This is a genomic window from Virgibacillus salarius (assembly GCF_039521925.1).
GTDB classification, from domain to species: Bacteria; Bacillota; Bacilli; order Bacillales; family Amphibacillaceae; genus Virgibacillus; species Virgibacillus salarius.
Genome location: NZ_BAAACY010000016.1, coordinates 1 through 57671, shown reverse-complemented (window position 1 = coordinate 57671; position 57671 = coordinate 1). Strand labels below are relative to the sequence as shown.

The following is a 57671-nucleotide window of genomic DNA, read 5'->3' as shown; positions in this document are numbered from 1 at the left end:
TGGTAACAACATTCCCGTCTTCCACACTATCTACTTTTTCAATAGCATTTAAGGAATAATGGTCAAGGAAATCTGGAGCTGGCTTAATAATTAGAATATAGTCCCCTGGTTCTGGCATCTTATTCTTATCAATCGTATACCTTTTCCCGTAAAAAATAAATGTATCATTATGTTGTGGTCTATAGAGTTCTATTTCGCTTGCTTTCGTTAGAATTTGCTGCATATCCTTTAGGCGATATAAATGAACCGATTTTTTAAACATCGGTTTTACCGAATATACTTTATGCAATTCATTCTTGTAAAAAACGAATTGGCCCTTCCTTACCTGAAAAAGCTTCATTAGATTACCTCCTACCTTCATATTCCATTTGAGTATAATATAACTGGAACTCATAAATAAAGTAAAACTTCATTCAAATAAATAAATCCTTTTATTCTGAATGATCATGCATGTAATCCATGTTTCTTGAGCTGTAATAAACTCCTATTCTGTTGAGCAAGTACTTGTACAGATAATGTCAGTCTAAATTTATTTTCCCTTAAACCTCAACACTTTAAACATTGAATTCCTAAATAATAGTATTTATCGAACATTTTCTTCCATATGAACAAATGGCAAGTCCGTATCAACCATTCCAATTACTCGTTTCATGGCTATATTCTCCCCTTTTAACCATCGTTTAAAGTCAAAGATTTCTGGCTTTCGATCTCCACCTAAAGCAAACCACACCTTTAATTCTTTAGGAAAATAACCAGAGGTATGAATGGTTCCCGACCAGTTTTTATATTTAGTAGAGAATACACCTCTTGTTGAATTATTCATCATTTCAAATGCTTGATAAGCATTATTTAATGACCCCTTTTGCTCATCTATTGCCCGCTTCCTTCGATAGGAATCATCCAAATGGTAACGGTTTTCAGCTGTTAATGTTTCAAAATGATTGGTACATACATGTGACTGACGTACCTTAACAGCTCGCGGTGATGCTTCTACTACAATAGAATCCCCGCTCCTATCTAACAATACATAACTAAATGAGTGCCGATGAGGAATATCTTTCAATAAATGTATTGCCTCTTCTGTATTTCTACAGCTTTCCAAAATTATTCTTCCGATCATATTACAAATAAAGCCATCACCCGGCTTTCGACGATGAATGAAATTATAGCCCAATGCAAGACCATGTTCGTTCATACCATCCATTCTGCCAGTAATGCGCTGTGACGGTCCAATGGTCGCGAAACCTTGATCATTTGGTTGAAAAATGGTATAGCGCCCTTCATAAGTTTTCGGATGATAGTCATAATTACGTATCATATAATTGGACCCTGTAAAAATAGAACAACCACTTTTGGTATACGCTAAACGATAGCCACCGAACTCTTGAAGTACATCATTGATATCCCACTTTAACGCATGCATGAGTCCTTGAAGTTCTTCCCATATTCCTGGAGCAAACGTCGTGATAGCCGCCTTTGCCTCACTTTCATTAATAGTGAAACGCGGTCTTCTAATTCCCCATTGCTTCTTTCTGTTTTCAAGAATAAATGAATTTCTTAACCATTCACCCTGCCTAATCCCATATTCATAATGACTACCACGAAATTGAATAACATCACTATAAATTTGTTTCATCCGCTCCCCCCTTTGCATTCGTATCCCCCTATTTTAATGAATTTATATTTATTTGAAAATAAATGTGCCTAAACTGAAACTTTTTATTCATTTTCAACGTATACATTCATAAAGGTAATAATCACATCATTACTTGTAGGGTTCACATATTGTTTTTGTGTATATAAAGCTACTATTTTTTCCGGACTCTCAAAGTTCCCTCTTGTAAAGAAGATAGGAGATGAAAGCATGACAGGAATATTAACAACAACGATTCTATCCTTTATCCTGTATTTTGTTATTGCTGGATATTTTGTACTTAAAAACAAGAAATATCGAGGAACAACTTTTAAGGCAGTTGCTATTATATTTGCGACTTTATTTATCATAGGGGCTATAATCGTCTATATTTTTATGCCACCTATTACGATTCCAAATATGACGATTGCCAATATCATCATTGGAGTAGCTGGTATGACTGGTTTGTATATGCTTACGTCAAGCCAGCCTTTTAGCAAATCAAGTCAACAGTTTGATGTGATCACAGGGGCCATCATTGTATTTACTGTTATAGCTATTCCTGGATTTTTTGTATTAGGAATATTCACCTTAGATGATACGTATGAATCCATTGCTAAAGAAGAAGTAGCTGAAGCCAAACCTTTAGATAAAGATGCTACACCAATTGTTGTTTCGCCTGAGTTTGCTCGAAATAAAGTACAGAAGGCGATGAGTGTAGTACCAAACACACAATATTATGACTTAGGTAAGTTGCAGGTGCAAAAAATTAAAGATGACATTGTGTTCGTTGCACCGGTAGAGTTCACTGATTTCTGGAGGTACTTTAGAGGCAAAGAGACAGAAGGTTATTTCACTATCTCTGCTACTGATGTTAATGCCCAGCCAAAATTTATTAAAAATAATATGAAGTATACAAATTCGAGCTACTTTCATCATAACATTGATCGTACCATTTATAATGCGCATCCAGATTATATTCGAAGTGGTGAGGCACAAATTGAAGTAGACGAAAATGGAAAGCCTTGGTATGTTCAAACGCTCTTTAAACCAATCGGACTAACGAACAAGCCAGATATGGAAAAATTACATGTTGCCGTAGTCGATCCTGTTACAGGTGATGTTAAACTATATCATGCTGCTGATGCACCTGAATTTATTGATGGATCCATTAGTTCAGAAATGGCCTCAAATGAGAATGAATATTTCGGGAAATATATTCATGGGTGGCTGAACTCCCTTTTTGGCAAAAAGGATGTAAAGATTCCGAATGAATCTGGTACGGAATCAAGCGTTACACCAATTTTTGATGAGAATGGAGAGATGCATTATTTTACTGATATGTCTTCCCCAAAAGAGAATATTGACTCCGCACTTGGTTACACCTTAATTAATGCAAGAACAGGTGAACTAACATATTATAACGGGGAAAAGAATAACGGCATAATGGATAGTAAGGGTGCAAAGGAAATTGTAAATAAAGAGTTCCCTGAAAAGAAATGGACTGGTTCCATGCCAATTCTTTACAACATTGATGGGAATCCAACATGGGTTGTAAATGTCCTTGATCCAAACGGATTATTTAAACATTATGCATATATTAAAGCGTCTGATTCCGATTTTGTTGTTTTTGGTGATACTGCCAGAAGTACACTTGAGGCTTATCGTTTAGCTTTGGCGCAAGATCCTAGTAATGTGGAATCAACTGGAGAAGCAGCATTAGAAAAGAGAAATGGTATTGTTGAACGGGTTGTTGTAACAACGCAAGATAAAAAACAAATTGTTCAATTCTTACTTAAAGATGATGCGACTATTTATACCGTAAATTCTGGAAAAGCACCAAGATCCATTTTCTTGCAAATAGGCGATAAAGTTCAATTAGAAGCAAATATGCGTGACAATCAAACCGGAATAGTAGAAACAATCTCCATTGAGGGACTAACAGAATAAAAGGAAAAACAGGCTAGGAGGATTTACTCCTTAGCCTGTTTTTTTAGGTCCATGATTTTTTAACCACCAGAACAATTTGGTTAGCCAAAAAGCAAGATACGAAATAGCAACATCCAATAAGAATATATAGGTTAACTTCATTCCTCCATGCAAAATTAACATATCCAAAGCAATAAAAATAGAGGCTAATCCATATCCAAATCCAGCAGAAAGCACGATAGCATATAAATAAAAATTTTTCCCTTTATTCGTACAATATTGGTAGAGCAACATAAATCCAATCGGCAGCACAACTGTTGTCACTGTAAGACTTGTTGGAAATAAGTAGGAAATACTATGTGGTGTAATAAGATAATTATACATCGATAATACATTATCAAGATTAGACCACATGACATGTATGGCAAAACCATAAAAACCGATTTCAAATACTCTCCCTCGATCCAAGAAAAAGTATAAAAGAACGAAAGGAATAATTACACTCACAATATTGAACCAAAAATACCATGTATCTGGACCAGAAGTTTGATGCCAATACTCTTCCTGTAGAATGCCAAGTCTTTCTTTTAATTCATAAATTTGATAATATAGTTCATCTACACTCATACGCTTTAACCACCTGAATAAACGATCGTTGAGGTTAGTTTAAGCTTATCTTCGTAATTCTATACAGATAAACAATTAAGCGCTTTTATCCAATACAAAACGCTGTTTTCATGTATGGATTTACAATAAAGAACAAGAGCGCAAGCGCCCGATTAGAAACGATGATTGGCGAGTCAACGGTGATAAAGGAATCACAGTGAGATTGCGAGCCGATGTTGACTTAGATTAGGGCGATTCGTGAAGTCGCATCGTTTCTGGGCGCTAGAGCTGGGCGCAGCTCAACACGCCCCTATTTATCCACATGGGCATATTTTATAATTTTCCTAGACAACAAAAAACACCCCTAGCAATTAGATATTTGGTCTAACTTTAGGGATGCACCTCATTGCAGGTAGGTTCTATTCACCAATTAATAATGATAACTCTTCCCAACGTTCCATCTTTGCCTCTAATTTGGCTTCTATCTCTTGCTGTTCGTTAAATAATACTTGGACTCTTTCTGAATCACTTCCAGCATTTACAATGTTATCCTGGATCTTTTCCAGTTCTTCTTCCAATGCTGTAATAACATCTTCAATTTCATTCCATTCTTTTTGCTCATTATAGGAAAGTTTTTTCCTCTGTTTCTTCGGCTTTACTTTTTCTGTTTTTTCAACAGGCTTTTGGGTCATCGGTATTTCCTTCTGTTTCTCTAGATAGTCCGTGTAGTTTCCATAGTAAGGTATTATACGATTATTTTCCGTAAAAACTAATAAACGGTCAATCACTCGATCTAAAAAGTATCGATCATGTGAAACTGTTATAACGACGCCAGGAAATTGATCGAGATACTCTTCTAATACACTTAATGTTTGCGTATCTAAATCATTGGTAGGCTCATCTAAAAATAAAACATTTGGTTCTTCCATTAATATTTTCAATAAATAGAGACGACGTTTTTCTCCACCTGATAGCTTCCGAATATACGTCCACTGTTGTGTTCGAGAAAATAAAAAATGTTCGAGCATTTGCTCAGCTGTAATAATCGCCCCGTCTTTTGTGTGGATAACTTCAGCTACTTCTTTTATATAATCAATGATTCTCATTTCACCGTTAAGCTCTTCATCACCCTGTGTATAATAGCCGATTTTCACTGTTTCACCAATAATAACTTCTCCATTATCTGGTGTAATACGCTGTGCCATTAAGTCGAGCAACGTCGTTTTCCCAGACCCATTTGGACCTACAATACCTAATCTGTCTCCAGGAACAATTAATTGATTCAATTTGGTTACGATTTGTTTATTGGCAAAGGACTTATCTACTTCCTTCAGCTCTATTACTTTTTTCCCTAATCGGACAGATCCTACGGGTACATCAATGGCTTGCTCATTCGTGTCAAATGTTTTTTCCTTCATCTCATGAACACGATCAATTCTTGCTTTTTGCTTTGTCGAACGAGCTTTAGCTCCACGCTTTAACCACGCTAACTCCCTGCGTAGCGTATTTTTATGCTTCATCTCATTACTTCTCTCCAGCGCTTCACGCTCTGCCTTTTTTTCTAAAAAAATCTCATAATTCCCTTCATACGAATAAAGCTTTCCTTTGTCTAATTCGAAAATTCGATTCGTCACACGATTTAAAAAGTATCGATCGTGTGTAACTACTAATAGGGAGCCACGATATGATTGTAAATACCTCTCAAGCCAATCAATCGTCTCATTATCCAAATGGTTCGTCGGCTCATCTAAAATGAGGAGATCAGCAGGCTGAATTAAGGCTTTGGCAATGGCCACTCGCTTTTTTTGTCCCCCAGATAACGCATTTATTTTTCTATTAAATTCTGTAATGCCTAGCTTCGTTAGGACCGTTTTGGCTGCTGTATTTGCTTCCCACGCATTTGCCTCATCCATCTTCTGCTGCATCACAAGCAAATTTGATTGCGCTTTTTCACTTGTTGGATCACGTTGTAAATCCAGCAATGCTCGCTCATAATCGCGCATCACACGCATAATTAACGAATTACCATAATAAATCTGCTCCATCACTGTCAAATCCCCATCTAAATCTGGATCTTGGGCTAAGTATTCAATTTGATAATCTTTTGCGTGCTGAATCGTACCCTGTTCTGGTGACTCAAGTTTTGCGATTGTTTTAAGGAATGTAGACTTCCCGGTACCATTTACTCCAATTAACCCTATTCGTTCATGCGCAGCAATGATACAGGAAACAGATTGAAATAATATTTTATCACCAAATGATTTCGTTATATTTTCAACGGTTAGCATTCTCGATCATCCTTCAACTCTTTCGATTCTTTAACCATGTTTTAATAATAATAGCAATTAACAATAGCATCCAAGAAGTTACAAGGTAGAAAATAACTTTACTTGGCTCAGCCATCTCTGAAAAGAAAAAAGCCATTCCCGTCCATACAACAGCAATGATAACTAATTGTCCTAATAATAGCTTAATAATAATCTCCCCCATATCTGTGAACACAAGATCTTTTATCATTCATATTTTTTATATATAAAGTGAAACTTCCATCCGTGGGGGGTTTTGTTTTTCCCCACGGATGGTTAGGTGAACCGATCGGACATTTACTGGCAGTTGTTCCACACTTACCCATATTGGTTCACTTTATTGCTTAAAGTGCGGATCTTACTGCCAGTTATATGCGGGATAAAGTGAAACTTCAATCCGTGGGGGGTTTTGTTTTTCCCCACGGATGGTTAGTACCACAAGGGTATGACCTAAAGGCCCTTAAACCGATCGGACATTTATTGAAAGTTGTTCCACACTTACCCATATTGGGTTCACTTCATTGCTTAAAGTGCGGATCTTACTGCCAGTTATATGCGGGATAAATTAAAAAAATCCTCTACGGACAAGTTTATCCTATCCCTATGGATTTTTCCAACGTTAGAAGGATATTATTTTAGATAAAGTGAAACTTCAATCAGTTGGTGGTTTTGTTTATCCACCACTGATTGTTAGGTGAACCAATCGGACATTTACTGGCAGTTGAACACCTTCTTATCCATATTGCTTTCACTTTATTCCTTGAGGTGGGGGGCTTACTGCCAGTTATGTGGAATAAAGTAAGAAAGAGAAATAGCAAAATAAGCAAAGCAACTCCTCTAACTATTTCTGAGAAGTTGCTTACTTGCTTTGATATATCGTTTTATAATGATCGAAGTAAATTTGCCATTTCTATAGCTGATAACGCTGCTTCCGCTCCTTTATTACCTGCTTTTGTACCAGCACGTTCAATTGCCTGCTCAATGGACTCCGTTGTTAAGACACCAAAAATAACTGGCTTCTCGGATTGTAAGGATGCTTGAGATATCCCCTTTGCTGCTTCATTACAAACATAATCAAAATGAGGTGTCGAGCCTCGAATAACTGTTCCTAAAGTAATAATGGCATCATAGTCTGCTTTCAGAGCCATTTTCTTAGCAATTAATGGAAGCTCGTATGCTCCAGGAACCCAAACAATCGTAATATTTTCCTTTGCTACACCATGTCTAATTAAGGCATCCTCAGCCCCCTCGAGAAGTTTACTAGTAATAAAGTCATTAAACCTACTTACAACAATACCGATTCTTAAATCGGTTCCTACAAGATTACCTTCCAATATATGTCCCATTTTGCTTACACTCCTCTTCTATCATTAATCGATAATTGATTAAATCTTCAATAGAAATCATACATAAGTTAAACTTGGCAGCCATTCTTTCTAAATCTGGCACTCTCGCCATCATGCCGTTTTCTTTAATTATTTCACAGATAACTCCTGATGGGGCTGCTCCACAAAGTTTTGCTAAATCCACGGAAGCTTCTGTATGTCCAGGACGTGTTAAAACACCTCCACCCTTAGCAATTAAAGGAAATACGTGACCTGGCTGTTTAAAATCCTCTTTCATTGCAAATTTATTAACTAAGGCACGAATTGTCGTTGAGCGTTCATGTGCGCTTATCCCAGTAGTTGTATCCTTATAATCTATACTGACTGTAAAGGCTGTTGATAGCGGATCGTTATTGTTTGATGTCATTAAAGAAAGTCCAACTCGCTCTGCTACTTCTGACTCAATCGATGTACAAACCAGGCCTTTACCGTGGGTGATCATAAAGTTTATCGTATCAGGAGTGATCAGTTCAGATAGTGCTACTAAATCTCCTTCATTTTCTCTCTGTTCATCATCCACAACGATGATAGGTCTCCCTGTCTTTAATTGATCGATAGCCTCTTCAATTGTGTTCATTTATGGCACCTCCTAGATAATACCTTTTTGTTTAAGAAAATTATGATCAAGCTCCCTTGAATCAGTAGAATGGGAAAGCAATTGCTCTACATGTTTCACGAGCATATCACACTCTATATTCACCAAGCTCCCCTTGCCTTTATCTCCTAAAATAGTCACGGAAGCTGTATGAGGAATTAATGATATCGTAAAGACATTCCCACGAACTTGAAATAGTGTTAAGCTTACACCATCGACTGCAATCGAACCCTTTTTTAGTAAATATCTTTCTAGTTCCTTATCCACTTCAATGTCATAATAAATGGCATTCTCCTTTTGATATTTCTGAATAATCGTTCCAGTACCGTCAACATGGCCAGAAACAAAATGTCCACCAAATCGACTGTTAACTCCCATCGCCCTCTCTAGGTTCACTTCAGACCCTTTCGTCAGTTCCTTTAGAGAGGTAGCTTTCATTGTCTCTGGCATCACCTCCGCAGAGAAGCCAATATCATCAAATGCAGCAACTGTTAGACAAGTCCCATTAACAGCAACACTATCACCAACGTGCATATCCATGATCACCTTTTTGGCAGTAATTGTTAAAAAGATTGCCTGTTTAGATGGTTGCTTTATGGAGCGAATGACACCTTTCTCTTCAATAATTCCAGTAAACATAAATTTCACTCCTTTTTCCTAAAATTGAAGCGTACTAGATCGAACTTATACTGGTTTTATCTTTCCAACCAGTAGAACAAAAGCGCAAGCGCACGATTAGAAACGTAGCGACTAGAGCCAGTCAACGGAGATAAAGGAATCACGTTGTGCTTGCGAACCGATGATGACTTATCGCAGGGCGATTCGTGAAGTCGCATCGTTTCTTGGCGCTGGAGCTGGACGCGGTTCAACACGCCCAAATTTATCCATATGGACAAATTTACTAGACTACGAAAAAAGCCTCTGAATTTCGCTTCAGAGGCTTTGAGGACAGAATTTCGTCACCACATGTATACGTAAATAAGCCATTGAAAATATGAATGGCAAAAAAACGTTGGCAAATAGCATACGTATCCTATTTGCTAACATGCTGCGTCAAAAATTCCTTCTCCCATCCAGACTTTAACTGTCGGCTCTGGAGTCACACCAGATCCACCGTTTGGCATTATGCCGCACGGGTCACGGACTAAGAAGTAAATAACTTCATCACCGCCGATTGGGAATTTCACCCGACCCCGAAGGAAATAACTACTATATTATATTTTCCTTATTACGGTAGTAACTTTTTATTATTATAGGGGCATTTATTGGTTCCTATAAACCACCGCCAAGTTCCTACCAAAATCCTTCCACTTTCCTTAAGGATTATTGCTTAAATATTATCAATACTTATATAAAAATGCAAGGAGATATTTTTCTCCCCCATCATCTTTATAGCTTCCTAAAGTTGTGTAAGCATTCATTTAACTATAGATATTCGTACTTCTGTAATCAAATCAAGTGAAGCTTCCATCTGTTTTTAAAACATATACGTACAAAGGCTTCATTCGCCACATCCTGTGGCAACGCCTTTGTGACCTACTTCCATTTAGGCCCGAACCAATCGGACATTTACTGGCAGTTGATCCACACTTATCCATATTGGTTTCACTTGATTGCTTGAAGTGGGGACTTACTGCCAGTTATATGCGGGATAAAAAATAAATATATGGTTATATAATAAATGGGTCACACCATAAAATAGTAATTATTACAGTACCTTCCTTGCTATTGCATTTCACTAGTAATCATCGTAAGATTATCTGCTGAAGAAGCCACTTCGTCCATTGCTTTACCTAATTCATCCAATACGTTCACAAATGAAATAAACTCTTTTTCAATCTTATTATTTTGAATCCTGGTTTTTTTCATCGTATTAACAATCTCTGCAAAATGCGTTTCCGATTCTTTAAACGTATCGTTTCCATTTTCGATTTCTTCGCTAATTTTATATAATGATCCAGTTAATTTTTCTACTTGTTGATCTGTATTCGAGATAAGGGTTGACACATTTGTGACTGATCTTTTTGTTTCATCTGCAAGTTTCCTAACTTCTTCTGCCACGACTGCAAATCCACGACCGTGCTCACCAGCTCGTGCAGCCTCAATTGAAGCATTAAGAGAAAGCAGGCTTGTTTGATCAGCGATCCCCGTTACAATATCAATAATTCCTTGCATTTTTTTTGATATATCTGCTAAAGCCTTCACCTCACTAGCAAGCTTATGTATAGAATAATGAATTGTCGACATGTTTTCCTTCTGTTCGTTTACTTGCTGCTTACCATTTGTCGCTCGCTTCTCTGCTAAATATGAAAGCTCTGACCCAGCATTCGCAATTAATACAATTTCATCTGATTGTGAACTCAGTTGTTGGAACGCAGCATTTGTTTCTTCCGATATGGCCGCAAGATTCTCCGATGCATGTGCTACATTTTCTCGTATTAATTGCTTTTGTTCCTCTGCTTGTTTTTTTATCCGCTCTGTTTCCGCATCATATGCTTCCAATACCAGCTGTTGCTCTAAATTTACTATTTTTGAAATGGATCGAATTGCTAGGAAACATTCGTCTTTTGAGTTAATGTTCTTCTCTATTATTGTCACCAATGACAAGAACAGGTCTTGAAAGGCACACATGTACCACTTTGTATCAAGTCCGATATGTACATGTATTAAAGCGATTCGTTGTCGTTTGGAGAAATATTCCTCATTGATTACCCCTGTAAACATTTCCGAGATATGTCTTTTTAAAGTTTGCTTTAGTTTTTCTATAGAACTATGTTGCTTAATAATTTGTAGTAAAGCAGGTTCATTTTCTAGATTTTGATAAAATCTATCAACCATAAAATCCAGATTTTCTACGACATATTCTTGCGTACAATGAATTATTCGTAAATCGGCCTCCGTAAGTCCAATCATCTGAAATTGTCTCTCTACTTCACTACCAGCTTCTATTTGAAGCTTGGCTTGTCCACCTTCTAATTGACGTGTGGTAGTTTTTTTGGTATTTCTTAACATCAATTGTTTCCCCCTATCTGTATAGGGTTAATATCGGCAAAATAGTTACTTATTTTCAGTCTAGTGAACGATCCCTTCGATCGACTTGTAGTTTTTATGGTTAATTCAGCCCTAATTTACTAGATAGTCTATTTTCACGTGAGTATAAATGTTTATAAAGTGAAAATTCAATGAGTTAGGGGTGTTGTTTTATCCTCCACCGAAAGTTAGTTCCAGAGCAAAAGCGAAAGCGCCTGATTAGAACCGTAGGGACTGGAGCGAGTCAACGGAGATAAAGAAATTACGATGAGCTTGCAAGCCGATGATGACTTAGATTAGGGAGATTCGTGAAGTCACCTCGTTTCTGGGTGCTGGAGCTGGATGTGGCTCAACACGCCCATATTTATCCACATGGGCAAATTTTATACTTCTTATCTTTCAAGGATATGACCTAAGGCCTTTGAACCAATCGGACATTGACTGGCAGTCCATCCCCTACTTAAACATATTGGTTTCCTTTATTGCTTGAATTTATATGCGGGATAAACGAAACACATATGATGCCCTATTTTCATTAATAAAGAAATAATTGCATGAAATCAAATTGCGAAACTAATACCAATGGTTTATTTATCAATAACCGTTTAAAAACCTGGTAAATGTTAGTGACCTAAGATTATTAATGTATTCACGTTTACACGCTGTTCACTACAATGAAGCAGGAGAAAAGAACTACGAAAAATTTTGGAAAAATAGCTACAAAACTATCATTTTTAAAATTAAGACAAATATTGACAAAGTTCTACACTACTCTCCATATATAGTTAGAGACAACTACCAATGGAACTAGGGGGAATTTATACCAAAAAAAGGAGGAGAAAAAATGCAGCAATTTCCCATGAGGAAATATATTGCCGTTCTGCTAACCTGTATCTTACTTATCACATTAGCTACGCCATATCTATCACATGTTTTTGCCCAACAAGATAAGCGCGAGTCTGCTAGTCAAGTAATACAAAGTAAGCTAGTAAAAACATTTGATAAAACTGATTATGTGCGTTATCTAGTTATTCTTAAGGATCAGGTCAATACTGTACAGCTAGCAGAAAGTGCAAAAAAAGAAGCAATACAAGCAAAACTTTCTACCGCTAAGGCAAAACAACTCAAACAAAGGACCGTTGTGTCTGCATTACAAGAAAATGCCGAAAAAACGCAACAGGATCTAAAGTCCTTACTAAAAAAACAAAAACAATCGGGGAACATCAAGCAATTTCACAGCTATTTCATTGTTAATGCCTTTTCTGTTACCGGAAATGAGAAATCAGTGGAAAGAATCGCTAAATCTAAGCAGGTAAAATCGATCATACTGGATGAACAACAGCAACTTCTTCCTATTGAAGAGGATAATACGTTCGCCGTAAAACAAACAGACAACCAGTCAGAGGATACCGAATGGAATATTGAGCGAATAGGAGCACCGGAAGTTTGGGAAAGAAATATAACTGGAGAGGGTGCCGTCGTTGCAAATATTGATAGTGGAGTAGAAGGTAATCATCCAGCTTTAACCAGACAATACAGAGGTTATCAAGAAGATGATCCTGATCAACCAGTTCATGAATTCAATTGGCATGACGCTGTTTTTGATCGCTCACGTCCAATGGATTCAGATGGCCACGGAACGCATACCATGGGCACGATGGTTGGTCAAGAGGAAGGTGGACAAAATAAAATCGGTGTCGCTCCAGGTGCAAAGTGGATTGCTACCAGAGCATTCTATCAAGGAACAGGCTATGACTCTTATATTTTGGAAGCCGCAGAATGGATACTAGCCCCAACAGATGCGAACGGTGAGCCTCATCCGGAAAAAGCTCCAGATGTGGTAAATAACTCTTGGGGTGGTAGCCCAATAAACAATGACTGGTTTCGACCAATGGTACAGGCATGGCGCAGTGCTGGAATCGTTCCTATATTCTCTGTAGGAAATGCAGGGTTCTTGAATCCATCAGAGCCTGGTACAGCTTCAGCACCAGCGAATTATCCAGAATCCATTGCTGTCGGTGCTACTGATGCAAATGATGATTTAGCATCGTTCTCTCTTCAAGGACCGTCAGAGAGAGGTGAAATAAAACCAGATATCTCTGCTCCCGGAGTTACCATTCGTTCTTCTCTACCTGGTGCATCATGGAATACATTTGACTATGGGGAGTCTAGCGGTACTTCTATGGCCGCCCCACATGTTGCAGCTGCAATATTATTAATGAAGCAAGTCGATGCTTCTTTAACCGTTGATGAGATAGAAAATATCTTAAAGCTAACTGCTACGGAAAAAACGAATGAGGAGTATACAAATGCCCCAAATAATGGTTATGGGTACGGTATTCTAAATGTAGACGATGCAGTAGAAGCTGTTGAACAAGGAATAGGCACAATTACAGGACAGGTTCAGACGTATGGACAAGATGATCAAGCTCCAACAGTAGAATCAGAACTCAGAGAAGCTGTGTTTTTAAATGAAAATGCTTCTTTTTCGGTACATGCGGAAGATAATACAAGTGTTAATGATGTTACACTACATGTACAGTATGACAATAATACAGAACGTAGCTATCCAGCTGCTATAATTGAAGGAAACCATCAAAGTGGTTCGTATACTTCTGTTGTGCCACTAGAAGATATTTCAGGTACGTCACTACATTATTGGTGGAGAGTCGAAGATTTCAGTGGAAATGTAACAGAAAGTGAACCTCAATTAGTTCGTATAGAGGAAGGTATAACGGATGGCTACTCAGAAGACTTTGAATCTTATCCAGACGGCTGGTATTCCTTTGGTACTAATAATTCCTGGGAATGGGGACTACCAAGCTACGGACCAGAAGAAGCGGCCTCTGGTAGAAAATTACTGGGCACAAATCTTCGTGGACAATATGAAATGCATTCAGATATGACGATGGTTATGCCACCAATTCTTCCAGAGAACGGAACACAACTGCGCTTTAAACAATGGTACGAGTTAAGCTATTTCGGCTGGGATACAGGAACAATATATGTTTCTACTGACAAGGAAAATTGGGAAGAATTGTATCATATTACAGAATCGAATGACAACTGGCACGAAACAGGAATTGATTTATCTGACTATGCAGGAGAAAAGATTTATATTGGGTTTAATTTAAAGTCACAGGATAATCAATTTGCTGGATGGTATCTTGACGATGTTCGTCTAACAAACGATCGTGCACAAAAAAACGAGAAGCAAAACATGAAAACACCTGGAACGATGAAAACGACTATGCAGGAACATTTATCCTATCCAATATCTACTTTACAAGCAACCAATGATTCAGATCTCTTACCCGTAGGTGAAGCTACCATTGGAGTAGAAGAAACTGGATGGGAAACAAAATCCAATCCTAAAAATGGAGAATTTATCATTCATCACCCACCCGGTGATTACACACTATCCGTTAATGCCTATGGATATAGCCCGGTAACAGAGACTGTGACGTTATCTGAGAATGGGGATATTTCTCCGACAATTTCCTTAGAGCCGCTACCTAAGCAGGAAATCTCGGGAACAATTACAGATAAAAACGGTAATAAAATTGAAAATGCAACCATTTTTCTATTGGAAGACGAGCATGCGGAACCTGTTAAATCTAGCGAAAATGGTACCTATACTTTGCAAGCCTATGAGGGTGCTTATACAGTAAAAGTATTTGCAGAAGGATATGATGGTGAAGCTAAGTCTGTACTGGTGAAGGAAAATGAGGCAAACCAGCTAGACTTTGAATTAACAACGTTCTCCAGCAATGAGACGTCAGAAATTTATTATGACAATGGAGAGTATGGTAAAAATCTAGCCATGCTCTTAGAAGGCAATGGCTTTGCTGTAAAAATGGCTTTAGATGAAGGAAAGGAATCCGCTATGCTAACAGGTGCAAAGCTCCAATTTTGGGCATCTCACGTCCCTGTACCTGGTGGAGATGATATTTTGATCGCAATTTATGATGCCACGGGTGAAAATGGAGCTCCTGGAAATCGATTAGCGGGACCAATTGAAGCAAAAGCAAAACGAGATTTAAATCAATGGACAGAAGTAGACCTTTCGCAACATGGCATTGTCGTTGAGGATGATTTCTATGTCGTTTACCTTCAAGCAAATGACTATCCGTTTATTCCTGGATTTGTTTCAGATGGTGACATTGAAAATGCTGCGGGAAAAAGCTGGGACTACATTGGCGGAAAATGGTTCAAAGCAAACGATAATATAGGTAACTATATGATACGTGCTGTGGTTGATTATGGAAAAGACACTCCTGATTTTGCAACACCTGTAATCACATCACCGGAAGCGGATTACGATACCAATGAGCAACAGCTCACAATCGAGGGTACCGCCTCTCCAGGAACCATTGCACAGCTTATGAATAACGATGAAGAACGTGAATCAGTGGAGGTTGCTGAAGACGGATCCTTTACAATAGATACAGTGCTTACGGAAGGAGAAAATGAGCTTACTATCGTCTCTTTATACAACGGTCAGCCCGTAGGTGAATCAGAATCGGTTACTGTTACGTTCAGCAAAGAACCTTCCCTAACAATTGATTCTCCTAAGGATGGAGAAAAAACAAATCGAGAAGTTATAACTGTTGAAGGTACAGTATCCGTTGGTAATCTTGATGTTGTCACAGTTAATGGACAACAAGCAACGGTTTCGGACGATGGTAATTACACAAAACGGGTTATGGTAAACAATGGTGAAAATCTAATCGAAGTCATTGCAAAAGATAGAAGCGGAAATCAGGTCAAGAAAACCATTACAGTTGACGTAAACCATACCATTCCATCTATTAATCACCTTAATCCGGAGGATGACGTATTTCTTGAAACAGGAGAATCCGTTCATATCGAGTTTGATAGTGTTCCAGGTCTTAAAGCTTCTTTTCTTATTCATATGCCACTGGTTAATGAACCCTTAGGACTTGCAAATGTAACCGAATTGCCCATGATAGAAACATCAGATGGCCATTATCAAGGCTTTTGGACAGCAATCAATAACCTACGTGCACAAGGAGCTGTTATTGAAGTTAAGGTTGAAGATGAATATGGAAATACTAATCGTCAACAGGCAAACGGAAAACTCTTTATAAATTGAGACTTCTTTCAGTGGGGGTTTTGTTTATCCCCCCACTTACCAATAATGGTTTCCCTTTATTGCTTGAAGCGGGTGGAGTACTGCCAGTTATATAGGAGATAAATGACGACGGAATCATCTCCTTTGGAGCAAACGTTATGGAAAGGAGATTGATCCAAAGCCATGTAAAGTGGAAATGACGGAAAATGCTAATATTCTATGATATTCTATGAGATGAAAAATAGTATAAAGAAGATGTAGTAAAAGGTCTAACTCTTTCCCACGGAATATCGCATATTTCCGTGATTAGAAAAAGGAGCTGTCTTTTTGAAGTGACAGCTCCTTTTTTGTAGTCTAGGAGATATTTTATCTCCTTTAGCTCGCTCCAGTCATTACGTTTCTAATTTGGCGCTAGCACTTTTGTTCTTATGTCTGCATAGCTAAAAATTGTTGATTACTTGATTCGTTTGTAGCATTCGCATTCTCATATGCTTCAAGTAGTAAATCAACGATATGCACAGCTTGCATTTCATCAGATAATCCTTCACGCTCAATCCCAAGCTTCATCTGCAATAAACAACCTGGATTAGCAGTAACAATCATTTTTGCCTCTGTTTTCTGTACCTGCTCCATTTTGTAATCTAAAATTTGCATAGACATTTCCGATTGTACAATATTGTAGATACCTGCTGAACCGCAGCATCGGCTTGCATCCTTCATTTCTACATACCGAACACCTTCGATAGACTCAAGTAATTGTCTAGGCTCCATAAACGTCTTTTGTCCATTTTTCAGATGGCAAGAGTCTTGATAGGTAATAATTTTTTTCTCAAGCGCAAGCGGTTGTTTATGAAAATCTAATTCAATTAATATACTTGTTATATCTTTAATCTTAGCACAAAAACTTTTCGCACGTTCACTCCATACAGGATCATCCTTTAGGAGATGATCATATTCTACTAAAAAGGCACCACAGCCTCCCGCATTGGTAATAATAAAATCAACACCCGCTACTTCAAATGCCTGAATATTACGTTTTGCCATTTCTTTTGCTTGTTTCAATTCCCCACTATGACCATGTAGAGCACCACAGCATGCTTGCGTATCAGGAACGACAATTTCACAACCTGCATACTGTAACAATTTTACGGTGGCATCATTTGTGCGCATAAACATTGTATCCATTAAACAACCAGAGAAAAAGGCAACTTTCTTCTTTCGTTCCTTTACTAGTGGCTGTAAGTGGCGTGGTCGAGCCTTCATTTCACTTTTTTTCGGAACTTTTGGCAACACCTTTTCCATTGTACGCATACTTTCAGGAAATAGCTTCATTATACCTGTTGCCTGTGCTAGCTTCTGCGCACCTGACCTCTGATAAAAACTCAATAATCCCGTTAGCCCTACCATTCGATTTTGATGTGGAAAAATACCTTTAAAAAAGATACCCTTCATAACTTTTTCAGGTACGGTTTGTTTTTTATTTTGATAAATCGCATCCCTAGCTTGCTCTAACAATCTACCAAAATTCACACCAGAAGGACAAACTGGTTCACATGCCCTACAACCAAGACACATATCAATGGATTGCTTTACTTCTTCACTCGGCTCAATAACACCATCTACAAGCCCCTTCATTAATGCAATCCTACCTCTAGGTGAATGGACCTCATTTCTTCCCGTTTCAATATACGTTGGACAAGTTGGTAAACAGAAACCACACCTGGTACAATTCATTAATTCATCGTAATCCATTTTTTCTTTGAATGCTGACTGAATTTGCTTTTTTTCCTGTTTATCCATCATTGTTCAACCACCACTCTTTTTCTTTCAGTGGCCTCAAACATTTTACCCGGATTCATAATCATATTTGGATCAATCGCTTTTTTAATGCTACGCATCGCTTCCACTCCATGCTCACCAGCCTTCAAATGTAAATATGGAAGCTTCATCATACCTACTCCATGCTCACCAGTAATTGTCCCACCAAGATCCACTGCTTTTTGAAAGATTTCCGCAAATGCTTTTTCAACTAATTCGATTTCTTCTTCATTTCGAGCATCCGTTAAGCACGTCGGGTGTAAATTCCCATCTCCTGCGTGACCGAATGTACAGATGTTTAATTGATATTTTTCTGCTATTTTACCGATTGCTTTTACCATTTCTGCAATTTCTGAACGCGGGACTGTTGCATCCTCTAATATGGTGGTTGGCTTTAATCGTGACAAAGCTGATAAAGCTGATCTCCTTGCAGCAGTTAATTGATCTGCTTCCTCATTAGTCCTTGCTACCTGAACATCAAACGCTCGATTTTCCTTACATAACGCTTCTATTTTCTCCATGTCGCGAGCAACTACTTCTGCTGCACCATCTTGTTCAATTAACAAAACGGCTTTTGCTTCTGTTGGTAACCCAATTTTTGCAAAATCCTCAACTACCTGAACTGTTGCTTGATCAAGAAATTCCAACGTTGCAGGAATAATTCGGTTAGCAATAATCGCGGAAACCGTTTCTGCAGCAGCTTCTAAATCCTCATAAAGTGCAAGCATTGTCTTTTTTGTCTCGGGTTGTGGTATTAATTTCAGGATCGCTTCCGTAATGACACCAAGCGTTCCTTCAGCACCTATATATAATCTGGTTAAGTCATAGCCAGCAACATCCTTAGCTAGCTTTCCACCTGTTCGAATGATTTCACCGTTAGGGAGCACAACCTCTAGACCAAGAACATAATCTCTCGTTACCCCATATTTGAGTCCACGAAGACCACCGGAATTCTCACTAATATTGCCACCAATCTGAGAAATATGCATCGAACCAGGATCGGGTGGATAAAACAATCCAACTTCTATGGCTGCCTCCAAAATTTCTTTTGTATAAACACCTGGTTGAACGGTCATCGTTAAATTTTCTTGATCAATCTCTAAGATCTGATTCATGTGCTTGAATATCAAAACGATTCCCCCCTCTGTTGGGGTTGTACCTGCACATAAATTCGTTCCTGAACCACGTGGTACAATTGGGATTTTATACTCGTTACAGAGCTTGACAACTGCCGCTACCTCCTGTTTATTACGCGGAGCGACCATAGCATCAGGAAGTGCTTGATATCTTGCAGTAGAATCGTAGGAATAAGCTAATAAGCTAGCATTATTATCTTCCACATTTTCCACTCCAACAATGGAAACCAGTTTTTCTTTTACATTCATATGTAACATATACATTCTCCTAATTTGTCATCATACTTCTATTTTATGAAATAATAAAAGAAAAATATATGTGCGATTGCACAAATATTTTTCTTAGTAAGCGAATTCCTTTATACATATGAACAAAAAGTTTAACACATTTTAGTTATGTTTTCCTTTTTTCATTATAAAATCGATGACTTATATATAAAAGCATTAAATCGTCTACATTTCTCACATTTAATTTTGTTACATCCGCAATTCGATTTAAACGATAGTGCAGTGTGTTTTTATGAATATGTAATTTATCTGCTGTTAATTGCACTGCCATATTATTCTCGAACCAACTTGATAGTGTTTGCATTAATTCTTCCTCTTGAATTAACGCTCCTATTGAACGTAGGACAAACTGATCTTTTGTCTCTGCGGATAATTCATGTGTCAACATCTCAAAACGTAGATCTGCTTCAAAAACAACGGGATGTTTAGAATTAGCATATTCACTAGATTTATTCGCCTGCTGGAACGAGTAAGATAATCTTTTTGAATCGTTTTTATTGCCAACGCCTGCATATAGCTGAATATCCATTTCCTTTTTTATATGAGTAATAAATGAGAGCAGCTTTTCAGTTAGCCTATCCTTTTCTACCGCTTCCAGCAGCATAACAATTTTTTCTTGTCCCCAGCGAATAAATAATGCGTTTATCGTTGAACTCCATAATTTCTTTACCATTTCAAGTTGGTTATACGTCAGATTTATTTTTAGATAATCACACTTAAAAACAACAACCTGATCATAGGAAAACATATCAATATGAAGAAAGTCGCTTCGCTCTAATAATTGTGAAAAATCCCCTGTATGGTTAAGCCAATCAAAAATAAAAAATTCCAAATCACGTGTTTTACTTTCCTGATTAATTCGAGCAACGGAGTCATGAATAAATAATTCAGTAACCTTTTGTACGAGCATTGCATATGGTTCTACAACACTAGGTTCGCCAGTTATTCCTAAAACTCCCATCGGTTTATCTTCAATAATAATAGGTAGTACAACACCAGGGCGGACTCCTCGTAGTCGCTTTACATCGTCATCTGTCATAATCATCTTTTCCTTGTTTTTCATAGCAAGATAGGAGCCCTCATGAAAACTACCAATACGATCCGAGTTTGTACTTGCAACGATTACACCTTGCTCATTTGTCAATATAACCTGTTCATCTATTAAACGATTAATTTCTCGTACGATCGCATTATATATTTGATCTGTATGAAATAGAACATTGTCCAATAGCTTCACCTACTAATTCGCTTAGTTATTTCATCTATTCTATCACTATTATGATCGCATAGAAAAGAAATACTCATTTACGAGGCGGTGACAAAAGTGTAAATCAACCAAAAACAGAACAACGATAAATGTTGGTTTTCACCGGTATGGCATGTAAACGGATTGGATTATAGAACACCAAATGTTATTCTAACTTCTGAAATTCCTGAATCATTAACTCATAGCTCATTGCTCCGAAGGCTTTATATTGAATATGCCCTTTGGAATCAATTAAGTACGTAGTCGGTATTGGTTTGATTTGATATCTGTCACTGACTTCTGCTGCTTCATCCAATAAGATTGGAAACGTCAGCTTATATTGCTTTATAAAGTTAGTAACATCACTTTTTTTCCGCTCTGTACTTGTTAAATTAACAGCAAGTAATACGACATCTTTGTCTTGATAGAAGCGTTGCATTGCTGGCATTTCATCACGACATGGTGGACACCATGATGCCCAGAAATTTAACATTACTTTTTTTCCACGAAAATCTGATAAACGATATTTCTTACCATCTAGACCTTTTAACGTAAAATCTGGTGCTAGTTTCCCTACTTGAAGCCCTTCATCGATATCACTTGGACTGTTATCACTACTAACAGACACACTTTCCTGCTTTGTATCGTTGGTAGTAGATGGTTGTTCTACGATAATATACAGCATATAAATAATGGTAATTATAGCTACCAACAATGGTAGGTATAGCGTCACTCGCTTCATAAATGCCCTCCTTGACATACTATTTAGGACTATTATTCCACATACGCTAGGAGAACATACTTTGCTATAATACTTTAAAAAAGGAGTAATTATTCATGAAACTACAAAAAGGGATAAACAACTGTATTACCGATGTACATGATGTTCATGTAGGCCATGTAACACGATATGAAAAATTAAATGAGGAGCAAACCATTTGTACTGGTGTAACCGCTATATTGCCACACAGTGGTAATCTATTTCGAAAAAAAACACATGCTGGCAGCGCTGTATTAAATGGTTTTGGTAAAACAACTGGTCTTGTTCAACTGGAGGAGCTCGGTTTATTAGAATCACCAATTATGCTAACAAATACGTTTAGTGTCGGTTCTGTTTGGCAAGGAACGCTGCAATATATGCTTGAAACAACAAAAGAAATAGGAGATACTACTAGTTCCATTAATCTGGTCGTTGGCGAATGCAATGATAGTTATTTACATACAGCACGATACCCGGCAATTCAACCAGAACATGCCATCCAAGCCATTAGAAATGCAACTATACATCCAGTAAAAGAGGGCGCAGTAGGTGCTGGAAAAGGAATGGTATGTTTCGGCTATAAAGGCGGTATCGGCACTGCATCGCGAATCGTTACCCACCTGAATGAAAAGTATACTGTCGGCTGTCTTGTTGTAAGTAATTTTGGAAAGCGAGAAGATGCTTTATTTGCTGCTTGGGATAAAATATACTTAGACACACCAGATGGATCGATTATGATGGTGATTGCAACGGATGCTCCTATGTATCATAGGCAACTGAAACGGCTAGCCAAACGATGTGCTGCAGGACTAGGAAGAACTGGTAGTCATTTGGATAATGGTAGTGGCGACATTGCAATCGCCTTTTCCACAGCACATACATATGAGCATAAACGAAGTACGATGAACGACGCCATGACGTATCTCCGTGATGATCATCCTATTATGAATCAGTTATTTCAAGCAGTAGTCGAAGTGATTGAGGAAGGTGTTATTCGTTCATTAAAAAAAGCAGATACTACGAGAGGAAGAAAAGGAAGGGTCATTGAAAAGGCACCTTTCTAAGCTAGTACTTGCTAGCGATAGATTTATTTCAGCGCTGGTATGTTAATAGAAATTTAATTACTGATTTAATTAGCTTCACGAATTAACTTGTTAACATGAAAGAGGCTGGGAAAAAACACAACTTCTTTACTCAAAATACGAATAATCATGTTATCAATAGGAGGATCATCGCCGCACCGTGAAAATATATTCGCTTTCCGCGGGCAAGGCCACAGCTAACTTGGCAAAGAAAAACACGTTACCACGTGGATCTTCGGACTTGTGCTGTTCCCGCCGGAGTCTCGCTTATTTCAGGTGCTAAATGAATGATTCTAATCAAAAAACGAACGATAATTAATTTCACCTAATTATCATTCGTTTTTTATTGTTTTTTCATTCTTTTATCTTAGTCTCTTTCTTTAATTAAAGTAATTCATCAAGCCTTCTACGATACTGTTTGCAACCGTATTTTGATAGTCTTCAGATTGTGCCATAGATAAATCACCTGGATTAGTAATGAACCCTAATTCTACTAATACGCTTGGAAAACGATTTTTACGTAAAACATAGAAGTTACTTTCTTTAATTCCACGACCTTGCAAAGATACATTTTGCTCCAGCGAACCTTGAATATTGCTAGCTAAATCACGGTTTTTTTCACCCGAATGGTAGTATGTTTCAATTCCATTCATTCTCATTAAGGGATGGGCATTGTAATGTAGACTAATAAATGCATGTGTATGATATAAATTACTTAATCTCACTCGCTCGTTCAGAGAAATGTAATAATCACTATTGCGTGTCAGAATAACCGTAGCACCGGCTTGACGCAGCTTTTGCTCCACGTGATCGGCAGTGCGCATAATTATATCTTTTTCGAACACACCGTTTACGCCTAGGGAACCCGGATCTTTCCCTCCATGTCCAGGGTCAATTACAATATTATATCCTTGAAGGGATCCAGTACTAGCAGTATTAGCTTCTCTTTTCTTCTGTTCATCTTTCTTCGTGGATTCCACTTTTTCCGCTTGGGTATTTTCTGTATTTTTTTTGCTAGTTTTCTTAGACACCTGCGTTTGATTTGTTTCGTTGACCTCAAATAAATATTGTGAAGCTACCCATGCTTCTTGTCCATCATAATACGTTTGTACCCAGCCAAAGAATTCCTTGTATACTCTAACTTTATCGCCGTTTTGTAATTGCCCTATTATCGGTGCATCGTGAGCAGGACCAGATCTTACATTTAGATTAGATGTCCCTGCAGCAAATACCTTATCTTTACTCGTTAAAGTTGCTGCATTCTGTGCTTTCGGTAGATTTTTTTGCGTATAGCCTGCCGCTTTCGTTGACGAGCTTGGTTTAAATAAATATTGTGAAGCAACCCATGCCTCTTGACCACCATAATACGTTTGTACCCAACCAAAAGACTCCTTATAAACTTTTACTCTATCACCTTTATCTAGCTTACCTATTATTGGTGCTTGATGATTAGGAGACGACCTTACATTTAAATTAGCTGATCCTACCTCATACATCTCGGCATCTTGGGCGCTAACAGGTAATTCGAATAAATTAATAAAAAGAATGATTACCATACTTATACTCACTGTTATGAGCCGCTTCATTAAATAAAAAGCCTCCTTCATTTTTCCTGTAGTTAGTTTTCATTACTAGATTATAGCAAAGATACAACATCATCCGCCAAAATTTACTAGAAATTAAAAAGAATTTACGTGTGTGCTAAAGGAAGACATTTACTGTTTATAGCTTATTTCTACGTTGTCTTCACTCTCTAACCTCCCTACTTATTTGTAAATAGATTCCTTAGGCTAGCATCGTATCGTTACTGAAGCAAATGACTTAGTTAAATAAGGACTATTTACCTAATAATCTGAATATACTAAAATTATTATCTTCATATTAATTTATTTTATGTGCTTTGTCTACCAAAATCTACAATTTTAGACAAAATGACTCAGATTAGTTCATAAGTTTCATGTTAAGCATAGAGTGAACTTTCCATCAGTTGGTGAGCGTTTTCTTTATCCCCCACTGATGGTTAGTGGATCAATCCACATATAAAAAACCCGTATCACTGTAAATGTGTAATACGGGTTTTTTTATCGCTTTTTTTCTAATCCTCATCCTTAACATCTATATCTTCAGGAATTGGCTCATTCAAATAATCTAAAATCATTTTACGGTATTTTTCCACCTGCTCTAAATGTGTATGAAATTGCTCTTTATTAATCAGAAACTGTTCACCATCATGAACAGCACGTATTCTACCTTGTAGAACAAGCGCGTTAATCTTTGTTTCCTCCATAGACAAAAACTCCGCCGTTTCCGGTATGGTTAGATACATCATCCTCCATTCCTTTCTTCATCATTTTGGAAACGTAACTCACCTCTAACACGTACTATTAAACCCATCCCCGATTATTATACCAAGATATCACGATATTCTGGAGTTCTTTCCATTTTGTTTTTCGCATAGGAGCAAGCAGGTTTAATCTTTTTTTCTTCTCTCCGTGCAAATTTAACCACTTCATCAACTAATTTCCCTGCAACGCCTTGGCCACGTAATTCTTCCGATACTTTGGTATGAGTAATGATTATATGCCCTTCATCGGAAGTATCAAACGTAATTTCGGCTTCTGGATTTTGTTCATCATCTCCAATATAAAATTTATGATCTCCTTTTTTTACAGCTGCCATTATTCAACCGCTCCTCTAAAATGAATTTGTAAAGATAGTTTTAATAATAACTAAAAAAACTATTCAGTTTGGAGTAATCTTCTTTAAAATATGGGAATAATGACTGCTTTACATGCCTTTTCATAAAATTCAATCGGGCCTGCCCCACCAAGTATTGCATATTCATAACCAATTTCTTTCATATCTCGTAAGCAATGGTGTAATAAACCAAATCCAATTCCGTTTCCTCTTAAGTCTAACTTTACTCCCATTGGACCAAAATAGTTCTTTTTATTTTGAAAGATGTCAAAGGCAGCAAATCCCACATAGTTACGTTGCGAATCAGTAGCAACATAGATCGTATCTTTCCCTTCAACGAAAGCCCTTTCAATTGTTAATGACCATTCCCGCGAAAAGTGATCATAGACAAATGATACAAGCTTATTCCTATCTGTATGATATACACGTCGAATCCCGAATGAAGATGGAATATTTGGAAATGAATAATTACCAAGATGGGTAATCATATCTCTTGCTGTAGCTCCTAAGCTTATCATCATAAACTTATCATCATCCGTCAGTAGCTTGTCCACTTGATCTGTTCTTAACAAAGCTTTGAGTAAATGACCCTCGTTCAAATATATTTGATTGAATTTTTGCATATATCCAATAGCGGAAGCAAAAACAATTGTTACATCTTTTTCAACAGGTATAGAAAAGTATGGACTTGACATTTGCCTATAATCAAAGGTTTGAACGTTGTTATCCACACAACGCAATTCTTCAATACTAATGGAGCTCCAATAGGAAAGCTCAGCCAAAAAACTAGCGTCTTGCTTCAAAAAAGCGATTAATAAATGAAGAATGGACACTGTTTGTTTATCCGTTTTTGCCGCTTCTTCTTCTGCACATTCTATTATCGTTTGCATTCTATCTGTCATTCGCATTCCCATCCTACCCTCTTCCCTAAATCATATTATTCCTTGTATTATTTTAAGAGACCTAGACGGAAGCCAGTTGAAACAACTTGGGTGCGATTCCTTGCCTTTAGTTTCCCCATAAGACTACTGACATAGTCTCTAACTGTGTGTTCACTAAGATGTAAGTTTTCCCCCATTTGTCTATTGTCATAGCCCTCAGCTAATAGGGTTAAAATGTTTAATTCACGTTCTGTTAGTTGAATGCCGTAAAGTGGATGTACCTGGCCCTCGTGCTTTTGAATAAAATGCCCAATTCGCTTTCCTATTTCTTCAAGTAGCTCAAGCTCATCTTTAGCTACTTCAAATTCTTTTCCTATCTGATCGAGGGTAATCCAGCCTAACATTTCATGCTCGTAGTACACTGGCACAATAATTAAAGATGAAAGCTCAAACAGTTCAATGGTTTCTTTATTAATGGAAAGAGCAGGGTCTTTAATAAACATTGGTTTCTTGGTAATACGTATCTGATCAAATAGTTGATTCGGATAAAGTGGGCCTTTAAATCCTTGAACCTTTGATAATTCTGAACCGACTATCCCCTTAAATTCTTTAGACCAAGGGATGTAGGCATAGAATACACATCGATTATAGTGTAGTAATTCTTCACATTGCTTCATGATATAAGCGAGATCATCTACACCTACACAATCTAATAAAATCGTATTAAATCTATCTAATGTAAGTAATTTTTTCGTAATTGCTTTCTCCTGTCGATCATACTTTGTAATCAAATTACTTATTTGGGAAATATAATTAGCAATTGACGATTGTTCTTGAATAGTGAACCCGAGTGACCCTTTTATATACAGTGCTCCATCAGCTAATGGAAAGCACGGCAATTGATCGAGAAAACCTGGGCTTAATGATGTTTGAAAAGCGTCTGGTATAAAATGAAGATTACCATCAACTTCAGACCGCTTCCAGCTGCTCACAATCGGTGAAACGGCTTGTTGATTTTGTAGTAAATATAGTTCATCAATAGGATAGCTTGCTAAATAAGATGTTATTAATATTTGAAAATCATGTGGGATTAGGTCACGTCTATCACGACTACGATTGTTTGCAGAGGCATATATTTGAAATAACTTAGAAAAGGTTGATGATAAGAATAATATTCCCGATAATAACTGTTCATCTTTCGTTTCATCGTATAAATTTACAAATGCCTTCTCCAAAATGAAATAAAATGCATGTAGCCGTTTTACAGATAATACAGAAATATGACGTTGTATCCAGATGCTTAATAATTGATGAAACGCCAGTTTTGTTTTTAATTGATCGGAACCTGTAATTGTTTCAAAGAAAGAATTTGCAAGTATTCCTATTACTTCTTGTTCGTAATTGGTAAGTAATGAATCTAATTGAAGATGAATGTTCATATTCCCCTGCAATTGTTGCTTATGTGTCCTGATAAATCGTTTAAAATCCTCATTGGATATTTCTGGAATGAAATGAGCATGCTGTGTCAATTCTATTCTAACCCCCTTTATACCAAAACTTCCTATATTTGAACGGTATTTTATGACTATTTTCCCTCTATTCATAGGATATTCCTTTTTTCATATGCCATATACAATTTATATAACGTACGTATACCATTTTCGATAAATACGCATGAACACCAGTCGATTATCTATACTAAGAAAAGAATTACGAGAAATAGTCACAAAACTTGAATGCCGTAATACATCATCATGGAGTTACGGAATCACCATTATTATAAGAAAAATAATTTAGAAAGTACAAATTTTAAACTAATCATCCTATAGTTTTATTTGTATCCCTTCTTAAGGAGGTGTCTTTAGATAACTAGTAATGTATACATTACTAACAATAATAAAACCCTATTCATATAACTAGAAAGGACGATCGTGATGAAGCTAGAGAATAAAGTAGCCATCATTACAGGAGGAGGAACTGGAATTGGTAAGAAGACAGCCCTATTGTTTGCTAACGAAGGGGCGAAATTAGTCATCACAGATATTAACGAAGAATCTGGTAGAAAAACAGTAGACGAAATAAAAGCGTTAGGTTCGGAAGGGATTTTCATTAAGCATGATGTAAGTAATGAAGAGGATTGGAAGCAAGTAATTAATGAAACTATAAACCATTTCAGCACAATTGATGTGTTATTTAATAATGCTGGCATCTATATTATTAAACCACTTGTAGAAACTGAATTAGAAGAATGGAACCGTCTTATGTCGATTAACGTTACTGGTGTATTCTTGGGTATGAAACATGCTGTTCCAGTAATGGCAAAACAAAAAAGTGGGTCTGTCATTAATGCTTCCTCTGTAGCAGGGCTTATCGGTGCGCCAGGCCATGTTCTATATGGAGCTAGCAAAGGTGCTGTACGTATAATGACGAAGGATATTGCTATGGAGTATGCAAATACTGGAGTGCGCGTAAATTCTATCCATCCCGGTTATATTGAGACAGCAATGGCTAACTATGCATCTGAACAAACTGGTCATTCCAAAGAAGAATTAGACAAAACCTATCCACTTGGAAGAATGGGAAAACCTGAAGAAGTAGCTAAAATGGTGCTATTTCTTGCTTCAGATGATGCTTCCTTCTCAACAGGAGCTGAGTTTGTAATTGATGGTGGAGCAACAGTAAACTAAAAGGAGTTTTTCAAATGAAATTAGCAGAAAAAATAGCAATTATTACTGGTGGCGCTAGCGGTATTGGAGAAGCAACTGTGCGATTATTTGTACAGGAAGGTGCTAAAGTAGCAATAGCGGACTTTTCAGACCATGGTCAAGAAATCTCGGATGAGCTGAATCAAAAAGGATATGAAACCATCTTTATAAAAACCGATGTTTCCAACGAGGAACATACAAAAAATATGATTAATCAAACGGTACGACATTTTGGCAGAGTGGACATTATGTTTGCAAATGCTGGAATTGCGAATGACGCAAATATCCATGAGCTATCCTACGATAAGTGGAAAAAAACAATTGATATTAATTTATCAGGCGTTTATCTTTCCGATAAATACGCCATTGAGCAAATGCGGCAGCAGGAGGATGGTGGAGTTATTGTAAATAGCGGGTCCATTCACAGCTTCGTAGGGAAGGATAGTGTAACCGCCTATTCCGCAGCAAAAGGTGGTGTAAAACTACTTACCCAAACATTAGGTATTGCTTACGCCAAAGAAGGCATACGTGTTAATGCTATTTGCCCAGGGTACATTGATACTCCATTAATCGCCAAATCTTCGCCAGAAGTAAAGGACCATCTTGTTAGTCTCCATCCAATGGGAAGACTGGGTAAAGCAGAAGAAGTTGCTAAATCCGTGTTGTTTTTAGCAAGTGACGATGCCTCATTTATTGCTGGAACAACTCTATTAGTAGACGGTGGCTATACTGCGCAATAAGCTAAAAATAATTAACAATGCTTTTTAGAATATTCATAGAAACGACCTGTCCCAAAAACTGCTTTAAAAGCACAACTAGCTATGTCAGACTTCCATATGAGTTTCACACGCCAATTATAGTATGGATTAGTCTAAGGGCCAGTGCCGTTTCTATTTTACATACTAGTTACTACCAGTCCAGCAATGACGAGTCTTTTAGTGGGCAATTTCTAAATCTGTTAACGAAAAATGAAACATACGCTCAAAATTTTCTTCATTATTTACAGAATATCCAGATCCATTGAGCGAATAAGTAATATCTGTCACTTTATGATGATTATCATATGGAACCCAGCCAAATCTTAGATGATGCTCGAAAATAAATCTATTAAATGTATTCGTCGCTTTAGTCGCTTCGAATGTTTTTATTTCCTCAATCATGCTTTTCCAATCATTTGGCAATTTACGTATACCATAAGAAGACGTATCAAGCGATATTTCATCCTTCATCTGTATGGCTGGATGATAATTAGTTCCAGAATAGCCTCGTTTTTTCTTCAGAAAAAAATCCAATGCTGCCACTTGGTCACGAGGATCTAAATTCCATACAAAATAATACGTTTCGGGATTATTCTCCTCTATTTTTAACACACGTGGTCGGAGATTAATCTTAACCCAATTCAATTTCCATTGATTTCTTTTCCATTCCCAGTAACTTCCTGAATACGTTTGATTTTCTGTAATAAATGGGACGAAGAAATGCCGTTCATCAATTTTTATTACATCTTGAACTTGTTTTACGTTACTCTTAAAGATGCTATTTCACACCACTTTCCAGAATGGTGAATGTTTGACGATCACAATTAATTTCAGCCATCGCCCCATACGGTAGAACGATTTTGGGTTCCGTATGACCAAAATTCAAGTTATAAAGGATAGGTAAATCTTCTAATTGATACTCTTGCATGACTAACTGAATAACTTCTTTATATTCTGCAAAATAAGCTTCATCTTTTGGTTTCCCAAAAACGATTCCGTTAGCAGCCTGCAAAATACCCTGTGCCGCATAGTTGCGTAACCAAGATTTCAAGAGATCTGGGGATGACTTGACCTCAGAAGTTTCGAAGAATATAATACTATCTTCCCAGTCCTTCTTAGCAGGCCAGAGCTCTGTTCCTTTTGCAATCTCCAAAACTTCTATACACCCTCCAATTAATCTACCAGACACCACTTCAGAGCCTTGAAGCAATTCATATCCATTATTATGTTGCATTGTTCTTTGTATCTGATTATTGGATTCAACTGCCCAATCTAAATATTCACTCGTCCATGCTTTAGCTGGCTTAATTTCACCTATAGGCTCTCGTGAAAATAACGTTTGTTTAATAGATTCAACAGTATACGCGTGCATTTCTACATTTTCGGCAAAATCAGTTAAAATCGCTGGACCATAGAATGATGTTATTCCTGCTTTATAACAGAACAAATGTAGGATTGTAACATCTGAATATCCTAGTAAAATCTTTGGATTATTTTTCATTACGTCAAAATCAATAAAGGGAAGCAATCGAATACTATCATCTCCACCAATGTTGGCAATAATTGCTTTAATTGACTTATCCTTAAATGCTGTCATTATATCATTAGCACGGGCTTGGGGATTTTTATATACATAATCTGAACCTTTTAGGCTATTAGGCATAGCCACCACTTCTAAACCAAATACATCTTCCAAACGTTTGACTCCCTGCTCATAACGGCGTCTTAATTCTGGATCACCAGCACCTCCCCAACTCGGACTTATAGTAGCAATACGATCTCCCTTTTTTAACATTTCTGGCTTTTTTAACATAAAACCACCACCCTGACTTTTCTGAGAAAGTTACCTTTCGTATGTATTGCTGCACGAGACTTTTTTATATATCAACATTTAATTGCTTCTGTAAATATTCCTCCACACTAGGTTGACCTGATGGATGATTCAGAACCGTACCCACCCAGCTATCCCTCTCAAAGCTCATTAGCTTAAGATCCCAACAGCACGCAATTAAGCTTGTATTAGTATATTCTTTAAACATATTTGGCTCCTCCTTGGTAGATATGTATACATGATGTTGAAGCTCATTTTCATTTGACCACCAATCGACAAATATAAAATTAGCATCCTTGCCATCGTGAACGCCGACAAAACCAGCTCCATACCGATTTTCAGTAATTGCAGGAACAGGCAAGCTTTGCTGTGCTATTTCTTTAGCCTTGCTAATTAAGTCATGACTTGGGAGATCATTTTTATAGGAAATGCCATACATTTTAATTTTCCAATCGTTGATCTCCCATAATTCTAGAAAACGAATTGGCCTTTTTTGATAACTTTCCGATAGTTCGATCAATAACCTCATTCCTTTCCTTATATAAATAACAGAACGATGCTTCTACACAATCTCTAATCCCTAAAATAATTTTGTGTAAATTAGTATTTTTCTGATTTTATTTCATGTAAGATAGCTTGTTCATCTTCATTATAACATTTTAATAATTTCAATATTAGTCTGTATTTTCTTTTAATCTTCTATATAATTCAATACACAGGAAGGTGAGATAAATGATCGATGATCGAATTTCTACATCTTTCATTTCACATAATCTTCGTAAAATTGGACTTATATCTCTTCGTAACTTTCCGTATATAACTTTTTGTCTATACTTTAGAATAAACACGATATGGTACTTACCATTTCACATTGTGTTGTGATAAATAATGTTACTCAACAAGAGTTGATCTCCTCTCGTTAGCGACCATTTTCTATTATAACCTTTGGAGATTTTTCTTTTACAACCCTACAAAGTTCATTTTTACTCAGGCAGAGCCTTTGGATTTTAAAGAAGTAATAAAAAAAGGCTGGGACAAAACACAACGTCTTTACTCAAAATGAATAATCATATTATCAATAGGAGTATTATCGCCGCACCGTGAAACTATACTCGCTTTCCGTGGGTACGGCCTCAGCTAACTTGGTAAAGAAAAACACGTTACCAAGTGGATCTTTGGACTCGTGCTGTTCCTGCCGGAGTCTCGCCTATTTCAGGTACTAAATTAATTATTCCAATTTAAACTTACCGTTCGTTTTTTATTGTTTCTTCATTCTTTTGTCTTAGCCTCTTTACCCGCGACACCACTTTCGAATCCTTTACTTTAAAAACGCCTTCAGTTAAATATTTTTCATAACCTGCTCATTTGAAGTATATGCGTAAACAGCTTGCCAGTCTTCCTGTCAAAAAACACGGATTAATAACCGTTCTGTTTGAATATATAGTGAAACTTCAATCAGTTGGGGGTTTTGTTTATCCCCCACTTATTGTTCATGCCACAAGGATATGACCTAAAGAGACCTTTGAACAATCGGACATATAACTGGCAGGGGGCTTACTGCCAGTTATATATGGGAGACATTTTCTACGCCTCCTCGTTGCTATGTTCACCCTTAATGTAACCTGATTATTGGTTAGCACTCACGTTGATTTTGACCAGCAACGGATTCTTCCTGCTTTAAAATATCTGAAACTACATCCTGAATCGTAACATTTTCCAATGACTTTTCTAATGCACGCTGCGCGGATGAAAATAATGGCTCAATAGCCGTTTGAATATTTCTTCCAACAAGACAGGAAGGGTTTGGACTTTCATGTCTTCCAAATAAATCTTTTTCTTGGACCACATTAACCGCCTTGTATACATCAAGTAAGGTGATATCAGATAAATCCTTGGCTAGTTCGGCACCAGCCACACCTGGGCGAACGTTTACTAACTGAGCTTTCTTAAGCATACCTATAATTTTTCTTATAACGACGGGATTCGTATTCACACTTTTAGCTATATATTCAGATGTATTAACATCTTCCTGGTTAATTCCAAGTAGAGATAATATATGAATACCAACAGCAAAGCGACTACTAATAGACATAGTGTTTCATTCCTTTAATAGATATTTATTATAATTATATATGATCAAAGTTGTAATAAAAAGAGTTACAATCGTTAAACCTAATAGGAAAAATAATTAAAATAAGCTATTAACGCTTGACAACAATAAACTTGTAACTTATATTATTACATGTAACATAAATAGTTACAAATAATCATTCCTGGAGGTTGTTATAAATGAAGATTGGAATTATTGGTGCTAGCGGTAAATCCGGAAGCCTTATTTTAAAGGAGGCCGTAAAAAGAAACCACGATGTAACAGCAATCGTAAGAGATGCTAAAAAAGTATCGAATGATACAGTGAACGTAATCGAGAAAAATATTTTTGATATAAAAACGGAAGATATAAAGCCTTATGATGTCATAGTTAATGCATTTAATGCACCTCATGGTGAGGAGCACCAGCATATTGATGCTGGTAGAGTATTAATAAACGCACTAAAGCAAGCACCACATACACGATTAATAGTGGTTGGGGGAGCTGGAAGCTTATTTGCTGATGAAAATAAAAGTACGCTCTTATTAGATACCCCTGATTTTCCGAAAGCATACCTTCCTACTGCTTCAAATATGGGAGAAAACCTTAAAGAACTACAAAATACAGCGGGGATTCAATGGACCTATATTAGCCCTGCTGCCATCTTTGATCCAGAAGGTCAACGGACTGGTTCATACCGATTAGGGAAAGACACGCTGATGCTAAATAATAAAGGCGAAAGTTACATTAGCTATGCAGACTATGCAATTAGTGTAGTGGATGAAATCGAAAATCCTCAACATAAAAATGAGCGTTTTACAGTAGTAGGAGAAGCTAAATAAAGATAAACTCAATTACGATCGGAACGTGGAGCTGTTTTGTCCATCAATAAACAAAACAGCTCCATTTATATGTGGGATAAAAAGGGGGAACGTAAACAGTTGAAAAGATCTTATCTAAATCATGTCATCTATATATAAATCTAGAAGATGGTATAGAGGACATAAACTAAAAACTCTGTCCATTCTGATGGAGAACAATACACTTCGCTATCTCCGGTAATATACGTAGCCTCCTTTGAAAAAAGAACACTTTTTTCTGCGTACGATATTATCGCTGCCGAAGGTTACCTTATCCTATCATAAAAAGACATTGTTAAACCCAGATAGTGTCAACGCGAGGGGGCTTACCAGCCACTACAGAGAGCTTAGTTGTACGGACCATCATTTTTATTTTTTAAAAATATACTCTTACATTTAAAATATACTCCTATTATTTCTATATAAGGTATTTTATTGTAATTATGGTACATAATACCCTTTGTTTTCTTAACTATTTTTCATTTGCTGTGGGCCAAAATGCGTGTAAACACTGTCGAATTTCACAACCTTTTGACTTTCTTTGTTGAATCTATTGCATTTTATCACGGAAATAATCATACTTATTTTTGTGTGTTTGAGACTTACGCCCTAACAATTTGTTAATGATGAAAGGAAGATTTAAGAAGATGGAAATTATTGAATCAAAATCTACTAATTTAAGTAAGAGAATTGATAGTAAGAAAAGAGAGATGATTGAGCTTGGTTTAAAGTATGGATTAACAGATAGCAGAACCATCCGTTGCAGCCAACAGCTCGATTCCCTTTTAAATATGCAAACAAGCATGAAAAAATTATATCTTGTCGGGTTAGTTGTAGGAATGAACTGAATGACTTTTCATTCATTCCCTGTAGTATACATAGATCGAATCTTTTCTAAATCATCTAAAATCTGGTTAACATCCTTTTGTTTTAAATAGATTGGCATTTGATCATATAGCGTTAATACTTGACCAGTTTCATTATTGGTTTGATTCAAATAATCATGCAGCTTGTTCAATTGATATTCGGTGAGAACAGATTCCATAGATAACTGTTTAAACTGCTTCCACTCAAATTCATTTGTTTCTATATCTAAATCACCAGAAATAAGCTGACCAGTAAACTTCAAATTTATCAACTCCACTTAGATATTTCTTTTAGCTTATCCGATTCACATAAATATATGCTCTAGAGCTTGAGTTAAGCATTGCGTCCTATCTTGGTGTGATAAACTAAAGCTTCAATCAGTTGGGGGATTGTTATCCCCCACTTATCAATATTGATTTCACTTAATTGCTTGAAGTAGGGATATTACTGCCAGTTATCTGTGAGATAGAGAGGATGGGACAAAACACTCAAAATACGAATAATCATGTTATTAATAGGAGGGTCATCGCCGCACCGTGAAAATATACGCGCTTTCCGCGGGCACGGTCTCAGCTAACTCGATAAATAAAAACACGTTACCAAGGGAGCTTCGGACTCGTGCTGTTCCTGCCGGAGTCAAATTATTTATTAATAAGAAAAACGGAGCAAAATTCGCTCAGTCCTTATCACTAAATGCTCAGATTTACGCTTCCTCTAGTAGCTATTATGGAATAATAGCTACTGCTTGACTACCATTCCGGCTGCCCACTTCCCTTTCCGTGGGGTTTGTCCTTCAGCTAACTTTTTTAGCAAAACCCGCTCAAAAAAGTGGATCTTCAGGTCAAACATTTCCCACAGGAGTTGAAGTAGCCGGCCTTCGCTATTATCAGGCTCTACAACGCTAGCATGAAGTAACACAGCTGCTTTTATACTCACGGATAACGATTTTCACTTTACCCATTGTAAAAATATGACAAGAATTGTTGCACCTTCTCATAGCGGAGACGAATTACGTAGACTCCTGCGGGAATTGCGCGAGCCGAAAATCCACTTTGCAACGTGTTCTTCTTTGCAAAGTTAGTTGAGGCCGTGCCCGCGGAAAGCGAAGTAATTAGTCGGAGCATTGCCAATAGACATCAAACATTTCAAAATAACTACTTGGCTTAACGCAGTCATTGCACTGATTTTATACTTTCTTATCTTTGAACAAAAGCGCAAGCGCCTGATTAGAAACGGAGCGACTGGAGCGAGTCAACGAAGATAAAGGAATTACGGTGAGCTTGCGAGCCGATGATAATTTAGCTTAGGGCGATCTGTGAAGTCGCCTAGCTTCTGGACGCTTGCGCTTGACGCGGCTTTACACGCTCATATTTATCTACATGGGATAATTTTATAATTTTTCCTAGACTACGAGAAAAACGTACTGAGTAATACTCAATACGTTTTTCATGCTACAATATTTTATTTAAAAATTCCTTCGTTCGATCAGATTGAGGATTGGTAAAGATTTGGTCTGGTTCTCCTTCTTCGACAATAACACCATCATCCATAAAGATAACACGATCACCAACTTCTCTAGCGAATCCCATTTCATGTGTTACGACGAACATCGTCATTCCTTCTTTAGCAAGTTGTTTCATAACTTCTAGTACTTCTCCCACCAATTCAGGGTCTAATGCAGAAGTTGGTTCGTCAAATAGCATCATTTTTGGCTCCATTGCTAGTGCCCGAGCAATCGCAACCCGCTGTTGCTGCCCACCAGATAACTGCTGTGGATATTGGTCAGCCTTATCAGCTAAACCAACCTTCTCTAATAGCTTCATTGCTCGATTCCTTGCTTCTTTTGTACTTAAATGCCGTACTTTACAAGGAGCAAGCATTAAGTTCTCAATAACTTTTTTATGAGGGAATAGATTAAATTGCTGGAAAACCATTCCTACTTCCGTACGTACCAGATTTATGTTTACCTTTGGGTCATTTAAGTGGTTACCATCAACGATAACGTCCCCTTTCGTTATTGACTCAAGCATATTTAGACAACGAAGGAAGGTGCTTTTTCCTGATCCACTTGGTCCAATTACACAGACGACCTCAGATGGTTGGATTTCACAATTGATCCCTTTTAATACTTTGTTTTTGCCAAAGCTTTTATGCAAATCTTTTACCTCAATCATTGAATATCTAGTCTCCTTTCAATGACTCTTAGAATAAAGGATAATGTAAGTGTAATAGCAAGATAAAATACAGCAACTGTAGTGTATATCTCTACGGCATTAAAATGATTCGCAGCGATCAGTCTCCCTTGAAAAATTAATTCTGGAACTAGAATGACGGATAGGAGCGACGTATCCTTTATACTAATAATAAATTGGTTTCCTAATGGTGGGATCATTCGTTTGAAAGCCTGAGGCCAGATAATATAACGCATTGTTTGACTATGATTTAAGCCGAGAGAACGTCCTGCCTCTGCCTGCCCTCTATCAATTGATTGCACAGCACCTCTGACAATTTCTGCAATATATGCACCTGAATTTAGGGCAATTACAATAATACCGGCAATGATAGATTCAATTTCAAATCCGATAATTAGTGGAAGCGCAAAATAAATCCAAATAGCCTGTACTAATACCGGCGTACCTCGAATGATTTCCACATATACAGTAGATATCCCCTTTATAACCTTATTATTAGCTATTCTACCTAGACCGAATACCCCACCCAATATAAAACCAATGGCTAAACCAACAACAGAAATCAATAATGTATAATATAACCCTGTAACTAATTCCGGGAGAAAGTCGATTACTTGAAGCCAATTAAATTCAACTGCCACCTTCGTCTCACCTCACTGTCAGAGAAAAACTAAGACCTACAGCGAAGTATAAGCCTTAGTTTTTCTCTACTTCTTTGTTTAGTTATTCTGGCTTTTTACCGAACCATTTTTCATAAATTTCATCGTATTTCCCATTTTCCTTCAGCGTTGCAAGTGCATCATTAATCGCTGTAACTAACTCTCCCTGTCCTTTAGAAATAGCGATACCATAATCTTCTGCTTGGTAAAGATCACCTACAACCTTTAGGTTATCTCCCTTTGTCTTGATATAATAATTAACATTTGGTGCATCATATAAAATAGCATCCGCACTACCATTTTCTACCGCCAAATATGCTTGGTCTAACTGTTCAAATTGACTTGCCTTCGCATTTTTAATATTTTCATTAATATACGTAGCACTAGTAGAACCAAGTCTAGTTGCTATAGTTTTCCCCTCAAGGTCTTCCATACTTTTTATGGAATCATTATCACTGCTGACCCCAATTGCTAAACCTGACTGATAGTATGGATCACTAAAGTCAACCTTCTTTTTTCGGTCTTCCTTTATACTAATACCAGCGACTGCAATATCAAAGGAACCAGTTTGTAGACCAGGGATAATACCATCGAAATTGGTTGTTTCTAATTCTATTTCAAATCCAACTTCATCAGCAATTGCCTTAATTAGTTCAATATCAAAACCTACATATTCACCATCTTCCTTAAATTCAAATGGCACGAACGAAGTATCACTTGCTACTGTATATGTATCTTTTAAACCACTCTCATCAGCATTTTTAGAACTATCGCCTTCTTTTTCTGCATCTCCTTCAGAAGAGCCACAAGCTACTAATAAACTAATAATCCCTAGCATTACGAAAAGGATGCTAAGTTGCTTCAGTCTGCTACTATTCATGAATAATCCCCCTCAGTTAGTAAAAAATGACTGCCACTTATTCATAGTATCAAAGATAAGATTTTTTAAAAAATTCTAAATTTAGGGATAACGTCGAAAGAAATCGCCTCATGTAACATCTCGTGATAATAGTCAGAAAATGCGTATGTATAGTAGAAATAGCTTGCAAATACTGCAATACATTAAAAAATTCATACCTACGTATATAAAGTAAAACTTCAATCAGTTAGTGGTTTGCTTATCCCATACTGATTGTTCGTACCACAAAGGTATGACCTAAAGGCCTTTGAACCAATCGGATATTTACTGGCAGTCCATTGACACTTACCCATATTGGCTTCATTTTATTGCTGAAAATGGGGGGATTACTGCCAGTTATATGTGGGATAAATCCCCTTAGTGTTTGTATGACGAGCTATCATTCTCTATTGCTTTATATAATTACAGAACCTATATTTACCCATATAAGCTATACAATATTTTAAAAATGAAAGGCTATCCAACGAGTAATTATTACACGTCAAATAGCCTTTTCTATTGTTTCATTATTCTCCTAATACAGTTTTAGCGATTTTCTTATCTAAATCTTCAAAGTCATGATATGAAATGGTTTCATATAATTCCTTTCTTGTTTGCATGTCGTTCACACCATCTTTTTGTGTTCCTTCTTCTTTAATTAATTGAAAGATACGTTCATATGCCTTTGCTGCCACCCTTAAAGAAGTAACTGGATATATCACCATCTTAAAGCCCATACGCTGAAACTCATCAGCTGTTATATAAGGCGTTTTCCCAAACTCGGTCATATTCGCTAATAAAGGTACACTTATTCTTTCAGCAAACAAGCGGAATTCTTCATCTGTTTGTAGTGCCTCAGGGAAAATCGCATCTGCACCTGCATGAATATAAGCCTCTGCTCTTTCAATTGCTGCATCCAATCCTTCATTTGCTCGCGCATCTGTCCTTGCAACAATTACTAAAGATGGTGCTACCTTTTTAATCGCTTGTATTTTCTGTTCCATTTCTTCCTTGGTTACTAGCTGTTTTCCATTTAAATGACCACACTTTTTGGGTAACTGTTGATCTTCAATTTGAACTGCAGCTACATTTGCCTCAAACATTTCTTGTGCAGTTCGCGCAACATTCAACACACCACCAAATCCTGTATCAATATCAACGAGTACAGGTAAATTCGTAGCACGGATGAGGTCTCGTGCCCTATCCGCTATCTCTGTGGAAGTAACCATACCAAGATCAGGTAATCCTTTACTTGCTGTATATGCTCCTCCTGATAAGTATAAGGCAGAGAAGCCAGCATCTTTAGCAACAAGTGCTGCCATTGCATCATGTGCTCCAGGAATTTGTAAAATCGATTCTGCTTGCATCAATTCCTTGAATTGATTAGCAAGTTCTATCTGTGTTTTTGGTTGATCGACAATCCATGCCATACGTGATGTCCTCCTTCTTACTTCACCAATAATTCCATAAATTCATTAACATTCATGGCAGTAAGCTTTTTATAATCATAGCTCACAGCTTCAATCTGCTTTAATTGCTTGCTAGCATATTGTGTTGCCATGTTTTGGGCATATTTTTCGAGAATCTTTGGCACCGCTTCTTCTCTACGGAAACGATGTCCTAATGGGTATTCACAATCCACTTGTTCTGTCGAAGTTCCATCCTTAAAATGTACTTGAACAGCATTTGCTATGGATCGCTTGTTAGGATCTAAATAATCTTTAGTATAATTTTCGTTCTCGGAAACTACCATTTTTTCACGTAACATATCTACTCGAGGATCAGCTGCAACGTCATCTTCATAGTCTTCTGCAACAATATTCCCTTTTAATAAACCGATGGCAGTTATATATTGAAGGCAATGGTCACGGTCAGCCGGGTTGTTTAAAGGACCTTTTTTGTCAATTATACGAATTGCAGATTCATGGGTCGTAATAGTAATGTGATCAATCTCGTCGATGCGCCCCTTCACTTCTGGATGTAGCTTTACAGCTGCTTCAGCCGCCGTTTGGGCATGAAATTCAGCGGGATACGATACTTTAAATAATACATTTTCCATCACATAGCTATCGAATGGTTGTTTAACAGTTAGCTCTTGCTTATTAAACAGCACATCTTGAAAGCCCCAACCAGGAGCACTGAGAGCAGTCTTATATCCCATTTCTCCCTTTACAGCCATCATTGCTAGACGAACTGCTCGACTGGTTGCATCCCCTGCAGCCCAAGATTTCCGAGAACCAGTATTTGGCGCATGGCGATAAGTACGTAAGCTTGAATTGTCAATCCATGCATTAGATAATGCATTAATGATCTCTTCACGATTTCCACCAAGCATCTTCGTGACAACCGCTGTTGTAGCAATCTTTACAAACATTACGTGGTCAAGTCCAACGCGGTTCAAGCTGTTTTCTAATGCCAGTACGCCTTGAATTTCATGAGCTTTAATCATTGCTTCCAATACATCATGAACGTTTAATGGTTCCTGTCCTTTAGCTAGTCGCTCTTGACTTACAAAGTCTGCAACTGCAAGTATTCCACCTAAGTTGTCAGAAGGATGCCCCCATTCTGCTGCTAACCATGTATCATTATAATCTAACCAACGAATGATCGTTCCAATATTGAATGCGCCTTGAACCGGATCAAGAACATGAGAGGTTCCTGGTACCCTTGTGCCATTTGGGACAACTGTTCCAGGTACGATAGGTCCTAAATGCTTGGTGCATTCTGGGTAGTTTAACGCAAGGATCCCACAACCAATCGTATCAATAAATACATAATGAGCGGTTGAATAAGCTTCCTCGCTCGTAATCTCTTTATTTAATACATATTCAGCAATTTCCTCTAAAAGTGCATCCGTTTTCTTCTGTTCATCAACTTTCAACATGAATTTTCTCCCTTTCTCTCACTGATAGCTAGTATTAATCGATAACCTTCTTAATAACTTTCTCCAATATAATTTACACGAGGACGGAATAAACGATTATTATTATGCTGTTCAATAACATGTGCAGCTAAACCAGCCGTCCGCGCACTAAAGAAAATCGGAGTATATAACCCTATAGGTATTCCTAACATCCAATACACTGGGGCAGCATAGTAATCCAAATTAGGGTATAGCCCTTTTTCTTCTCGCATTACCTTCTCACCAGCTTCACACATTTCAAGTAGCAATGAATCCCCTTTTTTATCGCATAACTGTTTTAGAGATTCCTTCATTACTAATGCTCTTGGGTCCATTTTTTTCATATATACTCGATGTCCAAATCCCATAATCTTTTCTTTTTTCATCAGCTTTTTCTGTAGTAGTTCTTCGAATTCTCCAACAGACTTTGCCTCATTTAACATGTACATAACTGCTTCATTTGCCCCTCCGTGAAGATTTCCCTTCAAAGAAGCAACGCCACCAGTCAATGCACCATATAAATCAGAATTTGTTGAGGCTATAACCCTTGCAGTAAATGTTGAATTAGGCATTTCATGCTCACTATATAATAGAAGCGAGCGATCAAAAACCTCTGCCTCCCAAGCTTCTGGTTCTTCCCCTGTAATCATATACAAGAAGTTAGCACTATACGAAAGCTCTTGGTTCGGCTGAACTGCTTCTTGGCCATGGATTAGCCGGTAACTATTTACAGTAATCGCAGGAAGATTACCTAATAACGCATATGCCCTACGCTTATTTGCTTCTAGGGACCGATTTTCTATATCCTCATCATACCCAGAAAGCGCTGACAAACCTGTCCGTAATCCATCCATTGGATGTGTTTGTTTTGGTAATAAAGCTAATAGCTTCATCACATCAGTCGGTATATCGTAATTCGTTGTTAATTCCTTTTCCAATACTAACTTCTCTGTTGAATCGGGAAGCGTACCATTAAGCAGGAGATGCACAATATCAATGTAATCATTACTCTTAGATAGTTCTATCAGTTCATGGCCACGAATAATTATTTTTTCCTGTTCTGTATCAAGGAAGGAAATAGCAGTTTCTGAAGCTATTACCCCATCTAAACCCGGAACATACTTTTCTTTCGTACTCATATACATCCTCCTTTAAGATAATTCATTGTTTAATAGTTCAGTAATTTCATTATATTCTATAGTTCTATTATAAAATTGAAATGAAAATTAGAAAAATATATAATTTTAATTATTAGCCATAATTTTTTTCTATATCAAGCATAAAATTAGGAGAGATTCTGAAATGAAAATACAGGATTGGGAAATGCTTGCAACCTTATATGCTACAGAAAATATTACTCAAGCGGCACATCGCCTGTTCTTATCACAGCCTACGCTAACATCTCGATTAAAAAAACTCGAAAACTATTATGGTGTGCAACTAATTATTCGAAAGCAAAGAGGAATCACCTTTACACCTGAAGGGGAGCAATTAGCACAGCATGCCAAGAAAATGCTTTATGAACAGCGAAAAATTGAAGAGCGGCTACATAATATGAAGGAACAAGTAGCTGGTACGATTAGAGTTGGCGTTTCTAACTTTTTTGCTTTAAATAAAATGCCAAAATTACTACGATTATTTAAGCAAAGCTATCCGAATGTTGAATTTCAAGTAGTCACTGGCTGGAGTAGCGAAATGCATCGGCTGATCCTCAATAATGATGTCCACATTGGTTTTATCAAAGGTGATTATGTGTGGAACGAAAACAAAGACCTGCTTTATGAGGAAGAAATTTGTATTGCCTCACCATGGGATTTTACATGGAAAGATCTCCCTGATTTACCACGAATTGACTATTATACAGATGAAAAAATGAGAAGCATTGTAGATCAATGGTGGTATAGCAATTACAAACAAACGCCAAATATAAATATTCAAGTTAGTCAAGTCGAAACATGTAAAGAAATGATTATTAATGGATTAGGCTATGCGATTTTAGCTAATTTAGTTGTCCGCCCCTACCCAGAACTAATTATCAAACCGTTACAGCATCCTTCAGGTAAAGCAATCACTCGAAAAACATGGATGTATTATCATGAGGATACATTACAGTTGAACATCGTTCATGCCTTTGTTCGTTTTATTCAAACACTGGATGTAAAAGCATTATAAGTCAGATAAGCTATCAAACATCGTAGCTAAAAAGCATTTGAATGGATTACTTAAATACTACTTATTCATACCATATTACATTGCAACACTTAAAATCAATCTGTTTTTTGTCACTACGCAGTATCATTCTAATCCGCTTACGAATAAAACAACAAATTACTCTCTGTCACAAATATCTCTTCATTATCGTCTTGAATTATAAGGTGATACTTCAATCCGTGGGAATTTTTTTATCTCCTACGAATGGTTAGTACCACAAGGGTATGGCCTAAAGGCCCTAGAACTAATCGGACATTTAGCTGGCAGCTGTTCCCACACTTATCCATATTGGTTTCACTTTATTGCCTGGAAGTAAAGGCTTACTGCCAGTTATATGCGGGATAAAAAGAGATAATAGGAGGTTATTTCATGGTTCAAAAATGGGATGTTGTTATTGTTGGAGGAGGATTAGCAGGCTACGTAGCGGCCAATTTTTTAGCTAAAACACCTTTGAACGTGTTACTGTTAGAGAAAGCAAAGCAGGTTGGAGGACGTGCAAGAACAGATATAATCAATCATCAATTATTTAATTTAGGCCCTCATGCTCTTTATAAAAAAGGAATGGCCCGAACTATATTAGAGGAATTAAACATTACGCTTGAAGGAAACACGCCAAAACTAGGTGGTATCTTAATTGAAAATAATACGAAATATGTAGCGCCATTCTCCCCACTTGGACTCTTCAAGACCACTTTTTTGAATTGGAAAGAGCGCAAGGAATGGGTGTCTATATTGATAAAAATAAAAAATTCCAACCGTGATGAATTAGACACCAAGACTTTCCACGAATGGGTTCACCAATCTACCAATTCAGAGAAAGTCCGCTCATTACTTTATATTATAGGCAGATTAGCAACATACTGCCATGCTCCTCATAAAGTTAGCGCATATGTTGTTATCTCTCATATCCAGTATGCTATAGGAGGTGTCACTTATTTAGATGGCGGATGGCAAACAATGATTGATCAACTTCATAATCAAGCAGTTATCTCAGGAGTGGAAATCCAAACAAAGTCAAACATGAAGCAAATTGTCAAAAATAAATCTGATCAATTTCAGTTAACGCTGTCCAATGGGGATTGTCTTCAAACGAAACACGTACTCTATACAGGAGCACCAGATAATTTAAACAACGTAATAGCCGAATCATTCCCCTATCTCCAAAGAAGTTTTCTAGAAGAAATCGTACCCGTAAAAGCTGCAACTTTAGATGTTGCATTAGAGAAACTCCCTAAGCCAAAACAATTATTTGCTATGGGAATAACAACCCCCTACTATTATTCTGTTCATTCAAAATATGCTAGGCTTTCCCAAAGTGGACAGTGTACAATCCTTCACGTTCTTAAATACCATCATCCAGATGAAAGGTTATTTGGGAGACAAGAGCAAACTCACCTTGAAGCGTTCTTAAACAAAATACAACCAGGCTGGCAAGAATATGAAGTGGCACGTAGGTTTCTACCGCAAATAACCGTGAATTACCGTCTACCTCAAGTTGGGGAAAGGAAAAATTTCTGCCAATCTGAAACTCATATTTCCGGGTTATTTATTGCTGGTGACTGGGCATCACCAGATTCTATACTATCAGAGGGTGCTGTTGAGAGTGGAAAACAAGCAGCCATTGAAATTATGCAAAAAGAAGGAAGGTCATCTCATGCAACTTAATAATGAAGCGTATCGACTCTATCAACCTTTGTTATTTTCATTAGGTTACCGAATGCTAGGTTCAGTTGTAGATACGGAGGACATTGTACAGGAAACCTTCCTACGTGCCTATCAAATCAAAGATCAGAAGATTGAAAACAAAAAAGCTTATCTTTGTAAAATGATGACCAACCGTTGTCTGGATTTTTTAAAATCTGCAAAAAAAAGACGAGAAGTGTATATTGGGCCATGGAACCCTGAGCCTTTATTCTTTTTTAGTGACATGCACGATCACCCCTCAGAAGCTCTACTACAAAAAGAAGGATTAAGTATTGCTTATTTACGAATGATGGAACAGCTGTCTCCTCACGAACGAGCCGTTTTACTATTGCGTGAGGTATTTGACTTTTCTTATCGAGAGATTTCTACCATCGTAGAAAAGACGGAGGATAACTGCAGAAAACTATATAGCCGTTCAAAGCAAAAAATCTCAGCTGTAGAGAACGAAAGCTTACATTATGAGAGAAATAAAGACGTTGTCAACCGTTTTCTCAAAGCCTTCCACATACAAAATACGAGTGAACTGCTTGAGCTAGTATCGGATAAAGTTACCTTGTATTCAGATGGTGGAGGGAAAGTCAAAGCCGCTGTTCGTCCAATTCGAACACGTACGAAGGTTTTAGCATTTTTAATTGGTATAAGAAAAAAGACCACAGAAGACTATTACTACGAAATCAGAAGCGTCAATGGTCAACCCTCTCTCATCAATTATATGAATGGTACCATTCATAGTACGGTCAGTTTCTATATTCTTCATCGTACAATTAAAGAAATTTATATAACGATGAATCCTGATAAATTGAAACTTCAATCCGCAGGGGTTTTGTTTACCCGCTGATTGGTAGTACCACAAAGGTATGACCTAAAGGCATCACTCTATTCCCAAAGCGTGCAAACCTAATACTTTACAAATTCCAAACAAAAATCTGCCCTAGAAGCAAGCTTTCCCATGGGCAGATTTTTTGAAGATTACTATCAGCGTGTAAAGATCTATCGAACATTTATACTTAATGATCACACTTCCATAATACGCGACGCGATTTAACGGACATGTCTTATTTAAATACTTTAAATATCTTTAATATCTATAATTAATCCAAAAAAATATATAAGCAGGTTATTTCCTGGCAATAAAGACATATAAAGAGTCTGTTGGAAAGAATTTTTGTATTATATCCATTCCAGCATTTGTTATTTCTTGTTCCATTATTGATGAGGAAATTCTCGGTGGACCATCATTAACATGATCTAGCTTCTCTATTTCAACACATACAAAATAACCAGATTCTTTAAGGACACGTTTTATTTCCTGCAACGTTTTGGATATCGTTTTCGTCTCATGTAATACTAATGAAGCAAGGACAATGCCTATAGAATCATTTGATAGTCGAATATGATCAATGTCCGCTTGCATAGCCTTAATATTTGTAAGGTTCTCCTCTTGCGCTTTAGTATTTATAATTTCTAGCATATTTGGATCTCTATCTAGTGCGTATACAGGGCTGTCAACCGCTTTAGCTGCTGGAATTGTTAAATATCCAGTTCCTGCACCTAAATCTAATATTGTATCCGTTCTCGTCATTGGGAGTAAATTCAACAGCTTTTCTGGAGGTAGGTCCTCCCTCCTTTTAGATCCATCTAAAAATTCTATTTTTCTTGTGAAATTTTCCTTTTCTTTCGAATTACATTTGTGTTCCTTCATTCATAGCCTCCTTTATATAACACTTAATACAAAATCATCAGCAATCCCATATTGACAAAGCTTATAAAGTGAAATGTCAACCAGTTGGTTTTTTGTTTATCCCCCGCTTACCAATTTTGGATTCTCTTTGGGGTATTACTGCTAGTTATATGTGAAAGAAAACTAATTTGCTGACAATGCTGCTTTAGAAGTCTTCTTCCATTAACGCTGCATTGACTCCTAATGCAGCTTTACTACCTTCTGCTGCAGCAATAATTAATTGAGTTGCCCCAGCTAATAACGTGTCCCCGCTTGCATATACACCTTCCACATTTGTTCTTCCAAAGCGATCTACTTTTATCCCTCCTTGATCGTTGAATTCACAGTCTAAGTCTCGACCAATGGATGACGCTTGTTCCCATTCTGGTGTAACAAATCCTCCTTCTCGTGTAATGCTCTCACCACCAGCAAAGGTAATCCCTTTTAAATACCCATGATCCCCTTGCAATGAGGTAATTTCTTGCTCATATATGATAATGCCCTTGCTGTTTAATTGATTTTTTTGTTCCACCGAAAGGATTTGCTTGCCATTTGTACATACAATCAGATCTTTACTCCAATTAAAGACCACTTTAGCCATATGGAAAGCTCTGTTATTTTCAGCTATTAGAGCCAATGGTCGATCCCTTAATTCCCAACCATCACAAAATGGACAACTAAATATACTGGTGCCATAAAACTGATTTACTTGAGCTATATTGGGTAAGGTTTCTTTCAGTCCAGTCGCTAAAATAATCTTTTTAGCTTTGTAAACCTCGCCGTCATCTGCTTTGATTGTGAATACCTGTTTATCTTTATCCACCTGTAAAACACGTTGTTTTTTGATGATAACATTTGGATACTTACTTAATTCCTCTCGTGCAATTTGTTTGAACTCTAACGGATGAATACCGTCCCGTGTGATAAAGCCATGGGACTCGTTCGTAACGGCGTTTCTCGGTTTATTATCATCAAATAAAATCGTTTTGCGCTTAGACCTTCCAAGCATCAGTGAGGCATTAAGCCCAGCTGGACCTCCGCCGATAACAATACAGTCTAACAGCATCTAAATCATCCCCATTCCCTTTTTATGATTATTTCTTGACCAACAAACAAATAGCTACGAATTTAGCTTTAATTCTTCTGATCATTAGCTGTGTAGTTCACAGCTTCTTTTACCCCCTCCATTAAACCTATTATAGATATATAATATCTATAATTTGTATTATATACTAGCACGCCATTAAATGAAACGCAAACGAATTTTTCATCTAGGATGAAATTAAAATCGTTATCCCCAAAGCCGAATAATAAAATAAATGTTCATACGAGGTGCAGTCAAAATACGTAGACTTTTTGACAAAGAAGATCGCTTCTCAAGGCCTTCCTTATCCTACGGGAAAAGTCCAGTTGAAGATCTCGCAGAAAAGTGTTCTTTGCTTTCCTAAGAACCTAAAGCTGTGCCCCGGAAAGAAAGCTCTTTCCACGAGCACGGCCACAGCTAACTTGGTAAAGAAAAACACGTTACCACGTGAATCTTCGGACTCGTACTGTTCCCGCCGGAGTTTCGCTTATTTCAGGTGCTAAAGGAATGATTCTAATCAAAAAACGAAAAGATAATTAATTTCAACTAAATTATCTTTTCGTTTTTTATTGTTTCTTCCTTCTTTTGTCTCGGCCTCTTCAACTTGTAAATAAACCCTTGGTTTACTACAAGCTTTTTTGTATATGAGCAGGCGAACGCCCAAGTCTTCTCGTGCAAACCACACTGTGGGGGCTGGAATCGCCCGTTTTTCCGCAGAAGTTTTCTATTATTCGCTGCCCTAAACTGAAAAGAAGCTTCTTCATGTTAATACACTGTTCCCGAAAGATATGTTTCTCTGTATACTGGAGAGATTAATAACCCATTCGTTCTTTAATTCTCGCTGCATTAGATTTAGAGGTCAACATCTCTAATAATATGAACGCCACCTCTATGGCAGTTCCTGGATTAGATGAAGTAATTATATTTTCATTAACGACAATTCGATCTTTGGATACCTGTACACCATATGTAGCTAATTGCGCTAATCGTTTGCTAGTTGGAAAATTATACGTAGTAGCCTGACGATTGTGTAAAATCCCACTATGCGCAAGTGCTAAAGAAGCTACACAAATAGCGGCAATGGGTTTTTGATGTGCATTAAAATGTTGTATTATTTCTTGAAATGTTTTACTAAAAGCATCGACATAAAAATTCGCTTCTTCAAAGCCTCCAGGAATTGCTAATGCATCAAATTCAGTTAAATCAATTTCTTCAACTAGCTTTTCTGGTGTAACCTGAAAATTCCATGTTGCTTGCAGCGTTGGATGAAGCCCGACTGAAGTAACGGCTGTCGATCCATCACCTTCTAATTGATTCCAACCAAGTACATCTGTAAAAACACTTGCTTCGTAAGCCTCAAAGCCATCTGCAAGTAATAATAATACCTTTTTCATAAGAAGTCCCTCCTTTATTTCTTCACTTAAGTTTAATTAATTTCCATGACTACTTAAATAGATATTGAACGGTATTTAGTTGAATTTTCCTTTGTTTTAGTGGATAATTTAATTAAATACTTTATATAATTAGGAGAATTTATGGACCACATCGATTATGAAATTTTAAAGCAGCTCGAGCAGAATGCAAAAATGACCACAAAACAAGTCGCTGCTCATGTACATCTATCTGCACCTGCAGTAGCTGAGCGCATTAAAAAACTCGAAGATCAACAAATTATTACAGGCTATCAAACATCGATTGATGTAAACAAGCTTAATCGTTCCATTATTGCGCTTGTATTATTTAAATCCAACGACTGTAAGAGGCTGGCACAATTTTGCTACAACCATCCTGATGTACTGGAATGCTACCGAGTTGCCGGTGAAATCAGCTATATTGCTAAAGTAGCAACACAATCAGTAGAAACCCTTGAAAAATTTATTGATCAATCTATGACATATGGGACACCATCTACAAATATTGTAATGTCTGAGCAAAAAAATTCAGTTTTATAAGATGGTACACGCATTCCTACTTTTCTATATAAACAAATGCTTGGCTACAACATTAAAATCTTAAAGATGTTTAGAATAAAGTGGAACTCCAGTCAGCTAGAGTTTTGTATATCTCTCCACTGATTATTCGTACCACAAGGGTATGACCTAAAGGTCTTTGAACCAATCAGACATTTATTGGCAGTCGAGCCCGCACTTATCCTTATTGGTTTGACTTTATTAGGCTTACCGCCAGTTATATGTGACATAAATTTGGAATAGTGCATGTTGAGGAGCAGCCATTTTAATGGTACGATTAAAATCACTTGTAGATAATGAAACTCTATAATAACTACAATATGCACAGGAGGAAACAATGAAATATTCGAAGGCTACAAATTATGCATTACACACAATGGTATATTTACTCCTCTTACCTAGGGGTAGCACAATCGGCGTTCAGCCCTTAGCAGAAATACAAAAGCTTTCTCCGAGCTATCTTTCGAAGATCTTAACAAAGCTTGCTAAAGGTGGGCTCATCGAGTCAACTCCAGGTGTCAATGGTGGATATAAAATTTCTAAGTCAAAAAACGAAATCTCATTTCTTGATGTCATTAGAACAATTGAAGGTCATTCAAGTTTATTTCATTGCTCGTTAAATCATCAAGAAGATTGTCTAATCGAAAATGTGATGATGAAAGCAGAACAAAACATGAATAGCGAATTAGACCAAACGTACCTCATTGATATTGCCAATAAAGCAAATGATGAAATGGTTCGTTATTTAAATGAACGAGCTAATAAATAATTTTGCAACCATAAATAAAGTAAACCTTCAATCAATTGGGGATATTGTTTATCCCGACGATTGTTAACGGAACCCATTGATTAGACATTTACTGGCAGTCGACCTCCCACTTATCCATATTGGTTTCACTTTATTGCTTGAAGTCGAGGGTATTATTCCAGTTATATGCGCGATAAATGAAGTTAGGAAGCTCTAACTATGGTTTAGGATTGGTTCGTTCCTCTTGCTAGCACTATCGAATCTCACCAAAGGAGTCTGCGTTACTTCCATAGATAGCGTAGTTCGTTGTTCTCTAGAACCTACTCCACTTCCTACGATTAATAGGTAAAGTCATCGTCAAATGACTTTACCCATCTTTAATCTTAATATGTTTCTCTTAAACACGTTCGGGATTACCGTTTTGCGAGATAATATACTGCTGATACTGCGTGATATAAGCCTGCGTACATTCTACTGTTAAGCGTGTGCCATTTTCTTCATAGTTCGTAGTGATCACATTTGCCTGTTCGTTTAGATTTGCTACGATCTGCCCCTGATCAAATGGAATAAGCATCTCGCATTGGATTAAATCTTTAAAGATCTCCCGATTAATTACTTCTATTAATTCATGAATACCAACCCTTTGCTTTGCTGAAAGATATACCTTATTCTCTTCTACTGCTGGTATGTCTACGTCGATTATATCTCCTTTATTTAAAGCATAAATAATTGGAACGTTTTCAACACCTAAGCTCAATAGTGTTTGCTTCGTAACCTCCATTAAATTTTCATGATTCGGTTCGGAATAATCAACGACATGAATAATTAAATCAGCTTCTACCACTTCCTCTAAAGTAGAACGGAATGCCTTTACCAAATGATGAGGGAGTTTACTAACAAAACCTACTGTATCTGTCAGCAGAAAGGATTTGTTAGCAGGCATAGGAATCTTCCTTACCGATGTTTCCAATGTCGCAAATAGCATATCTTTTTCAAAAACCTGTTTATTTGAAGAGGGGTTAAACTGTTCAACCATAGCATTCATAATAGTTGATTTTCCAGCGTTCGTATAGCCGACTAAGGACACAACTGGAAGACCACTTTGTTGACGCTTCCTCCGCTGTATGCCTCGCTGAGCCACTAACTCCTCTAGCTCTTTATGTAATACTGCAATTTTCTCTTCAATCTTACGACGGTCAAGCTCAAGCTTTGTTTCTCCAGACCCTCTATTATTTAATCCCACTCCGCCACCTTGTCTACCTAAATCTTCATTCTGACCAATTAGGCGTGGGAGCATGTACTCAAGTCTTGCCACTTCCACTTGTAGCTGTGCTTCTCTTGTTTTGGCCCGTTCTGCAAAAATATCTAGAATTAACATCGTACGGTCACTAACGACTATTCCCAGCTTTTCCTCAAGAACACGTATTTGAGATGCTGTCAACTCATCATTAACAATAATCATCTCTGCATCCTTCCTCTGGATCAGTTCATGCAATTCTTCGATTTTTCCTTTCCCAAGATAATGCGCTTTATGAATACGAGCTAACTTCTGCGTTAGCTCTCCCACTACTTCGATATGACGTGCAGCGGCCAGTCCTGCTAATTCCTCCATAGAATACGCAAAACCCTCCGATTGATTTTTAATATCTACACCTACATTAATTGCTTTTTTCATATTAACATTCCCTTCCATTCTCTCTTAAAATTAAAAATCACAGGTCTTCTACCTGTGATGGAAAAGTAAATGGATGGAATCAAAAAATGCATAAATCCTTATTGGCTCGTTTCACACAAAAAATACAATTCACCAACAATAGTAAATATTGTATGAACAGTCAAGGTCAAGAAAGCTATTTAATTTGCATGTACTGACTATTTTTTAATACAAGAAAAAGAGGGTTGAATCGTCCCCTCTTTGGCAAAAACACCGTATAACAAAGGCTTCCTTAAAAATAGACAGACCCATTCCATTTACTCCACACACAAGCAGAGTCTTTGACCATATTCAGTTAACGGTTCAAAGCTTGGAAACGTAGTCTGATAATATACACAAGGAAAACCTCCGTTCATTTAAGTTAACTTTATTATACAGATGAAATGTAAATACTTCAAGCGTTTACAAAATATTCTGGATGCCCCCCCATTTTAATAGCTATTTTCATTTACAAAGTAACTACTTACAAATCACTATCAATTCGTGTACGATTACTATAAGCAGCTCTCAAAGGAGGATGTAACCATGAAGCAAAAAAATTGGATAGGAGTGCTGTTATTTTCTACAGGTATTATAGTCAGCTTTTTCTTAAGTTTTCAGGCATTTAAAGATACATACCACATCGTTTCCTTCTATTCTAACGGGAAACGTGATTATGCAATTGATTGGGTGAATTTCGTACAGCGGGTTATTCCTGCTATTGTCATAGGCTTCATCTTTATCGGACTATCTGAAGTTATCAAATTACTGGATAAAATTAACAGAAGAAGGAGCTAATCCTAAACAAATGGTGAATAATAAAGTGAAACTTTAATCCGTGTGGGTTTTTGTTTATCCCACACGTATAGTTCGTACCACAAGGGTATGACCTAAAAGCCTTTGAACCAATCGGACATTTACTGACAGTCGATCCACCACTTATCCATATTGCTTGGAGCGGGGGCTTGCTGCCAGTTATATGTGAGATAGATTTATACATGATACCATCTCTTCCTGGAATGGTAAAAAACTCTTTGTTCTAAATCAATATATATTGCATAGTGTATAGAGTGTGTGAAATAAAAGCAGTTAGAGAAATGAAAAAAGTTGTCCCATTCTATCTAATAAAGTAAAATTTCAATCCTTGGGGGTTTTGTTTATCTCACACGAATGATTCTTACCACAAATGTATGACCTAAAGGCCTTTGAACCAATCAGCCATTTACTAGCAGGTAACAATAGTTGTTTTTTATTGCTTGAATCAGGGATTTTACTACCAGTTATATGTGGGATAAAACCAAAGATAGAAAAAGATTCAACATAGGATTCTACACTATTCTGTTTCATGTTACAGTAAATAAAAGGAGATGAAAAAATGAAGAATCTGAAGTGGGTACTGTTTTGTCTTATCACAAGCATCGTGATTGTTCTTTGCCTCGGAACTACAACTATATTTGCTAATTCGAATGAAACGTCTTCAAAAGACACTACATCAAAAAAGGCTCCTGATTTACCATCTACTCAAGAATCTACAGAAATTGATCCTGCTGGATATTGGACAGAGGAAAAAATGAAAAATGCTACTCCTGCAGATGAAAAGCTTCCTAAAGAAAACAAACCAGCCCCAAACGAATATGATAATACTGAAAGCGAGAAACCTGGTAATGCATCCGATCCAGTTGGACCAAAGCATGCGACTATAAATGTAGTCGTTCCCTCGACAGCTGGCAAAGTATTTTTTTCCTATCAAGGAAATGATTATGTATGTTCCGCTTCAGCAATCAATAGCGATGCCAAGAACCTTATCATTACTGCTGGACACTGTGTTCATGGCGGAAGTGGGGAAGGTTGGCATTCTAATATTGCTTTTGCTCCAGCTTATTATGATGGGGATTTACCGTATGGACTATGGAATTGGCAAGAGGCACGCACTTTCAATGGTTGGATAAACGATAGTAACTTTAGTTATGATCAAGCATTTGTTACTGTTAGACCGAGTAACGGAGAAAACCTAATCCATGTAGTCGGAGGAAATGGTCTTTCTTATGGCTATAGTCCAGAACAACAGAATGTTCGTATTTTCGGCTGGCCAGCAGAGGATCCGTATGATGGTGAAAGACCATATTATTGTGATGGTGACACATATAAACGCCTGTTTAGTAGTGATGCTTATATGAATTGTGATATGAATGGTGGTGCAAGTGGTGGCCCATGGTTAAGGGAAATCATAGATGAGGACCTCGGATATGTTTTCGCAGTCACATCACGAAGATCTACCTCTGGAACACCTCGTTTGTATGCAACTCCAAATTCACAAGCAGTAAAGGATATGTTTGATTTAATGGATTAAGCGATAACATTTTCAAAAAAAGAATATTCCTATAAAAGAAGTGGAACACACTTTTGTTCCACTTCTTTAGGTATTAAGCTATCTTCCCCAATTAACTACGTACATCATAGTGGCAATTATATCTGGTTATATTTGCAAATTTTTGTTGCTGATTAACAATTGCAAAACCATTTTTGAGGTAAAAGCCTAGAGCATCATCATCCGTTTCTACAGTGATGATGGACGGCTTTAATTCCTCCATCATGTAAGCAATCATTGTACTGCCAATACCAGACTTTTGCAGATTTGCTCGAACTGCTATATCTTTAATAACTGCGTGACATGTACCTTCATCATAGCTTACAATAATGACTCCCACCATGCGCCGATCGTCTCTATAGCCAAATGCTAGTATCGTAGGTTCATTTATATATCGACGTACTCTAGCGGCTAGCTTTTCCTGGGTAGGCATGTATACACTTTCCTTCAATATTTCTAGTACCTCAGATTCTTCCAGCTCTTCTTTTATACCATGAAAGCTAGTAATTACAGTCACCATCCCTTTTATATCGATTGTTTTTCATAACCAATAGCGGATTCCTATAAGGTTATACTTCCTCGATAACAGGGTTCGGTTTTTTCTGTGTTTCAAACACCGTTCCCCCCACCTCAACCTTTTTCATTTTACCGTTTCAGGAATATAAACATTGCTTCGGTATCCAGCCAATTTCTCCATTATCGTTTTTAATTATGGTATAGCCTGAACAATCATTATTGATAACCTTTATGATTTCACCTTGCTGAACAGATAAAAAAGTTGTACTTATATCATTATTACTTATTAGTTGATTGTTATTTCTCGTAATGAACTCATTCTTTACCCACTGTGTTATTCCAAGTTCTATATTTTTGCAATGTGTAAAGAATGGCTCCTCTTTAATTATTTCAAGCTCATAATTCGGATATGTAACAGTGCCTACTCTAGCCGTTGTGTCTTGATGAGATTGTTGAATCATTGCCATTTCTTGTAGTTCATCTACAAATGTAAAAGAAATTTGCTCTCCATCCACCACTAAAGCATTAAGCTGTCCTTCGCGTTTAATTTGATTCCCACCATCAATAGCTATGATTCGTTTATCTAAATCAATTAATGGATTATTTGAACATATCGATTGCGTTGTGTAATTCACGACTGGCCAATGTCCAACAATAACTGTTTTATCCGCACGGTGTCCCTTTTCATAAAAAGCAGGCATAGACAAAGCATTTTCTATAGTCGTAGACTGCCAATTGGGAATATCCTCAATCCCAGCATGAATAATGATAAAATGCTCTGTTTCATAAGCGATGGGAAGAGCTTCTAACCAATCAATTTCATTTTTATAATGCGTACGATAAAATTTACTCAGATCCTTAAGACTATGAAAATCAGCTAGTGATTTATCTTGTTTTTTCAGCATTTCGTTTAAGATTGAATTTGGTTGCTTCTTCATATAATTTTTAATGCCTTCGACTTCATTAAATACATAGTTTATTAATATATCACAATTACCTTTTGTTACATATACACGTTCCAATTGAGCCGTTAAGGAAGTGAGAAAATCGATTACGCCTAGACTGTCTGCTCCCTTTTCACACATATCTCCATTAATAAACAGATAATCTTCTGGCGTATATGCTATTTTATCTAATAATTTCTGCAACAACTGTAAATTCCCGTGAATATCTGATATAACGATCATTCTCCTATTTTTATCGAGTGCTAACTTGCTTGCATTCATCATTTTTGTAATCCCCTATTCTAGCTAATCACAGGTTTTTGTATTTTGATTTATCATTAGTGTATCATATTCTATGTAGCAAGCATCTGCAAAAAAAGAATGGGGCTGGGACAAAACCCAGTAACTGAAAAAAGTGGTACGCCAATTTAGGGCGTATCACTTTTTTTACTTTTTTCAATATTT

General features: G+C 37.1%; 49 protein-coding genes, 2 pseudogenes and 1 riboswitch (1 of these 52 running past the window's edge). Of the genes and pseudogenes, 14 read left to right on the top strand and 37 right to left on the bottom strand.

Features of this window, described 5'->3' with window-relative positions; genetic code table 11:
* Positions 1–340: the 5' portion of a hypothetical protein gene (locus ABDZ84_RS02835; RefSeq protein ID WP_026682773.1), read on the bottom strand. The gene continues 332 nt to the left of window position 1, outside the view; only the first 340 of its 672 coding nucleotides appear in the window; its start codon is at positions 338–340; the stop codon falls past the left edge of the window.
* A 243-nt stretch (positions 341–583) separates the two neighbouring features.
* Positions 584–1636 (bottom strand): C45 family autoproteolytic acyltransferase/hydrolase, encoded by a 1053-nt coding sequence (locus tag ABDZ84_RS02830; protein WP_026682774.1) that lies wholly within the window; start codon positions 1634–1636, stop codon positions 584–586.
* A 228-nt stretch (positions 1637–1864) separates the two neighbouring features.
* On the opposite strand from ABDZ84_RS02830, the gene ABDZ84_RS02825 reads away from it, so the two are divergent.
* Entirely contained in the window at positions 1865–3583 is a 1719-nt protein-coding gene (locus tag ABDZ84_RS02825; protein ID WP_026682775.1) for a DNA-binding protein, read from the top strand.
* Positions 3584–3613: 30 nt separating this feature from the next.
* On the opposite strand, the gene ABDZ84_RS02820 is transcribed toward ABDZ84_RS02825, so the two are convergent.
* The 7 genes and pseudogenes from ABDZ84_RS02820 to ABDZ84_RS02790 all read right to left on the bottom strand — a co-directional run bounded on the left by ABDZ84_RS02820 (position 3614) and on the right by ABDZ84_RS02790 (position 11466).
* Positions 3614–4189 carry a hypothetical protein gene (locus tag ABDZ84_RS02820; protein ID WP_121604708.1) on the bottom strand — a complete coding sequence of 192 codons (576 nt, stop codon included), beginning with the start codon at positions 4187–4189 and terminating at the stop codon, positions 3614–3616.
* Positions 4190–4587: 398 nt separating this feature from the next.
* Positions 4588–6456 (bottom strand): ABC-F family ATP-binding cassette domain-containing protein, encoded by a 1869-nt coding sequence (locus tag ABDZ84_RS02815; protein ID WP_026682776.1) that lies wholly within the window; start codon positions 6454–6456, stop codon positions 4588–4590.
* Positions 6457–6469: 13 nt separating this feature from the next.
* Positions 6470–6685: a hypothetical protein gene (locus tag ABDZ84_RS02810; RefSeq protein ID WP_034679653.1), complete on the bottom strand. Its 216-nt coding sequence runs from the start codon at positions 6683–6685 to the stop codon at positions 6470–6472.
* 670 nt (positions 6686–7355) lie between these two features.
* The gene (gene ribH, locus ABDZ84_RS02805; protein ID WP_026682777.1) at positions 7356–7820 is read right to left on the bottom strand and encodes a 6,7-dimethyl-8-ribityllumazine synthase; all 465 of its coding nucleotides are present in this window, start codon (positions 7818–7820) and stop codon (positions 7356–7358) included.
* 1 nt (position 7821) lies between these two features.
* Positions 7822–8436 (bottom strand): annotated as a pseudogene (gene ribB, locus ABDZ84_RS02800) (3,4-dihydroxy-2-butanone-4-phosphate synthase); the annotation flags it as partial.
* 12 nt (positions 8437–8448) lie between these two features.
* Positions 8449–9093, bottom strand: a complete 645-nt coding sequence (ribE, locus tag ABDZ84_RS02795; protein WP_343779941.1) for a riboflavin synthase — start codon at positions 9091–9093, stop codon at positions 8449–8451.
* Positions 9094–9511: 418 nt separating this feature from the next.
* Positions 9512–9659: riboswitch (FMN riboswitch) on the bottom strand.
* A 520-nt stretch (positions 9660–10179) separates the two neighbouring features.
* Positions 10180–11466, bottom strand: a complete 1287-nt coding sequence (locus ABDZ84_RS02790; RefSeq protein ID WP_343779938.1) for a protoglobin domain-containing protein — start codon at positions 11464–11466, stop codon at positions 10180–10182.
* A gap of 862 nt (positions 11467–12328) precedes the next feature.
* On the opposite strand from ABDZ84_RS02790, the gene ABDZ84_RS02785 reads away from it, so the two are divergent.
* The gene (locus ABDZ84_RS02785) at positions 12329–16600 is read left to right on the top strand and encodes a S8 family serine peptidase (protein WP_343779935.1); all 4272 of its coding nucleotides are present in this window, start codon (positions 12329–12331) and stop codon (positions 16598–16600) included.
* Positions 16601–17005: 405 nt separating this feature from the next.
* On the opposite strand, the gene ABDZ84_RS02780 is transcribed toward ABDZ84_RS02785, so the two are convergent.
* The 4 genes from ABDZ84_RS02780 to ABDZ84_RS02765 all read right to left on the bottom strand — a co-directional run bounded on the left by ABDZ84_RS02780 (position 17006) and on the right by ABDZ84_RS02765 (position 21809).
* Positions 17006–18379 carry a (Fe-S)-binding protein gene (locus ABDZ84_RS02780; RefSeq protein ID WP_051388448.1) on the bottom strand — a complete coding sequence of 458 codons (1374 nt, stop codon included), beginning with the start codon at positions 18377–18379 and terminating at the stop codon, positions 17006–17008.
* Entirely contained in the window at positions 18379–19791 is a 1413-nt protein-coding gene (glcD, locus tag ABDZ84_RS02775) for a glycolate oxidase subunit GlcD (protein ID WP_121604703.1), read from the bottom strand. Before glcD ends, ABDZ84_RS02780 begins: the two co-directional genes overlap by 1 nt.
* A gap of 136 nt (positions 19792–19927) precedes the next feature.
* A complete protein-coding gene (locus ABDZ84_RS02770; RefSeq protein ID WP_026682782.1) occupies positions 19928–21049 on the bottom strand; it encodes a CdaR family transcriptional regulator in 1122 nt (373 codons plus the stop codon).
* A gap of 184 nt (positions 21050–21233) precedes the next feature.
* Positions 21234–21809 carry a peroxiredoxin family protein gene (locus ABDZ84_RS02765; protein WP_026682783.1) on the bottom strand — a complete coding sequence of 192 codons (576 nt, stop codon included), beginning with the start codon at positions 21807–21809 and terminating at the stop codon, positions 21234–21236.
* A 95-nt stretch (positions 21810–21904) separates the two neighbouring features.
* Between ABDZ84_RS02765 and ABDZ84_RS02760 the strand changes: the two genes are divergently transcribed.
* Complete coding sequence (locus ABDZ84_RS02760; RefSeq protein WP_166530942.1) at positions 21905–22891, top strand: P1 family peptidase; 987 nt, start codon at positions 21905–21907, stop codon at positions 22889–22891.
* Between the two features lie 398 nt (positions 22892–23289).
* On the opposite strand, the gene ABDZ84_RS02755 is transcribed toward ABDZ84_RS02760, so the two are convergent.
* From ABDZ84_RS02755 to ABDZ84_RS02735, 5 genes are all read right to left on the bottom strand, one after another.
* Positions 23290–24495, bottom strand: coding sequence for an N-acetylmuramoyl-L-alanine amidase family protein (locus ABDZ84_RS02755; RefSeq protein WP_343779933.1), 1206 nt, complete (start codon positions 24493–24495; stop codon positions 23290–23292).
* 509 nt (positions 24496–25004) lie between these two features.
* A complete protein-coding gene (locus tag ABDZ84_RS02750) occupies positions 25005–25235 on the bottom strand; it encodes an excisionase family DNA-binding protein (RefSeq protein WP_026682786.1) in 231 nt (76 codons plus the stop codon).
* A 77-nt stretch (positions 25236–25312) separates the two neighbouring features.
* Complete coding sequence (locus ABDZ84_RS02745) at positions 25313–25591, bottom strand: GNAT family N-acetyltransferase (protein WP_425519687.1); 279 nt, start codon at positions 25589–25591, stop codon at positions 25313–25315.
* An 80-nt stretch (positions 25592–25671) separates the two neighbouring features.
* Positions 25672–26508: a GNAT family N-acetyltransferase gene (locus ABDZ84_RS02740; RefSeq protein ID WP_343779929.1), complete on the bottom strand. Its 837-nt coding sequence runs from the start codon at positions 26506–26508 to the stop codon at positions 25672–25674.
* 47 nt (positions 26509–26555) lie between these two features.
* A complete protein-coding gene (locus tag ABDZ84_RS02735) occupies positions 26556–28016 on the bottom strand; it encodes a LuxR C-terminal-related transcriptional regulator (RefSeq protein ID WP_343779926.1) in 1461 nt (486 codons plus the stop codon).
* Positions 28017–28421: 405 nt separating this feature from the next.
* On the opposite strand from ABDZ84_RS02735, the gene ABDZ84_RS02730 reads away from it, so the two are divergent.
* Both ABDZ84_RS02730 and ABDZ84_RS02725 read left to right on the top strand, forming a co-directional pair.
* Positions 28422–29174 carry an SDR family NAD(P)-dependent oxidoreductase gene (locus ABDZ84_RS02730; protein ID WP_205389647.1) on the top strand — a complete coding sequence of 251 codons (753 nt, stop codon included), beginning with the start codon at positions 28422–28424 and terminating at the stop codon, positions 29172–29174.
* Between the two features lie 14 nt (positions 29175–29188).
* A complete protein-coding gene (locus tag ABDZ84_RS02725) occupies positions 29189–29932 on the top strand; it encodes an SDR family NAD(P)-dependent oxidoreductase (protein ID WP_026681734.1) in 744 nt (247 codons plus the stop codon).
* 195 nt (positions 29933–30127) lie between these two features.
* On the opposite strand, the gene ABDZ84_RS02720 is transcribed toward ABDZ84_RS02725, so the two are convergent.
* From ABDZ84_RS02720 to ABDZ84_RS02700, 5 genes and pseudogenes are all read right to left on the bottom strand, one after another.
* Complete coding sequence (locus ABDZ84_RS02720; RefSeq protein WP_343779920.1) at positions 30128–30595, bottom strand: hypothetical protein; 468 nt, start codon at positions 30593–30595, stop codon at positions 30128–30130.
* Between the two features lie 133 nt (positions 30596–30728).
* A complete protein-coding gene (locus ABDZ84_RS02715; RefSeq protein ID WP_166530936.1) occupies positions 30729–31763 on the bottom strand; it encodes a S66 family peptidase in 1035 nt (344 codons plus the stop codon).
* Positions 31764–31827: 64 nt separating this feature from the next.
* Positions 31828–32301, bottom strand: coding sequence for an isochorismatase (locus tag ABDZ84_RS02710; protein WP_321133182.1), 474 nt, complete (start codon positions 32299–32301; stop codon positions 31828–31830).
* A gap of 226 nt (positions 32302–32527) precedes the next feature.
* Positions 32528–32632 (bottom strand): annotated as a pseudogene (locus ABDZ84_RS02705) (IS200/IS605 family transposase); the annotation flags it as partial.
* 782 nt (positions 32633–33414) lie between these two features.
* Entirely contained in the window at positions 33415–33873 is a 459-nt protein-coding gene (locus tag ABDZ84_RS02700) for an Rrf2 family transcriptional regulator (RefSeq protein WP_026681739.1), read from the bottom strand.
* Positions 33874–34070: 197 nt separating this feature from the next.
* Here ABDZ84_RS02700 and ABDZ84_RS02695 point away from each other — a divergent pair, with 197 nt between their 5' ends.
* Positions 34071–34712, top strand: a complete 642-nt coding sequence (locus ABDZ84_RS02695) for an NAD(P)-dependent oxidoreductase (RefSeq protein ID WP_026681740.1) — start codon at positions 34071–34073, stop codon at positions 34710–34712.
* Positions 34713–35377: 665 nt separating this feature from the next.
* Entirely contained in the window at positions 35378–35578 is a 201-nt protein-coding gene (locus ABDZ84_RS02690) for an aspartyl-phosphate phosphatase Spo0E family protein (RefSeq protein WP_034679208.1), read from the top strand.
* An 8-nt stretch (positions 35579–35586) separates the two neighbouring features.
* Here ABDZ84_RS02690 and ABDZ84_RS02685 read toward each other — a convergent pair whose 3' ends face one another.
* The 8 genes from ABDZ84_RS02685 to mmgD all read right to left on the bottom strand — a co-directional run bounded on the left by ABDZ84_RS02685 (position 35587) and on the right by mmgD (position 43387).
* Complete coding sequence (locus ABDZ84_RS02685) at positions 35587–35859, bottom strand: hypothetical protein (RefSeq protein WP_343779913.1); 273 nt, start codon at positions 35857–35859, stop codon at positions 35587–35589.
* A 476-nt stretch (positions 35860–36335) separates the two neighbouring features.
* The gene (locus ABDZ84_RS02680; RefSeq protein ID WP_121603986.1) at positions 36336–36533 is read right to left on the bottom strand and encodes a hypothetical protein; all 198 of its coding nucleotides are present in this window, start codon (positions 36531–36533) and stop codon (positions 36336–36338) included.
* A 515-nt stretch (positions 36534–37048) separates the two neighbouring features.
* The gene (locus tag ABDZ84_RS02675; RefSeq protein ID WP_121604693.1) at positions 37049–37771 is read right to left on the bottom strand and encodes an amino acid ABC transporter ATP-binding protein; all 723 of its coding nucleotides are present in this window, start codon (positions 37769–37771) and stop codon (positions 37049–37051) included.
* Positions 37768–38430: an amino acid ABC transporter permease gene (locus ABDZ84_RS02670; RefSeq protein WP_026679966.1), complete on the bottom strand. Its 663-nt coding sequence runs from the start codon at positions 38428–38430 to the stop codon at positions 37768–37770. Before ABDZ84_RS02670 ends, ABDZ84_RS02675 begins: the two co-directional genes overlap by 4 nt.
* An 82-nt stretch (positions 38431–38512) precedes the next feature.
* Entirely contained in the window at positions 38513–39328 is an 816-nt protein-coding gene (locus ABDZ84_RS02665; protein ID WP_051388250.1) for a glutamine ABC transporter substrate-binding protein, read from the bottom strand.
* 545 nt (positions 39329–39873) lie between these two features.
* The gene (prpB, locus tag ABDZ84_RS02660) at positions 39874–40776 is read right to left on the bottom strand and encodes a methylisocitrate lyase (protein WP_026679968.1); all 903 of its coding nucleotides are present in this window, start codon (positions 40774–40776) and stop codon (positions 39874–39876) included.
* Between the two features lie 17 nt (positions 40777–40793).
* Complete coding sequence (prpD, locus tag ABDZ84_RS02655; protein WP_026679969.1) at positions 40794–42230, bottom strand: 2-methylcitrate dehydratase; 1437 nt, start codon at positions 42228–42230, stop codon at positions 40794–40796.
* A gap of 50 nt (positions 42231–42280) precedes the next feature.
* Positions 42281–43387, bottom strand: coding sequence for a citrate synthase (mmgD, locus tag ABDZ84_RS02650; RefSeq protein WP_034678454.1), 1107 nt, complete (start codon positions 43385–43387; stop codon positions 42281–42283).
* A gap of 163 nt (positions 43388–43550) precedes the next feature.
* Between mmgD and ABDZ84_RS02645 the strand changes: the two genes are divergently transcribed.
* The 3 genes from ABDZ84_RS02645 (at position 43551) to ABDZ84_RS02635 (ending at position 47001) form a co-directional block, all read left to right on the top strand.
* Positions 43551–44420, top strand: a complete 870-nt coding sequence (locus ABDZ84_RS02645) for a LysR family transcriptional regulator (protein ID WP_026679971.1) — start codon at positions 43551–43553, stop codon at positions 44418–44420.
* A 408-nt stretch (positions 44421–44828) separates the two neighbouring features.
* Positions 44829–46124 carry a phytoene desaturase family protein gene (locus tag ABDZ84_RS02640; protein ID WP_026679972.1) on the top strand — a complete coding sequence of 432 codons (1296 nt, stop codon included), beginning with the start codon at positions 44829–44831 and terminating at the stop codon, positions 46122–46124.
* Positions 46114–47001 (top strand): RNA polymerase sigma-70 factor, encoded by an 888-nt coding sequence (locus ABDZ84_RS02635; protein ID WP_026679973.1) that lies wholly within the window; start codon positions 46114–46116, stop codon positions 46999–47001. The genes ABDZ84_RS02640 and ABDZ84_RS02635 overlap by 11 nt, the downstream gene beginning before the upstream one ends.
* Before the next feature lie 279 nt (positions 47002–47280).
* Here the strand turns inward: ABDZ84_RS02635 and ABDZ84_RS02630 are convergent, their stop codons facing one another.
* The 3 genes from ABDZ84_RS02630 to ABDZ84_RS02620 form a co-directional block, all read right to left on the bottom strand.
* Entirely contained in the window at positions 47281–47865 is a 585-nt protein-coding gene (locus tag ABDZ84_RS02630) for a class I SAM-dependent methyltransferase (protein WP_205389641.1), read from the bottom strand.
* 184 nt (positions 47866–48049) lie between these two features.
* Positions 48050–48949: an NAD(P)/FAD-dependent oxidoreductase gene (locus ABDZ84_RS02625; protein ID WP_121604687.1), complete on the bottom strand. Its 900-nt coding sequence runs from the start codon at positions 48947–48949 to the stop codon at positions 48050–48052.
* 830 nt (positions 48950–49779) lie between these two features.
* Entirely contained in the window at positions 49780–50361 is a 582-nt protein-coding gene (locus ABDZ84_RS02620; RefSeq protein WP_026679976.1) for a DJ-1/PfpI family protein, read from the bottom strand.
* 141 nt (positions 50362–50502) lie between these two features.
* Here ABDZ84_RS02620 and ABDZ84_RS02615 point away from each other — a divergent pair, with 141 nt between their 5' ends.
* Together ABDZ84_RS02615 and ABDZ84_RS02610 are read left to right on the top strand one after the other, a co-directional pair.
* Positions 50503–50919 carry an Lrp/AsnC family transcriptional regulator gene (locus ABDZ84_RS02615; RefSeq protein WP_026679977.1) on the top strand — a complete coding sequence of 139 codons (417 nt, stop codon included), beginning with the start codon at positions 50503–50505 and terminating at the stop codon, positions 50917–50919.
* A 355-nt stretch (positions 50920–51274) separates the two neighbouring features.
* Positions 51275–51706: an Rrf2 family transcriptional regulator gene (locus ABDZ84_RS02610; RefSeq protein WP_026679978.1), complete on the top strand. Its 432-nt coding sequence runs from the start codon at positions 51275–51277 to the stop codon at positions 51704–51706.
* Positions 51707–52082: 376 nt separating this feature from the next.
* Here the strand turns inward: ABDZ84_RS02610 and hflX are convergent, their stop codons facing one another.
* Entirely contained in the window at positions 52083–53360 is a 1278-nt protein-coding gene (gene hflX, locus ABDZ84_RS02605) for a GTPase HflX (RefSeq protein WP_425542075.1), read from the bottom strand.
* Positions 53361–53924: 564 nt separating this feature from the next.
* On the opposite strand from hflX, the gene ABDZ84_RS02600 reads away from it, so the two are divergent.
* A complete protein-coding gene (locus ABDZ84_RS02600; protein WP_026679980.1) occupies positions 53925–54176 on the top strand; it encodes a hypothetical protein in 252 nt (83 codons plus the stop codon).
* A gap of 577 nt (positions 54177–54753) precedes the next feature.
* Complete coding sequence (locus ABDZ84_RS02595; RefSeq protein WP_026679981.1) at positions 54754–55728, top strand: trypsin-like serine peptidase; 975 nt, start codon at positions 54754–54756, stop codon at positions 55726–55728.
* A 91-nt stretch (positions 55729–55819) separates the two neighbouring features.
* Here ABDZ84_RS02595 and ABDZ84_RS02590 read toward each other — a convergent pair whose 3' ends face one another.
* Positions 55820–56263, bottom strand: a complete 444-nt coding sequence (locus ABDZ84_RS02590) for a GNAT family N-acetyltransferase (protein WP_051388251.1) — start codon at positions 56261–56263, stop codon at positions 55820–55822.
* 136 nt (positions 56264–56399) lie between these two features.
* Positions 56400–57491: a metallophosphoesterase gene (locus tag ABDZ84_RS02585; RefSeq protein ID WP_026679982.1), complete on the bottom strand. Its 1092-nt coding sequence runs from the start codon at positions 57489–57491 to the stop codon at positions 56400–56402.
* Positions 57492–57671 lie beyond the last annotated feature (180 nt).

What these genes read in the sequence shown, in the direction of transcription:
- ABDZ84_RS02830 (WP_026682774.1), bottom strand. Translation starts at nt 1,636, where the DNA reads ATGAAACAAATTTATAGTGATGTTATTCAATTTCGTGGTAGTCATTAT.
- ABDZ84_RS02825 (WP_026682775.1), top strand. Translation starts at nt 1,865, where the DNA reads ATGACAGGAATATTAACAACAACGATTCTATCCTTTATCCTGTATTTT.
- ABDZ84_RS02820 (WP_121604708.1), bottom strand. Translation starts at nt 4,189, where the DNA reads ATGAGTGTAGATGAACTATATTATCAAATTTATGAATTAAAAGAAAGA.
- ABDZ84_RS02815 (WP_026682776.1), bottom strand. Translation starts at nt 6,456, where the DNA reads ATGCTAACCGTTGAAAATATAACGAAATCATTTGGTGATAAAATATTA.
- ABDZ84_RS02810 (WP_034679653.1), bottom strand. Translation starts at nt 6,685, where the DNA reads ATGATAAAAGATCTTGTGTTCACAGATATGGGGGAGATTATTATTAAG.
- ribH (WP_026682777.1), bottom strand. Translation starts at nt 7,820, where the DNA reads ATGGGACATATATTGGAAGGTAATCTTGTAGGAACCGATTTAAGAATC.
- ribE (WP_343779941.1), bottom strand. Translation starts at nt 9,093, where the DNA reads ATGTTTACTGGAATTATTGAAGAGAAAGGTGTCATTCGCTCCATAAAG.
- ABDZ84_RS02790 (WP_343779938.1), bottom strand. Translation starts at nt 11,466, where the DNA reads ATGTTAAGAAATACCAAAAAAACTACCACACGTCAATTAGAAGGTGGA.
- ABDZ84_RS02785 (WP_343779935.1), top strand. Translation starts at nt 12,329, where the DNA reads ATGCAGCAATTTCCCATGAGGAAATATATTGCCGTTCTGCTAACCTGT.
- ABDZ84_RS02780 (WP_051388448.1), bottom strand. Translation starts at nt 18,379, where the DNA reads ATGGATAAACAGGAAAAAAAGCAAATTCAGTCAGCATTCAAAGAAAAA.
- glcD (WP_121604703.1), bottom strand. Translation starts at nt 19,791, where the DNA reads ATGTTACATATGAATGTAAAAGAAAAACTGGTTTCCATTGTTGGAGTG.
- ABDZ84_RS02765 (WP_026682783.1), bottom strand. Translation starts at nt 21,809, where the DNA reads ATGAAGCGAGTGACGCTATACCTACCATTGTTGGTAGCTATAATTACC.
- ABDZ84_RS02760 (WP_166530942.1), top strand. Translation starts at nt 21,905, where the DNA reads ATGAAACTACAAAAAGGGATAAACAACTGTATTACCGATGTACATGAT.
- ABDZ84_RS02755 (WP_343779933.1), bottom strand. Translation starts at nt 24,495, where the DNA reads ATGAAGCGGCTCATAACAGTGAGTATAAGTATGGTAATCATTCTTTTT.
- ABDZ84_RS02750 (WP_026682786.1), bottom strand. Translation starts at nt 25,235, where the DNA reads ATGTATCTAACCATACCGGAAACGGCGGAGTTTTTGTCTATGGAGGAA.
- ABDZ84_RS02740 (WP_343779929.1), bottom strand. Translation starts at nt 26,508, where the DNA reads ATGACAGATAGAATGCAAACGATAATAGAATGTGCAGAAGAAGAAGCG.
- ABDZ84_RS02730 (WP_205389647.1), top strand. Translation starts at nt 28,422, where the DNA reads ATGAAGCTAGAGAATAAAGTAGCCATCATTACAGGAGGAGGAACTGGA.
- ABDZ84_RS02725 (WP_026681734.1), top strand. Translation starts at nt 29,189, where the DNA reads ATGAAATTAGCAGAAAAAATAGCAATTATTACTGGTGGCGCTAGCGGT.
- ABDZ84_RS02715 (WP_166530936.1), bottom strand. Translation starts at nt 31,763, where the DNA reads ATGTTAAAAAAGCCAGAAATGTTAAAAAAGGGAGATCGTATTGCTACT.
- ABDZ84_RS02700 (WP_026681739.1), bottom strand. Translation starts at nt 33,873, where the DNA reads ATGTCTATTAGTAGTCGCTTTGCTGTTGGTATTCATATATTATCTCTA.
- ABDZ84_RS02695 (WP_026681740.1), top strand. Translation starts at nt 34,071, where the DNA reads ATGAAGATTGGAATTATTGGTGCTAGCGGTAAATCCGGAAGCCTTATT.
- ABDZ84_RS02690 (WP_034679208.1), top strand. Translation starts at nt 35,378, where the DNA reads ATGGAAATTATTGAATCAAAATCTACTAATTTAAGTAAGAGAATTGAT.
- ABDZ84_RS02675 (WP_121604693.1), bottom strand. Translation starts at nt 37,771, where the DNA reads ATGATTGAGGTAAAAGATTTGCATAAAAGCTTTGGCAAAAACAAAGTA.
- ABDZ84_RS02665 (WP_051388250.1), bottom strand. Translation starts at nt 39,328, where the DNA reads ATGAATAGTAGCAGACTGAAGCAACTTAGCATCCTTTTCGTAATGCTA.
- prpB (WP_026679968.1), bottom strand. Translation starts at nt 40,776, where the DNA reads ATGGCATGGATTGTCGATCAACCAAAAACACAGATAGAACTTGCTAAT.
- prpD (WP_026679969.1), bottom strand. Translation starts at nt 42,230, where the DNA reads ATGTTGAAAGTTGATGAACAGAAGAAAACGGATGCACTTTTAGAGGAA.
- mmgD (WP_034678454.1), bottom strand. Translation starts at nt 43,387, where the DNA reads ATGAGTACGAAAGAAAAGTATGTTCCGGGTTTAGATGGGGTAATAGCT.
- ABDZ84_RS02645 (WP_026679971.1), top strand. Translation starts at nt 43,551, where the DNA reads ATGAAAATACAGGATTGGGAAATGCTTGCAACCTTATATGCTACAGAA.
- ABDZ84_RS02640 (WP_026679972.1), top strand. Translation starts at nt 44,829, where the DNA reads ATGGTTCAAAAATGGGATGTTGTTATTGTTGGAGGAGGATTAGCAGGC.
- ABDZ84_RS02635 (WP_026679973.1), top strand. Translation starts at nt 46,114, where the DNA reads ATGCAACTTAATAATGAAGCGTATCGACTCTATCAACCTTTGTTATTT.
- ABDZ84_RS02630 (WP_205389641.1), bottom strand. Translation starts at nt 47,865, where the DNA reads ATGAAGGAACACAAATGTAATTCGAAAGAAAAGGAAAATTTCACAAGA.
- ABDZ84_RS02625 (WP_121604687.1), bottom strand. Translation starts at nt 48,949, where the DNA reads ATGCTGTTAGACTGTATTGTTATCGGCGGAGGTCCAGCTGGGCTTAAT.
- ABDZ84_RS02620 (WP_026679976.1), bottom strand. Translation starts at nt 50,361, where the DNA reads ATGAAAAAGGTATTATTATTACTTGCAGATGGCTTTGAGGCTTACGAA.
- ABDZ84_RS02615 (WP_026679977.1), top strand. Translation starts at nt 50,503, where the DNA reads ATGGACCACATCGATTATGAAATTTTAAAGCAGCTCGAGCAGAATGCA.
- ABDZ84_RS02610 (WP_026679978.1), top strand. Translation starts at nt 51,275, where the DNA reads ATGAAATATTCGAAGGCTACAAATTATGCATTACACACAATGGTATAT.
- hflX (WP_425542075.1), bottom strand. Translation starts at nt 53,360, where the DNA reads ATGAAAAAAGCAATTAATGTAGGTGTAGATATTAAAAATCAATCGGAG.
- ABDZ84_RS02600 (WP_026679980.1), top strand. Translation starts at nt 53,925, where the DNA reads ATGAAGCAAAAAAATTGGATAGGAGTGCTGTTATTTTCTACAGGTATT.
- ABDZ84_RS02595 (WP_026679981.1), top strand. Translation starts at nt 54,754, where the DNA reads ATGAAGAATCTGAAGTGGGTACTGTTTTGTCTTATCACAAGCATCGTG.
- ABDZ84_RS02585 (WP_026679982.1), bottom strand. Translation starts at nt 57,491, where the DNA reads ATGATGAATGCAAGCAAGTTAGCACTCGATAAAAATAGGAGAATGATC.